This is a genomic window from Silanimonas lenta DSM 16282, assembly GCF_000429065.1.
Classification (GTDB): Bacteria; Pseudomonadota; Gammaproteobacteria; order Xanthomonadales; family Xanthomonadaceae; genus Silanimonas; species Silanimonas lenta.
On record NZ_AUBD01000011.1, the window covers coordinates 62,672 to 104,543 of the forward strand.

General features: G+C 71.7%; 39 protein-coding genes and 1 riboswitch (1 of these 40 only partly in view). Of the genes, 17 read left to right on the forward strand and 22 right to left on the reverse strand.

Annotated elements, in window-relative coordinates; translation table 11 throughout:
- Nucleotides 1–1,236: the 3' portion of a 4-alpha-glucanotransferase gene (gene malQ / locus G408_RS13625; RefSeq protein ID WP_037412669.1), read on the forward strand. It extends 285 nt beyond the left edge of the window; only the last 1,236 of its 1,521 coding nucleotides appear in the window; its start codon lies off the left edge, out of view; its stop codon occupies nucleotides 1,234–1,236.
- 16 nt (nucleotides 1,237–1,252) lie between these two features.
- On the opposite strand, the gene G408_RS14775 is transcribed toward malQ, so the two are convergent.
- The 6 genes from G408_RS14775 to G408_RS13640 all read right to left on the reverse strand — a co-directional run bounded on the left by G408_RS14775 (nucleotide 1,253) and on the right by G408_RS13640 (nucleotide 9,530).
- Nucleotides 1,253–1,879, reverse strand: coding sequence for a DUF4136 domain-containing protein (locus G408_RS14775; RefSeq protein WP_169719213.1), 627 nt, complete (start codon nucleotides 1,877–1,879; stop codon nucleotides 1,253–1,255).
- A 20-nt stretch (nucleotides 1,880–1,899) separates the two neighbouring features.
- Entirely contained in the window at nucleotides 1,900–2,496 is a 597-nt protein-coding gene (locus G408_RS0107080; RefSeq protein ID WP_051282726.1) for a DUF4136 domain-containing protein, read from the reverse strand.
- 104 nt (nucleotides 2,497–2,600) lie between these two features.
- Entirely contained in the window at nucleotides 2,601–3,068 is a 468-nt protein-coding gene (locus tag G408_RS13635; protein WP_051282728.1) for a DUF1810 domain-containing protein, read from the reverse strand.
- A 4-nt stretch (nucleotides 3,069–3,072) separates the two neighbouring features.
- Nucleotides 3,073–4,953, reverse strand: coding sequence for a phosphomethylpyrimidine synthase ThiC (gene thiC, locus G408_RS0107090; RefSeq protein WP_028770526.1), 1,881 nt, complete (start codon nucleotides 4,951–4,953; stop codon nucleotides 3,073–3,075).
- Between the two features lie 57 nt (nucleotides 4,954–5,010).
- Nucleotides 5,011–5,105: riboswitch (TPP riboswitch) on the reverse strand.
- 150 nt (nucleotides 5,106–5,255) lie between these two features.
- Entirely contained in the window at nucleotides 5,256–8,330 is a 3,075-nt protein-coding gene (locus G408_RS0107095) for an efflux RND transporter permease subunit (protein WP_028770527.1), read from the reverse strand.
- A gap of 6 nt (nucleotides 8,331–8,336) precedes the next feature.
- On the reverse strand, nucleotides 8,337–9,530 hold the full coding sequence (locus G408_RS13640; RefSeq protein WP_084628118.1) for an efflux RND transporter periplasmic adaptor subunit: 1,194 nt from the start codon (nucleotides 9,528–9,530) through the stop codon (nucleotides 8,337–8,339).
- 73 nt (nucleotides 9,531–9,603) lie between these two features.
- On the opposite strand from G408_RS13640, the gene G408_RS0107105 reads away from it, so the two are divergent.
- The 3 genes from G408_RS0107105 to G408_RS0107115 all read left to right on the forward strand — a co-directional run bounded on the left by G408_RS0107105 (nucleotide 9,604) and on the right by G408_RS0107115 (nucleotide 12,439).
- Nucleotides 9,604–10,242: a TetR/AcrR family transcriptional regulator gene (locus G408_RS0107105; protein WP_028770528.1), complete on the forward strand. Its 639-nt coding sequence runs from the start codon at nucleotides 9,604–9,606 to the stop codon at nucleotides 10,240–10,242.
- A 114-nt stretch (nucleotides 10,243–10,356) separates the two neighbouring features.
- Nucleotides 10,357–11,010: a protein-L-isoaspartate O-methyltransferase family protein gene (locus G408_RS0107110; protein ID WP_028770529.1), complete on the forward strand. Its 654-nt coding sequence runs from the start codon at nucleotides 10,357–10,359 to the stop codon at nucleotides 11,008–11,010.
- A 25-nt stretch (nucleotides 11,011–11,035) separates the two neighbouring features.
- Nucleotides 11,036–12,439 (forward strand): TolC family outer membrane protein, encoded by a 1,404-nt coding sequence (locus G408_RS0107115; protein ID WP_028770530.1) that lies wholly within the window; start codon nucleotides 11,036–11,038, stop codon nucleotides 12,437–12,439.
- A gap of 24 nt (nucleotides 12,440–12,463) precedes the next feature.
- Here the strand turns inward: G408_RS0107115 and waaA are convergent, their stop codons facing one another.
- A complete protein-coding gene (waaA, locus tag G408_RS0107120; protein WP_037412671.1) occupies nucleotides 12,464–13,762 on the reverse strand; it encodes a lipid IV(A) 3-deoxy-D-manno-octulosonic acid transferase in 1,299 nt (432 codons plus the stop codon).
- Nucleotides 13,763–13,836: 74 nt separating this feature from the next.
- On the opposite strand from waaA, the gene lpxL reads away from it, so the two are divergent.
- Nucleotides 13,837–14,778 (forward strand): LpxL/LpxP family Kdo(2)-lipid IV(A) lauroyl/palmitoleoyl acyltransferase, encoded by a 942-nt coding sequence (gene lpxL, locus G408_RS0107125; RefSeq protein ID WP_028770532.1) that lies wholly within the window; start codon nucleotides 13,837–13,839, stop codon nucleotides 14,776–14,778.
- 115 nt (nucleotides 14,779–14,893) lie between these two features.
- Here lpxL and G408_RS0107130 read toward each other — a convergent pair whose 3' ends face one another.
- The 7 genes from G408_RS0107130 to G408_RS0107160 are packed head-to-tail and all read right to left on the reverse strand — an operon-like array spanning nucleotide 14,894 to nucleotide 20,372.
- Nucleotides 14,894–15,820, reverse strand: coding sequence for a lysophospholipid acyltransferase family protein (locus tag G408_RS0107130; RefSeq protein WP_028770533.1), 927 nt, complete (start codon nucleotides 15,818–15,820; stop codon nucleotides 14,894–14,896).
- Nucleotides 15,821–15,828: 8 nt separating this feature from the next.
- Nucleotides 15,829–17,085, reverse strand: a complete 1,257-nt coding sequence (locus G408_RS0107135) for an O-antigen ligase family protein (protein ID WP_028770534.1) — start codon at nucleotides 17,083–17,085, stop codon at nucleotides 15,829–15,831.
- Nucleotides 17,066–18,169, reverse strand: coding sequence for a glycosyltransferase (locus G408_RS0107140; RefSeq protein WP_028770535.1), 1,104 nt, complete (start codon nucleotides 18,167–18,169; stop codon nucleotides 17,066–17,068). Before G408_RS0107140 ends, G408_RS0107135 begins: the two co-directional genes overlap by 20 nt.
- 10 nt (nucleotides 18,170–18,179) lie before the next feature.
- Nucleotides 18,180–18,383, reverse strand: a complete 204-nt coding sequence (locus G408_RS0107145) for a zinc-finger domain-containing protein (protein ID WP_028770536.1) — start codon at nucleotides 18,381–18,383, stop codon at nucleotides 18,180–18,182.
- 52 nt (nucleotides 18,384–18,435) lie between these two features.
- The gene (locus G408_RS0107150) at nucleotides 18,436–19,122 is read right to left on the reverse strand and encodes a pirin family protein (RefSeq protein WP_028770537.1); all 687 of its coding nucleotides are present in this window, start codon (nucleotides 19,120–19,122) and stop codon (nucleotides 18,436–18,438) included.
- Between the two features lie 39 nt (nucleotides 19,123–19,161).
- On the reverse strand, nucleotides 19,162–19,773 hold the full coding sequence (locus tag G408_RS0107155) for a YceI family protein (protein WP_051282730.1): 612 nt from the start codon (nucleotides 19,771–19,773) through the stop codon (nucleotides 19,162–19,164).
- Nucleotides 19,773–20,372 (reverse strand): malonic semialdehyde reductase, encoded by a 600-nt coding sequence (locus G408_RS0107160; protein ID WP_028770539.1) that lies wholly within the window; start codon nucleotides 20,370–20,372, stop codon nucleotides 19,773–19,775. The genes G408_RS0107155 and G408_RS0107160 overlap by 1 nt, the downstream gene beginning before the upstream one ends.
- Nucleotides 20,373–20,525: 153 nt before the next feature.
- On the opposite strand from G408_RS0107160, the gene G408_RS0107165 reads away from it, so the two are divergent.
- A complete protein-coding gene (locus tag G408_RS0107165) occupies nucleotides 20,526–21,515 on the forward strand; it encodes a mitochondrial fission ELM1 family protein (RefSeq protein WP_028770540.1) in 990 nt (329 codons plus the stop codon).
- Here the strand turns inward: G408_RS0107165 and glnE are convergent.
- Nucleotides 21,437–24,259 (reverse strand): bifunctional [glutamate--ammonia ligase]-adenylyl-L-tyrosine phosphorylase/[glutamate--ammonia-ligase] adenylyltransferase, encoded by a 2,823-nt coding sequence (gene glnE, locus G408_RS13645; protein WP_084628119.1) that lies wholly within the window; start codon nucleotides 24,257–24,259, stop codon nucleotides 21,437–21,439. The two genes, G408_RS0107165 and glnE, sit on opposite strands and share 79 nt — an antisense overlap.
- 214 nt (nucleotides 24,260–24,473) lie before the next feature.
- Nucleotides 24,474–26,546: a S9 family peptidase gene (locus tag G408_RS0107175; RefSeq protein ID WP_037412675.1), complete on the reverse strand. Its 2,073-nt coding sequence runs from the start codon at nucleotides 26,544–26,546 to the stop codon at nucleotides 24,474–24,476.
- Between the two features lie 108 nt (nucleotides 26,547–26,654).
- Here G408_RS0107175 and G408_RS13650 point away from each other — a divergent pair, with 108 nt between their 5' ends.
- Nucleotides 26,655–28,514 carry a M14 family metallopeptidase gene (locus G408_RS13650; RefSeq protein WP_084628120.1) on the forward strand — a complete coding sequence of 620 codons (1,860 nt, stop codon included), beginning with the start codon at nucleotides 26,655–26,657 and terminating at the stop codon, nucleotides 28,512–28,514.
- 10 nt (nucleotides 28,515–28,524) lie between these two features.
- Here the strand turns inward: G408_RS13650 and G408_RS14780 are convergent, their stop codons facing one another.
- The 4 genes from G408_RS14780 to groES form a co-directional block, all read right to left on the reverse strand.
- Nucleotides 28,525–29,121, reverse strand: a complete 597-nt coding sequence (locus tag G408_RS14780) for a DUF2062 domain-containing protein (protein WP_051282732.1) — start codon at nucleotides 29,119–29,121, stop codon at nucleotides 28,525–28,527.
- Nucleotides 29,122–29,225: 104 nt separating this feature from the next.
- Nucleotides 29,226–29,819: a tRNA (pseudouridine(54)-N(1))-methyltransferase TrmY gene (gene trmY, locus G408_RS0107190; RefSeq protein WP_028770542.1), complete on the reverse strand. Its 594-nt coding sequence runs from the start codon at nucleotides 29,817–29,819 to the stop codon at nucleotides 29,226–29,228.
- A gap of 72 nt (nucleotides 29,820–29,891) precedes the next feature.
- Nucleotides 29,892–31,526 (reverse strand): chaperonin GroEL, encoded by a 1,635-nt coding sequence (gene groL / locus G408_RS0107195; RefSeq protein WP_028770543.1) that lies wholly within the window; start codon nucleotides 31,524–31,526, stop codon nucleotides 29,892–29,894.
- Nucleotides 31,527–31,626: 100 nt separating this feature from the next.
- On the reverse strand, nucleotides 31,627–31,914 hold the full coding sequence (gene groES, locus G408_RS0107200; RefSeq protein WP_028770544.1) for a co-chaperone GroES: 288 nt from the start codon (nucleotides 31,912–31,914) through the stop codon (nucleotides 31,627–31,629).
- A gap of 224 nt (nucleotides 31,915–32,138) precedes the next feature.
- On the opposite strand from groES, the gene cutA reads away from it, so the two are divergent.
- From cutA to G408_RS15075, 3 genes are all read left to right on the forward strand, one after another.
- Entirely contained in the window at nucleotides 32,139–32,492 is a 354-nt protein-coding gene (gene cutA / locus G408_RS0107205; protein WP_051282734.1) for a divalent-cation tolerance protein CutA, read from the forward strand.
- Nucleotides 32,493–32,597: 105 nt separating this feature from the next.
- Nucleotides 32,598–34,826, forward strand: coding sequence for a protein-disulfide reductase DsbD family protein (locus tag G408_RS0107210; RefSeq protein WP_028770546.1), 2,229 nt, complete (start codon nucleotides 32,598–32,600; stop codon nucleotides 34,824–34,826).
- Between the two features lie 10 nt (nucleotides 34,827–34,836).
- A complete protein-coding gene (locus G408_RS15075) occupies nucleotides 34,837–35,418 on the forward strand; it encodes a TlpA family protein disulfide reductase (RefSeq protein ID WP_084628121.1) in 582 nt (193 codons plus the stop codon).
- 141 nt (nucleotides 35,419–35,559) lie between these two features.
- On the opposite strand, the gene G408_RS15295 is transcribed toward G408_RS15075, so the two are convergent.
- Together G408_RS15295 and G408_RS15300 are read right to left on the reverse strand one after the other, a co-directional pair.
- Nucleotides 35,560–35,787 (reverse strand): hypothetical protein, encoded by a 228-nt coding sequence (locus G408_RS15295; RefSeq protein WP_156890086.1) that lies wholly within the window; start codon nucleotides 35,785–35,787, stop codon nucleotides 35,560–35,562.
- Nucleotides 35,784–36,557 carry a hypothetical protein gene (locus G408_RS15300; RefSeq protein WP_156890087.1) on the reverse strand — a complete coding sequence of 258 codons (774 nt, stop codon included), beginning with the start codon at nucleotides 36,555–36,557 and terminating at the stop codon, nucleotides 35,784–35,786. The genes G408_RS15295 and G408_RS15300 overlap by 4 nt, the downstream gene beginning before the upstream one ends.
- Nucleotides 36,558–36,942: 385 nt before the next feature.
- On the opposite strand from G408_RS15300, the gene aroQ reads away from it, so the two are divergent.
- The 7 genes from aroQ to G408_RS0107250 all read left to right on the forward strand — a co-directional run bounded on the left by aroQ (nucleotide 36,943) and on the right by G408_RS0107250 (nucleotide 41,705).
- On the forward strand, nucleotides 36,943–37,407 hold the full coding sequence (gene aroQ, locus G408_RS0107220; protein ID WP_028770547.1) for a type II 3-dehydroquinate dehydratase: 465 nt from the start codon (nucleotides 36,943–36,945) through the stop codon (nucleotides 37,405–37,407).
- A 69-nt stretch (nucleotides 37,408–37,476) separates the two neighbouring features.
- The gene (gene accB / locus G408_RS0107225; protein ID WP_028770548.1) at nucleotides 37,477–37,965 is read left to right on the forward strand and encodes an acetyl-CoA carboxylase biotin carboxyl carrier protein; all 489 of its coding nucleotides are present in this window, start codon (nucleotides 37,477–37,479) and stop codon (nucleotides 37,963–37,965) included.
- Nucleotides 37,966–37,975: 10 nt separating this feature from the next.
- Nucleotides 37,976–39,343 (forward strand): acetyl-CoA carboxylase biotin carboxylase subunit, encoded by a 1,368-nt coding sequence (gene accC / locus G408_RS0107230; RefSeq protein WP_028770549.1) that lies wholly within the window; start codon nucleotides 37,976–37,978, stop codon nucleotides 39,341–39,343.
- Between the two features lie 9 nt (nucleotides 39,344–39,352).
- Nucleotides 39,353–39,844: an acyl-CoA thioesterase gene (locus tag G408_RS0107235; RefSeq protein WP_028770550.1), complete on the forward strand. Its 492-nt coding sequence runs from the start codon at nucleotides 39,353–39,355 to the stop codon at nucleotides 39,842–39,844.
- Between the two features lie 31 nt (nucleotides 39,845–39,875).
- Nucleotides 39,876–40,784, forward strand: coding sequence for a 50S ribosomal protein L11 methyltransferase (prmA, locus tag G408_RS0107240; protein WP_028770551.1), 909 nt, complete (start codon nucleotides 39,876–39,878; stop codon nucleotides 40,782–40,784).
- A 19-nt stretch (nucleotides 40,785–40,803) separates the two neighbouring features.
- Nucleotides 40,804–41,328, forward strand: a complete 525-nt coding sequence (locus tag G408_RS0107245; RefSeq protein WP_156890088.1) for a DUF3426 domain-containing protein — start codon at nucleotides 40,804–40,806, stop codon at nucleotides 41,326–41,328.
- Nucleotides 41,329–41,444: 116 nt separating this feature from the next.
- Complete coding sequence (locus G408_RS0107250; protein ID WP_028770553.1) at nucleotides 41,445–41,705, forward strand: helix-turn-helix domain-containing protein; 261 nt, start codon at nucleotides 41,445–41,447, stop codon at nucleotides 41,703–41,705.
- The last annotated feature ends 167 nt before the right edge of the window (nucleotides 41,706–41,872 follow it).

Here is a 41,872-nt window from a genome sequence, read left to right on the forward strand (position 1 = left end):
GATGCCCACCGCGTCGACTTCGGCCGGGTGGTGGCCTGGCGCAGCGCGCGGCTGCGCGAGGCCTATGCCGGCTTCCTTGCCAAGCACGACCCCGGCGAGCGTGCCGCCCTCGCCGCCTGGGCCGAGGCCGAGGCCTACTGGCTCGAGGACTATGCCCTGTTCATGGCGCTGGAAACCGCGCATGGCGGGCAGCCCTGGTGGACCTGGGCACCGTCGCTGCGCGACCGCGAGCCCGCCGCACTGGCCGCGGCCCGCCGCGAGCATGCCGCCGAGATCGGCTACTGGACCTGGGTGCAGTGGTGCTTCGATACGCAGGCCACGGCGCTCAAACGCTACGCCAACGGGCGCGGCATCGCCATCATGGGCGACCTGCCGATCTACATCGCCCACCACAGCGCCGACTGCTGGGCGCGGCCCGATCTCTACCAGCTCGATTCGCAAGGCCAGCCCACCGCGGTGGCCGGCTGCCCGCCGGATGCCATGGCCCCCACCGGCCAGCGCTGGGGCAACCCGCTGTACCGTTGGGAGCGGATGGCGTCCGAAGGCTTCGCCTGGTGGACCGACCGCGTACGCCGCGCGCTCGGCCTCGCCGATGTGTTCCGCATCGACCACTTCCGCGGCTTTGCCGGCTATTACGAGATTCCCGCGAGCTGCCCCACGGCCGAGGAAGGCCGCTGGGTGCCCGGCCCTGGCAAGGCCCTGTTCGATGCCATCGAGAAGGCACTGGGCCCGCTACCGATCGTGGCCGAGGACCTCGGCCTCATCACCCCGGACGTGGTCGAACTGCGCGATGGCTGCGGCTTTCCCGGCATGGCCATCCTGCAGTTCGCCTTCGGCGGCGATGCCTCCGACCCCTTCCTGCCGCACCACTACCGGCGCAATACCGTGGCCTACACCGGTACCCACGACAATGACACCGTGCGCGGCTGGTGGAACGCCGCCTCGGCGCACGAACGCCATTTCGCCGGCAGCTATCTTGCCGCCGGCGGGCACGACATCCACTGGGCGATGATCCGCGCCTGCGCCAACTCGGTGGCGAACTTCGCGGTGTTCCCCCTGCAGGACGTGCTCGGCCTCGATACCGCGCACCGCATGAACATCCCGGGCACCATGGGGGATCACAACTGGAGCTGGCGCTTCACCTGGCCGATGGTCGATGAGGAGGCAAAGCGCGTGCTCGGCCTCATCACCGCCACCAGCGGACGCGGCCCCTGGGCGCTGGCCGGCACCGGCTGAGCCGGGCGCGAGAGGCTCAGTAAGACGGCGCCTCGCCCTGCCGCGGCAGGGCCAGCATCACCCGCTCCAGCGCCGCCTGCAGGGCCTCGCCCTCGGCACCGCGCCCCACCCGCGGCAGGTCCACGCTGCCGGTCCAGACCACCCGGCGTGCCGCCACGTCCACCACGTCCACCGCCAGCGCACCCGGCAGGCGCCCGGCATCGCGCGGGCCGCCGCCCAGCGGAATGCCCACGCCCACACCGCCCGAGACCCGGCCGCTGCCAAAACCGGTGCCGAGGCCGAGACTGACGCTGGGGCGGCTGCGCCGCGGCGCCTCGGCGGGAGCCGGCACCACGTTCAGGCGCAGGGCCGGACGCTCCGGATCGAGGCGGTAGCCCCTGGCCTCCATCTCGCGCCGCAGCACGGCGCGGGCGCGCTCGCCGGCCAGCGTGCCGTAGCCCTCGCGCTCCAGGGCCATCGGCTCGTAGAAGGCGAAGGTGGCGTAGCGAAAGACCTCCGCCCCCGGGGCCTGCTCGGCCACCACCGGGGCGGTGCCGGCGCAGCCGGCAAGCCCTCCGAGTGCCAGCACGGCGGCAAGCAGCGGCACGAGCCGCGACGACGGCGCCCGGACGGGCGTGGCGGGAAGGAGGCGGGACGGAGACACGGCGACCATGCGCAATCGCCTCAGCGCGCCGCCGGCGCAGCGGCGCCGGCGCGGTACGGGAAGGCCTCGAAGATCGCGGCCACGGCGCGGGCCGCACGCTCGCGGCGCTCGGCCGGGGTGCGGCCAGCCGCGCTGCCCACCGCCACGCCCTCCCAGACCAGGCGCTTCTCGCGGGCATCCACCAGGTCCACGTTCACCGTGCCCTCGCGGTAGCGCACCAGCTCGGCGCGCTCGCGGTGGATCGGCACCGCCACGTAAGCACGGGCCCGATAGCTGTAGTACCAGCCAAAGTCCACCTCGGGCACGCGCACGATGTCGGCCTTCTCCTCGACGAAGGCATTGAGGTTCACCCGCAGGTCGGGCGCCTCGGGCTGGTAGACGTAGCCGCGGGCCTCCATCTGCCGGCGCGCCTCGGCGCGCAGCTGCTCGCTGAGCAGGGTGGAGTAGCCGGAGTCCTCCAGCGCCAGCGGCTCGAAGAAGGCGAAGCTGCGGTAGCGCGAGAAATCCGCTTCCGCGCTGCCATCGGTGCTCACCCGCGGCCCGGTGGCGCAGGCGGCGAGCAGCAGGGCGGTGGCAAAGGGCAGGAAGACGCGGGAGATGCGGTGCAGGATCGTCATGGCCGGCCTCGTTGGAGGATAGGGGGCGATGCTCCGATGCTACGCGCCGGCGGGCGGCCGATGCAGCGCCCCGGCTGCCGTTCCGCCCCGCGGTTTCCCGGGGTTCAGGGATGTCCAGACGGCGGCATCCCCTCGTCCTCGTCGGCCAGCCGCAGGAGGGTGAGGGCATCCGGGCGGCCGCCAAAGGCTCGGCGCAGCAGGGCCATGAAGGCGGGCTCGCCGGGCGCCGCCGCGGCGAACAGGGTGAGGCAGGAGCGCAGCTTCAGGGCATCGGTCTTGCCGAACAGGGCTTCGGGATCGCGCAGGTCTTCCGCCAGCAGGCAGGCCACGGCCGCCCGCAGGCGCGGGCCGAGCAGCGGATGGGCGAGGTAGGCCCGGGCCTCGGCCAGCCCGGAAAGACCGAAGCGCTGCGAGGCCTCGCTCTCGCCCAGGCCGCGAAGCTGCGGGAACACGAACCACATCCAGTGGCCGTGCTTGCGCCCGGCGCGCAGCTCGTCGAGCACTTCGTCCCAGACCGGGGCCTGGGCCTCGACGAAGCGCCGCAGACCGAAGGGATCGGCGGCGCCCGTCATCGCCTCAGTCCTTGCGGTAGACCTGCGCGCCCTGGGCGCGGAACTCGGCCGCCTTTTCGGCCATGCCCTGCGCCAGGGCCTCGGTTTCCGCGGCCACGCCTTTCTCCGCGGCGTAGTCGCGCACGTCCTGGGTGATCTTCATCGAGCAGAAGTGCGGGCCACACATGGAGCAGAAATGCGCCACCTTGTGCGCCTCCTTCGGCAGGGTCTCGTCGTGGTAGGCGCGGGCACGCTCGGGGTCGAGGCCGAGGTGGAACTGGTCTTCCCAGCGGAACTCGAAACGTGCCTTGGACAGCGCGTTGTCGCGCGCCTGCGCGCCCGGGTGGCCCTTGGCCAGATCCGCCGCGTGCGCGGCGATCTTGTAGGCCATGATGCCCTCGCGCACGTCCTCGCGGTTCGGCAGGCCGAGGTGCTCCTTCGGCGTCACGTAGCAGAGCATGGCCGTGCCGTACCAGCCGATCATCGCCGCGCCGATGGCGCTGGTGATGTGGTCGTAACCCGGCGCGATGTCGGTGGTGAGCGGCCCCAGGGTGTAGAACGGCGCCTCGCCACACTCGCGCAGCTGCTTGTCCATGTTTTCCTTGATCAGCTGCATCGGCACATGGCCGGGGCCCTCGATCATGGTCTGGACGTCGTGCTTCCAGGCGATCTTCGTGAGCTCGCCAAGCGTCTCCAGCTCGCCGAACTGCGCGGCGTCGTTGGCATCGGCGATCGAGCCGGGGCGCAGGCCGTCGCCGAGCGAGAAGGCCACGTCGTAGGCCTTCATGATCTCGCAGATCTCCTCGAAGTGGGTGTAGAGGAAATTCTCCTTGTGGTGCGCCAGACACCACTTGGCCATGATCGAGCCGCCACGGCTGACGATGCCGGTGACGCGCCGGGCGGTGAGCGGCACGTAGCGCAGCAGCACGCCGGCATGGATGGTGAAGTAGTCCACGCCCTGCTCGGCCTGCTCGATCAGCGTGTCGCGGAACAGCTCCCAGGTGAGTTCCTCGGCCCTGCCATCCACCTTCTCCAGCGCCTGGTAGATCGGCACCGTGCCGATGGGGACGGGACTGTTGCGGATGATCCACTCGCGGGTCTCGTGGATGTGCTTGCCGGTGCTGAGATCCATCACCGTGTCGGCCCCCCAGCGGATCGCCCACACCAGCTTCTCCACTTCCTCGGCAATGCCGGAGCTGACCGCCGAGTTGCCGATGTTCGCGTTGATCTTCACCAGGAAGTTGCGGCCGATGATCATCGGCTCCAACTCCGGGTGGTTGATGTTGGCCGGGATGATGGCGCGGCCGCGGGCCACCTCCTCACGCACGAACTCCGGCGTGATGCGCTCCGGCAGTCGGGCGCCGAAGCCCTCGCCCGGGTGCTGGCGCAGCAGGTGGGCCTCGCGGATCGCGTCCAGCCGCTGGTTCTCGCGGATGGCGACGAACTCCATCTCCGGCGTGATGATGCCGCGCCGGGCATAGTGCATCTGGGTGACATTGGCCCCGGCCCGGGCGCGGCGCGGCAGGGCACGGCCCGGGAAGCGCAGGGCATCCAGCCTCGGGTCCTGCTCGCGGGCGCGGCCGAAGGCCGAGGACAGGGCCGGCAGGGGCTCGCTGTCGCCGCGCTCGCCGATCCAGCGCGCGCGCAGCGGCGGGAGGCCGCGGGCAAGGTCGATGGATGCCGCAGGATCGGTGTAGGGCCCCGAGGTGTCGTAGACCACGAAGGGCGCGTTCTTCTCCACGCCTACGGTGCGCGGGGTATCGGCAAGGCGGATCTCGCGCATCGGCACACGGATGTCGGGACGCGAGCCCTCCACGTGGATCTTCACCGAACCGGGGATGGGGCGGGTGACTTCTTCGGAGAGCTGGCGGGTACGGTCCAGCAGGTCCTGGGCGACGGCATTCATTTCGGTGCGCTCTGCTTGGGGCCCCGATGGGGCATGGGAGGCGGGCAGGAGCGCACGGCCGGCGCGTCGAAGGCTCCCTACGGCGGTGTTACCCGCATCAGGTTCGAAGGGTCTCTCTCAGCCCGCCCAGGCGGGCACCCCTGCTTCCGCCCGGCATTAGACCGCGAAATGCCGGCCGGCGCCATGCCATGCCGGGAAGCCCCGCAAGGCCTCGGTGCGCGGGGTCCGCCGCCGGGCCGCCGTCTTCCAGGGGAGGGAGTCGGGCGGCCGGCGACCCGGCGGCGGGAACCTCGAGGCTGCGCTCAGTAGCGCGGCATGGCCGGCGGAGCCTGGATGCGGAACCAGGCGGCGTAGAGCGCCGGCAGGAACAGCAGGGTGAGCGCCGTGGCCACGATCAGCCCGCCCATGATGGCGACCGCCATCGGACCGAAGAACACCGAGCGCGAGAGCGGGATCATGGCCAGCACGGCGGCGAGCGCGGTGAGCACGATGGGGCGGAAGCGCCGCACCGTGGCCTCCACCACCGCCTCGAAAGGCGTGTGCCCGGCGGCGATGTCGTGCTCGATCTGGTCCACCAGGATCACCGAGTTGCGCATGATCATGCCCGAGAGGGCGATGGTGCCGAGCATGGCCACGAAGCCGAAGGGCACCTGCGGGACGAGCAGGAACCAGACCACGCCGATCAGGCCGAGCGGCGCGGTGAGCAGCACCATCAGCGTGCGCGAGAAGCTGCGCAGCTGCAGCATCAGCAAGGTCACCACGGCGAACAGGAACAGCGGCATGCCGGCGGCCACCGACTTCGAGCCGCGCGCCGAGTCCTCCACCGTGCCGCCGGTCTCGAGCAGATAGCCCGGCGGCAGGACCGCGCGGATGTCCTCGAGGGTGGGCAGGATCTGCGCCGTCACCGTAGGCGGAGTGACGTGCCCGGCGATGTCGGCGCGCACCGTCACCGTCGGCAGGCGGTTGCGGTGCCAGATGATGCCCGGCTCGAATCCATAGTCGATGCGCGCCACCTGCGAGAGCGGCACGCTCTTGCCGCTGGCCGTGGGCACCGCCAGCGAGCCCAGCAGCGAGAGCCGGGTGCGCTCCTCCTCGGGCCCGCGCAGCAGGATCTCGATCAGCTCGTTGCCCTCGCGGTAGGTGCTCACCGGGGTGCCGGAGAGCGAGCCGCGCAGAAAGGCCGCCACCTGGGCCGAACTCACGCCCAGCGCGCGGGCGCGGTCCTGGTCGATCTCCAGCCGCACCACCTTGCTCGGCTCGTCCCAGTCGAGGTTGACGTTGCGCGTATGCGGGTTGGCCTCCACCCTGGCGCGCACCTCGCGGGCGATCCTGAGCACCTCGTCGACATGCTCGCCGGAGACCCGGAACTGCACCGGGAAGCCCACCGGAGGGCCGTTCTCGAGCCGGGTGACGCGCCCCTGCAGCTCCGGGAACTCGTGCTCGAGAAGCTCGGCCAGCCAGGCCTTCAGCCGCTCGCGGGAATCGAGATCGGTCGTGGTGATGACGAACTGGGCGAAGTTCGCCTGCGGCAGCTTCTGGTCCAGCGGCAGGTAGAAGCGCGGCGAGCCAGAGCCGATGTAGGCCACGAAGTTCTCGATGCCCTCCTGCCCGACGAGCCGCTGCTCCAGCCGGCGGGCCGCGGCCTCGGTGGCCTTGAGCGAGGCGCCCTCGGCGAGCTCGAGATCGACCATCAGCTCGAGCCGGGTGGAGGCGGGGAAGAACTGCTGCGGCACGAAGCGGAACAGCGCCAGCGAGACGAGGAAGACCGCGAGGGTGGCCGCGATCACCGTCTTGCGGTGGCGCACGCACCAGGCCACGAGGGCGCGGAAGCGGGCATAGAAGGGCGTGTCGTAGGGGTTGCCGCCGCCATGCTTCGCCAGCAGGGCCTCGCGGCTCGGCAGCAGCTTGTCGCCGAGGTAGGGAACGAACACCACCGCGGCGATCCACGACAGCAGCAGGGCCAGCACCACCACCTGGAAGATCGAGCGGGTGTACTCGCCGGTACTGGAGGCGGCGGTGGCGATCGGCAGGAAGCCGGCAGCGGTGATCAGGGTGCCGGTGAGCATCGGGAAGGCCGTGCTCTCCCAGGCGAAGGCCGCGGCGCGGAGCCGATCGAAGCCCTGCTCCATCTTCACCTGCATCATCTCGATGGCGATGATGGCATCGTCCACCAAGAGGCCGAGGGCGAGGATCAGGGCGCCGAGCGAGATCTTGTGCAGGCCGATGCCGAGGAAGTGCATGGCGGTGAAGGTCATGGCCAGCACCAGCGGGATCGACAGCGCCACCACCAGGCCGGAGCGCAGGCCGAGGCTGAGGAAGCTCACCAGGAGCACGATGGCCACCGCCTCGGCCAGCACCTTCACGAACTCGCCCACCGAGCGCCGCACCGCCGCCGGCTGGTCGTTCACCTTGGAGAGCGTCATACCGGCCGGCAGGGTGCCCTGGATGCGCTCGAACTCGGCCGAGAGGCGCTTGCCGAGCTGGATGATGTCGCCGCCCTCGCGCATCGAGACGCCGATGCCGATGGCGTCCTTGCCCATGAAGCGCATGCGCGGCGCCGCAGGATCGATGAAGCCGCGCTTGACCTCGGCCACGTCGCGCAGGCGGAAGGTGCGGTCACCCACCCGGATCGGGAACTGGCGCACCGCCTCCACGGAATCGAAGGCACCGGAGACGCGCAGCTGCACCCGGTCGCTCGCGGTCTCGAAGAAGCTGGCGCCCACCACCGCGTTCTGCTCGTCGATGGCGCGCTGCACCGCATCCAGCGGCACGCCGAGCGTGGCGAGCTTGGTGTTGGACAGCTCGATCCAGATCTTCTCGTCCTGCAGGCCGATCAGCTCCACCTTGGCCACGTCGGGCACCCGGTGCAGCTCGAGCTCGATGCGCTCGGCATAGTCCTTGAGCGTGGCGTAGTCGAGGCCCTCGGCCTGCAGGGCGTAGATGTTGCCGAAGGTGTCGCCGAACTCGTCGTTGAAGAAGGGGCCGACGACGCCCGGCGGCAGGGTGTGGCGGATGTCGCCGATCTTCTTGCGCGCGGTGTACCAGAGCTGCGGCAGCTCCTTCGACACCATCGAGTCCTTGGCCATGAACATCACCAGCGACTCACCGGCGCGCGAGTACGAGCGGATGAACTCGTACTGCCCGGTCTCCATCAGCTTCTTCTCGATGCGGTCGGTGAGCTGGCTGGCGACCTCCTCGGCAGTGGCACCAGGCCAGAGGGTGCGCACCACCATGACCTTGAAGGTGAAGGGCGGGTCTTCCGACTGCCCGAGGCGCTGGTAGCTGAAGAGGCCGGCGATGGCCAGCACCACCATGGCATAGAGCACGAGGGCGCGGTTCTTCAGCGCCCAAGCCGAGAGATTGAAGGCGGAGGCCATGCGCGCTTACCCGGCGAGCGCGGCATTGACCCGGGCAGCCCCGGCCTCGAGCGCGGCGGCGGCCTCGTCGGCCTCCGCCCCCGGCGCCCGCCCCGGCTCGACCGGGCGGTTGTCGCGGTCGACGGGGCGCACGCGCTGACCGTCCTCGAGCAGGTGCACGCCGCTCACCACCACCCAGTCCCCAGGCTGCAGGCCAGAGAGCACCGGCACCTGGGTCTCGCCGAAGGGCCCGGTACGCACCGGCACCCGGCGCAGCACCCCGCCTTCGCGCACCACGAAGACCACCGGGCTGCCGTCCGCCTCGGTGAGCGCCGAGAGCGGCACGCCGAGCGCGGCGGCCGCGGCATTGGCGGCATAGACGCGGGCGCTCTGCCCCAGCTCCACGCGCACGTCCGCGGGCAGTTCCAGGGTGACGCGGGCGGCATAGGTACGGGCGGCCGGATCGGCCGCCGGGGCGATCTCGCGGATCCGGCCCGGCACCCGCCGGCCCGGCGCCGCCCAGAGCTCCACCGCCACCGCCTGCCCCACCTCGAAGCGGCCCACCGCGGCCTCCGGCAGGGCGATGGCCACCTCGCGCTCGCCGTCCTCGGCGAGGCCGAACACGGTCTGGCCGGCGGCCACCACCTGCCCGGCCTCGACGCTGCGGGTGGCGATCACGCCGGCCGCCGGGGCACGCAGCTGGCCGTAGGCCGCCTGGTTGCCGGCCACGTCGAGCTGGGCGCGGGCCTGGGCGACCCGTGAATTGGCCGCATCGAGCGCGCTCCGGCGGGCATCGAACAGCGAGCGGCTCACCAGCTGGCGCTCGAACAGCACCTTCACCCGCTCGAACTCCGCGGCGGCCAGCCGGGCATCGGCCTCGGCGGCGGCGAGCTGGGCCTGGGCGGCCTCGCGGTTCAGGCGCAGGTCTTCGGCATCCAGTTCGGCCAGCACCTGCCCCTCGGCCACGCGGTCGCCCACCTCGACCAGGCGCCGCGCCACCTTGCCGCCGACCCGGAAGGACAGCGGGGTTTCGTGGCGGGCGCGGATCTCGCCGGCGAAGGCCTGCACGGCATCGGTGGCCGGCTCGGGCTGCTGCACCAGCACCGGCCGCGGCGGCGGGCCGGCCTCCTCACCAGCGCCGCAGGCGACGAGGAGGAACGGGAGCGCCAGGGCAGCCAGGGCCAGGCGCAGGCCGGCGAGACGGGACGGGGGGGCGGGCATGGGAAGACCACAATTCGTGAACCGGCCGGTATGGTATAGTTAGTGAACTTGGCAGTTCAATAAACTTTGCGTGATGAGCAGCCCCCGCGCCGCCAGCCCCGGCCGCCCCAAGGACCCCGAGAAGCGCGCCGCCCTCGTCGAGGCCGCCGGCCAGCTGTTCTGCGAGCACGGTTTCGAGGCAGTGAGCCTCGAGGCCATCGCCCAGGCCGCCGGGGTCTCCAAGCTGACGATCTACAGCCACTTCGGCGACAAGGAGGGGCTGTTCACCGCCGCCGTGGAGGCGCGCTGCGAATGCCAGCTGCCGCATGGCCTGTTCGAGCGCCCGGCCGACCTGCCGATCGACGAGGCCCTGCGGCAGATCGGCACGGCCTTCGTCGACCTCGTGTTCAGCGACGAGGCGGTCAAGCTGATGCGGATGATGGCGGCGCAGGCCGGGCAGTCCACGCGGCTCGCCGAGCTCTACTACCAGGCCGGGCCGAAGCGGGCGCTGGAGGAGATGGAATGCTTCCTGCGCGAGGCCCAGCGCCGCGGCCAGCTCGCCCTCGACGACCCGAAGACCGCCGCCGCGCAGTTCTTCGTGCTGCTGAAGGGGCTGGCGCACTTCCGCTGCCTGATCGGCCTGCAGCCGCCGCCCGACGAGGCCGGCCGCCGCGCCCACGTCGAGCGCTGCGTGGCCCTGTTCCTGAAGGCCTTCGCCCCGGAGCGGCCATGACCTCCGTCCCGGTGACCTTCGTCACTGCCGCCCCACGCCCGCCTGCGGCACCCTGCCAGCGTCCTTCAGGCCGCGCCGATACACTATGCGGCCCTCTTTCCCGGTAAGCCCGCCATGCCGATCGATTTCAACCAGGCCCGCCACGCGATGGTCGAACAACAGGTCCGCCCCTGGGAGGTGCTGGACCGCCGCGTGCTCGACGTGCTCTCCGAGGTACGCCGCGAGGACTTCGTGCCGGTGCGCCACCGCAAGCTCGCCTTCGCCGACCTCTGCCTGCCGCTCGGGCACGACGAGGTGATGCTGAAGCCGGTGCTGGAGGGCCGGCTGCTGCAGGCCCTCGATCTTGCACCCACCGACGAGGTGCTGGAAATCGGCGCCGGCAGCGGCTTTCTCACCGCCTGCCTCGCCCGCCTGGCGCGTTCGGTCACCGCCATCGAGCTGCATGCCGACTTCGTCGCCGAGGCGCTGCGCCGCCTCGAGGCGCTGAACGCCGTCAATGTCCGCCTCTCGCAGGCCGATGCCCGCGACTGGGACACCGGCCTGCGCTTCGACGCCATCCTGGTGGGCGGCGCGGTGGCCGAGATTCCCGAACGCTTCCTCGCCTGGCTCAAGCCCGGCGGCCGCCTGGTGGCGGTGCGGGGCACGACCCCGGCGCAGGAGGCCGTGTGCCTGCGCAACGAAAGCGCCGGCCCGCGCATCGAGAGCCTGTTCGAAACCGATCTTCCCTACCTGCGCGGCTTCGCCCCGCAGGCCCGCTTCACCCTCTGAATCTCGCATTCCCCAAGGACTCCCCATGCGACTGCGTCCGCTCGTCTCCGCCCTGCTCGCCCTCGGCCTTGCCGCCCCGGCCTGGTCGGCCGATCTGCTGGAAGCCTACGAGCTGGCGCGGCAGGGCGACCCGCAGCTGGCCGCCGCCGAGGCCCGTGCCGCTGCCGCCCGCGCCGGCGTAGACCGCGCCCGCGCCGCCCTGCTGCCGCAGGTGGCCGCCACCGCCAGCCTCACCGACAGCGACGGCGATAGCACGTCCTTCGGTTCGCGCCCCGACGGCTCCGGCGGCGTGGTGTTCGACCGCAACAGCAGCAGCCAGGACAGCCGCAACCGCACCTACGGCATCAACCTCACGCAGTCGGTCTACGACCACGCCAACTACACCCGGCTCAACGCCGCCCGCGCCGCCGCCGCCGAGGCCGAGGCCCAGCGCCTCGCCGCCGAGCAGGCCCTCGCAGTACGCGTGGCCACCGCCTACTTCAACACCCTCACCAGCATCGAGGCCCTGGCCTCGGCGCGGGCCCAGGAGGCCGCGGCCAAGCGCCAGCTCGACCAGGCCGAAACCCGCCTCGAAGTGGGCCTGGCGCCGATCACCGACGTGCACGAGGCCCGCGCCAGCTACGACGGCGCGCGCGCCAATGCCATCGCCGCCGCCACCCGCCTCGACGACGCCCGCGAGGCCCTGGCCGAGATCACCGGCCGGCCGCTCGCCGGTCTGCGCGGCCTGGCGCCCGACTACCAGCCCACCCTGGCCGATACCGAGGGCCTGGAGGCCTGGGTGCAGCGCGCGCTCGAGGGCAACCCCGGCCTGCAGGCGGCGGCCCTGGCCCTCGAGGGAGCCGAGGCCAACGTGGCCACGGCCCGCGCCGGCCACCTGCCCACCCTGAGCCTCTCGGCGGGCCGCAACGACTCCGCCACCTGGGGCAACAACACGGTGGGCGGCATCACCTTCCCCAACGACGCCGCCTCCGACGGCAACCGCGTCGGCCTGACCCTCACCGTACCGATCTTCGCCGGCGGCGCGGTGCAGGCCGGCGTGCGCCAGGCCCTGGCGAGCCGCGACGCCACCGCCGAACAGCTGGAACAGCAGCGCCGCAGCGTCGCCCGCCAGACCCGCAACGCCTACCGCTCGCTGGCCGCCGGCGCCGCCGAGGTGGAGGCGCGCCGCCTCGCCGTGGTCTCGGCCAAGGCCGCGCTGGAAGCCGGCGAGGCCGGACTGGAAGTGGGCACCCGCACCGTGGTCGACGTACTGCTGGCGCAACAGACCCTGTTCGCCGCCCAGACCCAGTTCGCCCAGGCCCGGCACAACTTCCTCGTCAACGAGCTGAGTCTGAAGCAGGCTGCCGGCAGCCTCTCGGTGGAGGACATCCGCTCCGTGAACCGGCTCCTGGTGGCCGATGCCGAGGCCCTGCTCGACGCCACCAAGTAAGCCCGCTGCCGGGCGCTGAAGCCCTCAGCGCCCGGCCAGCACCGCATCGACCAGGGCGAGCGTGCGCTCCAACGCCCCGCGCTCGCGGTCGATGCGCAGGCGACCGGCCTGCCCGCGCCGCCGCGCCGTGGCCGGGTCTTCCCATAGCGCCGTTATCGCGCCGGCGAGGCTTTCGGCGTCCTCGACCGTGACCAGGGCCCCGGCCTCGCGCAGCATGGCCGCGATCTCGGCGAAGTTGAAGGTGTGCGGCCCGCTCAGCACCGGCACGCCGAGCGCCGCCGGTTCGAGCAGGTTGTGGCCACCCACCTCGACCAGGCTGCCGCCGACGAAGGCCACGTCGGCGGCGGCGAGGAAGCCGGACAACTCGCCCAGGCTGTCGATCAGGAACACCGCACAGGCGGCATCGGGCGCCCGCTCCAGACTGCGCCGCCGCAGTGACAGGCCGGCCTCGCGCACGAGTTCGGCCACCGGGCCGAAGCGTTCGGGATGACGCGGCGCCCAGAGTAGCAGGGCCTGGGGCCAGCGCTCGCGCAGGCGCCGATGCGCCTCCAGTACCGCGGCCTCTTCGCCCGCATGCGTGCTGGCCGCCACCCACACCGGCCGCGGGCCGCAGGCATGGCGCCAGGCCAAGGCCTCCTCGCGGGCCGCCGCCGGCAGGGGCTGGTCGAACTTCAGGTTGCCAGTCACCTCGATGCGCACTGCATCGCCCGCCAGTACCCGGAAGCGGGCCGCATCGGCCTCGCTCTGCGCCGCCACCAGGCGCACCGCCGAAAGCGCGAGGCGGATCAGGGGCGCAAGCCAGCGGTAGCCGCGCAGCGAGCGCGCGGAGAGCCGGGCATTGGCGATGACGATGGGGACCCCGGCGCGGGCGCAGGCCACGAACAGGTTCGGCCACAATTCGGTCTCGATCACCACCGCCAGCGCCGGGCGCACGCGCTCGAGGAAGCGCCGCACCATGCCGTGCAGGTCGTAGGGCAGGTAGACGTGGTGCACGCCCTCGCCCCACAGCGCCCGCACCCGCGCCGAGCCGGTGGGCGTGATGGTGGTGACGATAAGGGGCCGGTCGGGGTGGCGCTGGCGCAGCGCGTTCACCAGCGGGATGGCGGCATTCACCTCGCCCACCGAGACCGCATGCACCCAGATCGCGCCCGGCGGCAACGCCGGCAACGCTCCAGGCAAGGCATAGCGCTCGCTCCAGCGCAGCAGGTATCCGCGCTGCCGCAAGCCCCGCCAGACGAGGTGGTAGAGCGTGACCGGCAGCAGGAGCCACAGCAGGGCGGAATAGATCGCCAGCAGCAGGCGCCGGCCAAGGCTCAGGGACATGGGAGAAGCGTAGCAGCGGGCCGGGCGCCGGATCACCGCCCGTACAATCGGCCCTTTCCTCCGTCCTGCCCGGCATGCCCGATCCCGCTCCGCCCCCTGCCCCCCTGCCGCCGCTGCCACCCGGCGCCTGGCATCCGCGGCACTGGCCCGGCTGGCTGGGCGTGGCCTTCGGCTGGTGCGCGGCGCGCCTGCCCACGGCCTTGCAGCATCGCCTGGGCGCCGCCCTCGGAGGGCTGCTGGGCGCACTGGCCCCGCGCCGCCGCCGCGCCATCGCCACCAACCTCGCGCTGTGCTTCCCGGCGCTGGATGCGGCTGGGCGCGCCGCCCTGCTGCGCGAGAACCTGCGGCAGAGCGGTATCGGGCTGTTCGAATTCCTGCGCGCCTGGTGGGGCCGCGTGGGCGAGGCCTCACCGCGCTACACCGTCGAGGGCCTGCAGCACCTCGAAGCCCTGCGCTCGCAGGGCCGCGGCGTGCTCTTGGTCTCGGCACACTTCGTGCACCTCGAACTCTGCGCCCGCCTGCTCACCCGCCACGTGCCGGTGGCCGGCATGTACCGCCCGCATGGCTCGATGGCGATGGAATGGGCGGTGAAGGCCGGCCGCCTGCGCTATGCCTGTGCCATGTTCACCCGCGAGGAACTGCGCCCGGCGCTCAAACACCTCAAGGCTGGCGGCATCCTCTGGTTCGCCCCGGACCAGGAGAGCCGCCGCGGCGAGAGCGTGTTCGTGCCCTTCTTCGGCCGCCCGGCCTGGAGCCTCACCTCCACCCACCAACTCGCCCGCCTCTCCGGCGCCGCGGTCTGCCCCTTCTTCCACGAGCGCCTGCCAGACGGCAGCTACCGCCTCGAGGTGCAGGCCCCGCTGGCCGACTTCCCCACCGCCGACGCCCGCGCCGACACCGCGCGGGTGATGGCGGCGCTGGAAGCCATGATCCGCCGCGCCCCGGCGCAGTATCTGTGGCTGCATCAGCGCTTCAAGACCCAGCCTGCGCTCGAGCGGGGCGCGCTGTATCGCTGAAGATCCGGGCTCCCCCCGCCCAGAGCCCCCCGATGTCGGTCGATTACGCGCTGCAGTGCCCTGTGCCGATGCCGGCGGTGCTGCGGGCACCGCTCAAGGTCGCGGCCTGAGGGCTTCAGCGGCCGTAGGGCGAGGCCTCGCCCGCCGGCCGGGTCTTGAAGCGGCGGTGCACCCAGAGGTACTGGTCGGGGGCTGCGCGCACGGCCTCCTCCAGTACCTGCATGTAACGGGCGGCGAAGGCCTCGGGGGCATCGAGCAGGGCATCGAGCCCGGGGTCCCAGACGCGCAGCCGGTAGCGGCCATCGGCACTACGGGCCATGGCGAAGAAGCGCACGCAGGCGCGGCCGGCCTTCACCAGCTGCGGCGCGCTCGCCAGCGTGGCGGCCGGCACGCCGAAGAAGGGCACGAACACCTGGTTCATGCGGAAGTCCTGGTCGGCGGAATAGGCAAGGCGCCCACCCGCGCGCAGGGCCCGCACCATGCCACGGGTATCGAACTTGCCCACGGTGGGCCCGAGCCGGCGGCGGCGGGCGGCATCGAGCAGGGCCTCGAGGCAGGGATGACGCTCGTAGCGCCGCACCACGCCGCCCACCGGGGCGCCCAGGGCGAGGGCGAGGAAGCGGGTGGCGAGCTCGGTGTGCATCAGATGCCCGGTGAGCAGCAGCACGCCCTGCCCGCGGGCCGCAGCCTCGCGCAGGTGGTGCAGGCCCTCGATCTCGACCAGCCCGGCCAGGGCCCGGTCGGGGGCGAACCAGGCCCGCAGCAGTTCCAGGAGGGCGATGGCGAGCGAGCGCTGGTGGGCACGCAGGCGCTGGTGGCGCCGGGCCTCGCTCTCGCCGGGGAAGCAGAGCGCGAGGTTCACCCGCGCGATCTGCCAGCGCCGGCGCAGCAAGGGCCGCAGCAGCCGGGCGAGCCCCCCGCCGAGGGCGAGCAGGAGCGGCTGGGGCAGGCGCGCCACGGCGGCGAACAGGCCTGCCAGCACACGCCAGCCGGGGCAGCGCCGGCCCGGTGGGGGGGTGCCCGCGGTCTCCGCCCCGTCCATCCAGGTCCTCAGCCTCCCTCCGGGGCGACGCCGGTCGCCGGGGCGCGGGCGGCGAGCGCGCCGGCATAGAGCGCGGCAAGCAGCAGGGTGAGCCCGCCCCAGAAGGTGGAATAGAAGGCGAGATGGGTGTTGAGCGGGAACACGGTGACGGCGAGCGCCAGGGCCGGCGCTGCCGCCCGGGCCTTCGCCTCGGCACCGGCATAGCGCCAGGCACGCAGCGCCACCGCCACTGCCGCCAGCCAGCACAGCAGGCCGAGCAGCCCGGTCTCGGCCAGGATCTCGAGCAGGATCTGGTGGGCATGGAAGGCCCCCGGCCGGCCCCATTCGACGAACTGGTCATCGGGGCTGGCATAGGCGCGGTAGGCCTGCTGGAAATTGTCCACCCCCACGCCAGTGAGCGGATGGTCGCGGATGATGGCGAGGGTGGTGCGCCAGAGCACCAGCCGCCCGGAGAGGGCGAAATCGAGGCCGTCCTCCTGCCCCTGCAGGACGGCCAGGCTGCGCTCGATGCGCGGGGCGAGGAAATCGCCGGCGCTCCAGGCAAGCAATAGGGCCAGCGCGCCGCCGCCGAGCAGGCCGGCGGCCGTGCGCTTCCAGCCCCAGTGCCCGATGCCGGTGACGAGCAGCACGAGGCCGTAGGTGATCCAGGCCGCACGGGCGCCGGCGAGCAGGATCACCACGCCGAGGGCGCCGGCGGCCAGCAGCCAGGGCAGCACGCCGCGCCGCGCCGCCGGCAGCAGCAGGAAGGGCGAGAGCGAGGCCAGCACCAGGCCGAGCTTGAGGTTGCCGGCGCCGAAGATGCCGGAGAGCCGGTCGGCCAGCGCCGGCCCGCCGAGGCTGTGGCCGGTGGCGGCCTGCGCCAGGGCATCGGCGGTCCAGAAGGCGACGAGCGCGCCCAGGCCCAGACCGACGATGCTCCGCCCGCGCGGCGTGGCCATGGCCATGGCCACGAGCCAGAGGAAGGGCAGGTAGCGCAGGTCTTTCAGCACCTCGAGGGCGGAGAGCCCGGGATCGAGGGCGAAGGGCACCGAGACCAGCTGCGCCAGCCAGTAACCGAGGAACAGGATGCTGGTGAGCGCCCAGGCCTCGTGGCTCAGCACGCGCATGCCGCCGCGGAAGCGGGCGGCCAGCATCAGGCCGAAGCCGAGCAGGGCCCCGAGGGAGAGCACGGCCTCGGCAAGGCCACGCCAGGGCCAGCAGGCCACCTGCAGCAGCACCCACCACGGGGCCAGCCGGGGCAGGCGTTCAAGCAGCGATTCGCGCATAGAGGTCGAGGGTGGCCTGCTGCATGGCCGCCAGAGTGTAGGGAATGTGGGCCGGCGGCGCGGGCGGCGCGGCCAGCAGGGCGCGGGCACGTTCCAGCAGGGCAGCCGCATCGCCCACCGGCACCGCGCCCTCGGGCTGCAGGGCGGCGAGCTGCTCGCCCACCCCGCCGTGGTCCCAGCCCAGCACCGGAGTGCCCACGGCCAGCGCCTCCACCACGGTGCGGCCGAAGGCCTCGGGCTTGTCGGAGAGCTGCAGCACGAGATCGGCCCCGGCATAGGCGGGCACCACCGCGCTGCGCGGCGGGCTGATGCGAAGCCAGGCCGCTACGCCGCGCGCCGCGGCCTCGGCCTCGAGGGCGGCGAGATAGGCCTCGCGGCCCGGCTCGCGGCTGCCCAGCAGCCACAGCGCGGCAGGCTCGCCGGCGGCGCGCAGGCCGGCCAGCAGGCCGACGGCATGGGCATGGCCCTTGAGCCGGGTGCCGCGCCCCGGCATCAGCAGCAGGCGGGTGTCGGCGGGCAGGCCGAGTTCGCCCAGCACCGCCGCCCGGGCCGCCGGATCGGGCCGCGGATGGCGCGGAAAGCGCGCCACGTCCACACCGCGCGGAATCACCACCAGCCGCGCTGCCGCATCGGGCCAGTGCCGCAGCACGTGGCGGCGCACGGTCTCGGAGACCCCGATCACCGCATCGCCGCGGGTCATCACCCCGCTGTAGCGGCCGGGCGAGTTGAGGCCATGCACGGTGGTGATGAAGGCCGGGCGCGGCGAAAGGCCGCGCAGCGCGGCGAGCGCGAGCCAGGCCGGCAGGCGCGAGCGGGCATGCACGATGTCGGGGCGCAGGCCTGCCAGCAGGCGGCGCAGCGCCGGCACGCGGAACGGCGTGGCCAGCGACTTCTCGCCGATGGCGAGGTGGTGGTGGGTGCTGCCTGCGGCCTCCAGCGCCGGCACCAGGCGCCCCCCGGCCGAGACCACGTGCGAGGCATGGCCCGCAGCGACCAGGGCCTCGGCGATTTCCAGGGTGGAACGCTCGACCCCGCCCGAATCGAGCGCAGGCAGCAGCTGGACGACCGTGAGCCGACGCGCCACTGGCGGCGGTTCAGTCCACCAGCTCGTACTTGGCGCCGCAGTAGGGGCAGGTCGATGTGCCGCCCTCGGCCTCGATCGGCAGGTAGACGCGCGGATGCGAGTTCCACAGGCGCATCTCGGGCGTCGGGCAGGACAGCGGCAGGTCGGCGCGCTTCACCTGGTACACGCGCTCGGTGTTGGCGGGCTTCTGGGCCGTGGCGTCGGTGGGGAGCATGGCTCGGGCTCGTTCGGCAAGGCCGCCATTCTAGCCTGCCGCCACCCGGGGCTCAGCCGAGGCCCTCGAGCAGCAGCACATCGGCGCCGAAGGACGATACGAGGGCGAGGCCGGGCTCGTCGCGCAGGCCAAGCCCGTCGCCGCCGCGCAGGAAGCGGCCGCCCAGGGCCAGCTCGCCGCCGATCACCTCGAGCCAGGCGGCATCCCCGGCGGTGGCCGGCAGAGAAAGCGCGCCGCCCGGCAGCACGCTCAGGCGTCGCAGCCGGACCTTCGCCCCCCAGGGCAGGAGGGCCGGATCGGGCGCCGGCGCGGCGATGCGCTCCTGCCCCACCGCCGGGGCCACCACCGCCTGACCGGGCCGCGCATTGCTGCGCGCCGGCTGCACCCAGAGCTGCAGCAGATGCAGGGGCTGCGCCGCATCGGCATTGGCCTCCACCACGTCCACCCCGGCCCCGGCGCCCAGCCGGTGCCAGTGGCCGGCGGGCACCTCCAGTACCGGCTCGCCGGGAATGCCCACGCGGTAGCGGCCGGAGAGCACCAGGCTCAGCACCTCCATGTTGGCGCGCCGCGCCACCGGCAGCGTGGCGCCGGGCGCCAGTTCCAGGCGGTTCATCACGCGCAGGGCCCCCCAGCCCAGCCAGGCCGGATCGAAGGCGCTGCCATGGCTGAAGGCGGCACGACCCCGGAGGCCGGGGTCGTCGAGGAGGCCGCGCTCGGCGGCCGGACGGAAGACGGGCATGGCGCTATTGTGCCCTGCCCGCCGTGGGCGCCGCAGGCCTTACTGGGCCGGGATCGGGCGGTTGAACTCGGTCTCGATGCGGATGCTCACGTCCTTGCCCACCGCCGGAGCGTACTTGTCCATGCCCCACTGGGTGCGGTCGAGGGTGGTGCGCGCCGAGAAGCCGGCCACCTCGATGGTGGGGCGGAAGGGATGCGGGGCCACCTTGTTCATGCTCACGTCGAGCACCACCGGATGGGTCTTGCCCAGCATCGTGAAGTCACCGGTGACCTTGAGCCGGCCATTGCCGAGGTCCTCCACCTTCGTGCTCTTGAAACGCATCGTCGGGTGGTTGGCGACATCGAAGAAATCGGCCGAGCGCAGGTGCTCGTCGAAGTCCTCCTGGTCGGTATCGATGCTGGCGGTATCGATGCTGACCTCGATCGAGGACCTGGCGAGGTTCTCGCGGTCGAGCACCAGGGTGCCCTCGTACTTCAGGAACTCGCCGAGGGTCCTGGAAAAGCCGAGGTGGTCGATCTCGAAGCCGATGTAGGTATGGCCGGCGTCGAAGCGGAACTCGTCGGCGGCCAGGGCCGGGAGGGCGGCGGCCGCGAGGGCCAGGGCAGGCAGGGTGCGCTTCATGGTGGGCTCCGGGGTGCGGGAGGGGGACATCAGGCGATGCGCGCGGCCTCGTCGAAGGCGAGGCGCGGCGAGCGCGGGAACAGGCCGGCAGGATCGCCGTAGCCAAGGTTGACGAGGAAGTTCGACCTGAGGGTGGTGCCGGCGAAGAAGGCCTCGTCCAGCTTCCCGGCATCGAAGCCCGACATCGGGCCGGCATCGAGGCCGAGGGCGCGGGCGGCGAGGATCAGGTAGGCGCCCTGCAGGCTGCTGTTGCGGAAGGCCGTGCTCTCGATCAGGGCGTCGTTCCCGGCGAACCAGCTGCGCGCATCGGCATGCGGGAAGAGCTGCGGCAGCCTGTCGTAGAAGGCCATGTCCTGGGCCACGATCACCGTCACCGGCGCGCTCATGGTCTTCTCCACGTTGCCGGGCGAGAGCGCTTCCTTCAGCTTCGCCTTGGCCTCCGGCGACTTGACGAAGACGAAGCGCGCCGGCGAGGCATTGGCGCTGGTGGGGCCCCACTTCAGGAGCTCGTAGAGCTCGCGCAGCAGGCTGTCGGGCACGTCCTTCTGCTGCCAGGCATTGTGGGTGCGGGCCTCGCGGAAGAGCTGGTCGAGGGCGGCGGCATCGAGGGCGCGGGCATCGCGCGGCATGGCATCGGCGGGGCTCATGGAAGGCCTCATGGGAGAGTGGAATGGCGCTGAAGTATGGGCAAGCCCGGGCGCCGTACCATGCCCACCCCTGCAACAGCCCGTTGTGAACGCTGGAACGCAGGCAGGCCGGCACGCCGCCGCTACACTCCACCGATGCCCCTCGATGCCCCGTCCCTGCTGGTGCTCCACGATGGCGCCGCCGGCAACCGGCGGCAGGCGCTGGCGCTGGCCGAGGCGCTCTCGCCCCGGGTGCAGGAACTGGTGCTGGCGCCGCGGGCGCCCTGGCGTTTCGCCGCCCCACGCCGCCTTCCCTTCTCGGTCCACGCCTTCGGCCCGGCCTTCGCCCGGGCACTGGCCGCGCCGCCACCGCTGGCCGTCGGCTGCGGCCGGCAGGCGGCCCTGGCCACCCGCCTGCTGCGCGCCCGCGGCAGCCGGGTGGTGCAGGTGCTCGATCCGCGCCTGGCGCCGCGGCACTGGGACGCCGTGGTGGCCCCGGCCCACGACGGGCTTGCCGGGCCGAACGTGCTCTGCCTGCGCGGCAGCCTGCATCCGGTAGACGCCGCCTGGCTGGCAAAGGCGCGCGAAACCACGCCCGAACTCGGCGCCGCTCCCGGGCCGCGCCGGCTGCTGCTGCTCGGCGGCCCCACCCGCCGCTGCCCCTGGAGCAAGGCCTCGGTGCTGCAGGCCTTCGAGGCCCTGCGGGCAGCACAGGCCCGCGACGGCGGCGCGCTGTGGATCAGCGGTTCGCGGCGCACGCCCCCGGCGCTCACCGCCGCGCTGCGCTCCCGCCTCGATACGGCACAGGCCCCGCCCGACGTACTGCGGCTCTGGGCCTCGGCCGCCGACGGTCCCAACCCCTATGCCGGCTTCCTCGGCTGGGCCGGGGCCCTCGTGGTGACGGCCGATTCCGCCAACCTGCTGAGCGAGGCCGCGGCCACCGAAGCACCGCTGTGGATCCTGGGCGCCGACGCGGTCTCGGGCCGCCTCGCCGCACTGGTGCGGGAACTGCTGGACAGCGGCCGGGCCCGGCGCTTCGAGGAGGGCCTCGCCACCGGTTTCGCGCCCTACCCGCTCGCGCCCTGGGTCGAGCTGCCGCCGCTGCTGGCCGGGTTGCGCAGGCTGCTCGGGCTGCCTCCGACCTGAGCCGCGAGCAGGGCAGCGAGCCGCGCCGGGGTGTCGCCGAGCCGCGCCCGCGCCACCCGCCGCGGGCGATGGTCGAGAGTGCAGGCCAGCGAGGCCGCCACCAGCGCGGCATGGGCCTCGACGAGGCCCCGGGCGGTTCCGGCATCGAGCAGGCCCTCGGCCTCGAGCGCCCGCAGCAGGTCCACGCTGTGCCGCGGAGCACGCAGGGCCGGGTGCCGCGCCGCATGCCGCAGCACCGCCTGCTGGAGGAAGAACTCGAGGTCCACCAGCCCGCCCTCGCCCTGCTTGAGGTCGAGGTGCAAAGCATCGCTGCGGTCCAGCTCGCGGCGCATGCGCTCGCGCATCGCCGCCACGTCGGCGGCCAGGGCCACCGGGTCGCGCTCGCGGGCGAGGATCTCGCCGCGCAGGGCCTCGAGCCGGGCGAGCAGGCCGGCATCCCCGGCCAGCGGCCGCATCCGCACCAGGGCCTGGTGCTCCCAGGTCCAGGCACGCTCGCGCTGGTAGCCCGCATAGCTGGCCTCGTGCACCACCAGCAGACCCTGCGCCCCGTCCGGGCGCAGGCGCACGTCCACCTCGTAGAGCCGGCCGGCGGCGGTGGGCGTGTCGAGCAGGGCCACCAGCTTCTGGGCAAGCCGCAGGTACCAGCGCGGGGCATCCAGGGGCCGCGGCCCGTCGGAGACCGAGGCCAGCGCCCCGCCATGCACGAAGACGAGGTCGAGGTCGGACGCAAAGCCAAGCTCCTCGGCCCCGATGCTCCCGTAGCCGAGCACGGCAAACTCGCCGTCGGGCAGGCGGCCATGGGCGCGCTCCACCTCGTGGCGGGCCAGCCGCAGGGCGGCCACCAGCACGGCTTCGGCCACCCGGGCGAGCAGGCGGGTGGCGGCCACGGCATCCAGGCGCCCGGCGCGCCAGGCAAGACCGATGCGGAAGGCCAGGCTGTGGCGGCGCTCGTTCAGGGCCAGCAAGGCGGCCTCGGCATCCTCGGGCAGAGCCGCCAGCGCGGCGAACTCCGCGGCGATGCCCTCGGGCTCGGGCAGGGGGCCGGCGGCGCGCACGTCGAGCAGCTCGTCGAGCAGCTGCGGCTGCTCGGTGAGGCGCTCGGCGAGCAGGGCACTGTCGGCACAGACCGCGACCAGCCGCTCCAGCGCCGCCGGCTGCTCGGCCAGCAGGGCAAAGTAACTGCTGCGCCGCCCGATCGCGCCGAGCAGGGCGATGGCGCGGGCGAGGCTGGCATCCGGCGCCTCGCTGGCCGCCGCCTGGGCGATCAGCACGGGCAGGATGCCGTCGAACCATGCGGCCGCCCGTGGCGAGAGGCTGCGCCGCAGGGCCGAGCCGGCCAGCCGGCGCAGGGCCTCGTCGGCGGCCGTGGCATCGGCGAAACCGGCCTCTGCCAGCACCCGGGCCTCGCCACCCTCGGGCAGGGCCTGCCAGTAGGCCGCAAGCGGCCCCGGCGGCGGCGCGGCGCGGCGGCCGCTTCCGAGCACGGCGGCGAATTCCTCGGCCACCACGGCGCGGTGCCCCCCGAGCGCGGCATCGAGCGCGGCGGCATCGGCATAACCGAGCCCGCGGGCGATGCGCAGGCGGTCCAGGGGGTCGGCCGGCAGGGCGTGGGTCTGGGCATCGCGCAGCATCTGCACCCGGTTCTCCACCCGGCGCAGGAAGCGGTAGGCCTCGGCCAGCCGCACCGCGGTGGCGGGGGCGAGATGCCCGGCCCCGGCCAGCGCCGCCAGCGCCGGCAGCAGGCCGCGCTGGCGCAGGGCCGGTTCGCGGCCGCCGCGGATCAGTTGCAGGGCCTGCACCAGGAACTCCACCTCGCGGATGCCGCCGGGCCCGCGCTTGAGGTCGTCGGCCATGTCCCGGCGCGCCACCTCGGCCTCGATCATCGCCTTCATGCCGCGCAGGGCGTCGAGGGCGGTGAAATCGAGATAGCGGCGGTAGACGAAGGGCCTAAGCCCGCGCAGCCAGGCCTCGCCGGCCTCGATGTCGCCGGCCACCGCCCGTGCCTTGATCCAGGCATAGCGCTCCCAGTCGCGGCCCTCGCGCTGGAAATAGGCATCCATGGCCTCGAAGCCCATCACCAGCCGGCCGCTGTCGCCGAAGGGCCGCAGGCGCAGGTCCACGCGGTGGCAGAAGCCCTCGGCCGTGGTCTCGCCGAGCAGCTGGCCCAGGCGCTGGCCGAGGCGGACGAAATAGGCCTCGGCCTCCAGCACCCGCGGCCCGTCGCTGCTGCCGGGCCCGGCATGGGCGTAGACGAGGTCGATATCGGAGCTGAAGTTGAGCTCGCCGCCGCCCAGCTTGCCGAGCGCGAACACCACGAGGCGCTGCGCCCGCCCTGCGGCATCGCGCACGGTGCCGAAGCGCGGCGCCAGCTCGCCCTCGGCCTGCGCCAGCGCCAGGGCGAGGGCCTGCTCGGCGATGCGGGTGCTGCCGGCCAGGGTAGCCTCCACCGGATCGAGGCCGTCCACGTCGCGGGCCACCAGCACGGTCGAGGCCGCAGCCCGCCAGCGGCGCAGGGCGGCCATCGCCGCCTCGGGCGCCGCCGGATCGAGCACGGGCGGCGCCGGCAGCGTATGCCGCGCGGCCAGCAGGGCGGGCTGGCGGCGCAGGGTGTCGAGGGCGAAATCGGAGGCGATGGCGAGCGGCCGCAAAGCCTCGGGATCGACCCCTGCCGCCCCGGCCGATGGCAGGGCCTCCAGGCGACGCCAGACCAGGGCCTCGAGTTCGTGTTCCAGGCTGCCGCCCATCTCCTTCTCCGCGGGCCGACACCGGCCCCAAAAAAGAACCCGCAAGGCCGAGGCGCTTGCGGGTCCGTGCTCCCTCCCCCACGTCGGAAGCGGTCCGATCCTGCGCTGGCACGATGGCGGCGCGCACGCCGCAGCGCAGCATGGAGGAGCTTGATGGTGGAAACGCAAGGCCCCGCACATGGCGGGGCCCTGCAGTGTGCCGCAGCGGCAGCGTTCAGCGCGAGGCCGGCTCGAGCCCGCCGTGCTCCTCGAACCACTTCCGCACCTGCTGGTACCAGAACACCGAGTTCTGGGGTTTTAGGATCCAGTGATTCTCGTTCGGGTAGTAGAGGAAGCGCGTGGGAACGCCCTTCATCAGCAGGGTCTGGTAGAGCTCGAGGCCATGGTTCACCGGCACGCGCAGGTCGTTCTGGCCATGCACCACCAGCGTGGGCGTCTTGAAGTTCGCCGCGCCGTAATGCGGCGAGTTGCGGCGCAGCACCGCGTCGTTGCCCTCTTCCCAGAAGCCGCCGAAGCGCGGCAGCTCGGTGGAGAAATCGGCGGCGTACTGGGTGTAGAGGTTGTAGACCTTGGCATGCGCCACCAGCGCACGGAACGGATGCTCGCGGCCGAGGATCACGCTGGTGAGGTAACCGCCATAGCTGCCGCCGCCGGCCACCATGCGGCGGGTGTCGATCCAGGGCTGGGCGGCGAACCACTCCGCGGCCTTGATCACGTCCTGGTAGGGCTTCTCGGCCCACTCCGGATTGATCGAATCGGTGAAGGCCTGGCCGAAGCCCGAGCTGCCGTGGAAGTTCGGCCAAGCCGTCACGTAGCCCCAGCTGCCGAACACCTGCGCATTCCAGCGGAAGTGCATGCCATTGGTGATGGCATTGTGCGGGCCGCCGTGGATGAGCATGAAAAGCGGGTATTTCTTCGATTTGTCGAAGCCCGGCGGGTAGTTCACCCACATCTGGATCTCGGCCCCGTTCGCGCCGCGGTAGGTGATCGACTCGTAGGTGCCGAAATCAGTGGCGGCGAGCAGGGCGTCATTGATCGTCGAGAGCTTCTCGGCGCGGCCCGAGCGCGGATCGAGGCGCACCAGTGTGGGCGGCTCGACGAAACTCTGGCGCAGGGCCACGAGGGTGCCGTCCTTCGCCAGGGCCAGCGAGTCGTAGGAAGCCTCCGTGCCGGTGACGGGGCGCGGCCGGCCGTCGATCGGCAGTTCGTAGACGCGGGTGGTACCGGCATCGTCGATGGCACCGTACAGGCGCCGGCCATCCGCCGCCCAAACGAGCCCGCTCGCGCTACGGTCCCAGTCGGCGAACAGCTCGCGGGTCTCGCCGCTGCGGCGCTCGCGCAGCATCAGCCGGCCCTTGTCGGCGTAGAAGCCCTTGATGCGCTGCTGCACGAAGCTGAGCAGACGGCCATCGGGGCTGTAGAGCGGGTTGCCGTCATTGGCTGGGTTGTCGGCGGTGAGGTTCACCGGCGTGGCGCTGACCGCGCCCGCGGCCGGGATGGCGACGGTGAACACGTCGTTGTTGGTGACGTTCGGCGCCGGGTCGGAATCGGCGACGAAGGCGAGTTCATTGCCTTCGGGCGAAATGGCGAACAGGCTGTCGGTGCCCTGCACCGCGCTGCGCGGCAGCTGCAGGCCCGTGCCGAGGGTGAGCGCCTGCGGCTCGCCGCCGCCCACGTCCACGGCGAAGACATGGAACTGGCGCTCGTCGATATAGCGGTCCCAGGCCGTCACCGGCGCGCCGTCCCAGACCTGCCCGGTCATCTTGGGATTGGCCCGCTCCTCGAGGCGCTTGCCTTGCTCGGAAAGCGGCAGGTCGGCGAACACCCGCGAGACGAAGGCGAGGCGACGGCCATCGGGGAACCACTTCGGGCTCTGCACGCCGGTGGCGAGCCGGGTGAGACGACGCGCCTCGCCGCCGTCCAGTGGCATCACGTAGAGCTGCGGCGCCTTGTCGTCCTCGCGCTGGGCGACGAAGGCGAGGAAGCGGCCATCCGGGCTGAAGGCCGGCGAGCCCTCGTTGCTGGCATGGGTGGTGAAGGCGCGCTCGCCGCTGCCGTCGCGGTTCCAGATCCACAGATCGGTGTAACCCTTGTCCTCGCTCATCACGAAGCGCGTGACCGGAGCGACGATGCGCCGCCCGTCGGGCGAGATCACCGGGGCGCCGAGGCGCTGGATCTCCCAGCTGCGCTCGACGGTGAAGGGGAGCTTGGCCGCCGGCGTGGCGGGCGCCTGCGCAAGCGCAGCCCCGGACGCGAACAGGGCCAGCGCGACGATGCGATGCAGCATGGAACCTCCGTCGAAGCAGGGTGAAGCAGCGACGCTAGCCGCGCCGGCGTCAAGAACACAAGAAGCCTGTGGCAGGCTTGCGCCCTCCCCACCTGCCTGCCTTCGCTGATGCCCTGCCCCGCTCGCCCGGCCTTCCGCGCCCGTACCTTAGGCCTCCTTCCGCTGCTGCTGGCGCTCGCCCCGCACGCCGCCCTCTCGGCCACACCGGCGAATCCTTCCCGCACCGTAGCCCCGCCCACTGCCGCCCCCGACTGGCGCACCCCGGCCGAGCAGAGCGACTACACCCGCACGCCGCGCTATGCCGAGACCTTCGCCTACTTCGAGCGCCTCGCCGCCGCGAGCCCGCAGGTGCAGCTGTTCGAGTTCGGCACCAGCCCGCAGGGCCGGGCGCTGAAGGCGGTGGTGCTGTCGAGCGACGGCCTGCGCACGCCGCAGGAGGCCCATGCCACCGGCAAGCCGGTGGTGCTGGTGCAGGCCGCCATCCACCCCGGCGAGAACGAGGGCAAGGACGTGCTGATGGCGCTGGCGCGCGACCTCACGGTGAGCGGCAGGCACGCCGGGCTACTCGAACATGCCGTGCTGCTGCTGGTGCCGATCTTCAACGTCGATGGCCACGAGCGCTTCGGCCCCTACCACCGCATCAACCAGAACGGCCCCGAGGCCATGGGCTGGCGGGCCACGGCGCAGAACCTCAACCTCAACCGCGACTACACCAAGCTCGATGCCCCGGAGATGCAGGCCTGGATGCGGCTGTGGACCGATTGGCGCCCCGACCTGCTGGTGGACATGCACAACACCAACGGCGCCGACTACCAGTACGCCATGACCTGGGCCTACGAGACGGCGGCCAACATCGAGCCGGTGCTGGCCGAATGGCAGCGCCGCGCCTTCGACGGGCGGATGAAGCCGGCGCTGGCCGCGCAGGGCTGGCCCCTCACCTTCTACGTGAGCCTGAAGGATTCCACCGACATCCGCGCCGGCCTCGTGGAGGGCGCCTCCGGCCCGCGCTTCTCGGTGGGCTATGCCGCCGCGGCCAACCGCCCGGGCCTGCTGCTCGAGACTCACATGCTCAAGGACTTCCGCACCCGGGTGGCGGTGAACGAAGCGGTGATGCTGGAACTGCTGCGCATGCTCGGCGAGGAGGGCAAGGCCCTGCGCGCCGCGAATGCTGCCGCCGATGCCCGGCGCTTCGCCGAGGACGAGCCGGTGCCGCTGGCCTTCGGCCTTTCCGATCGCGTCGAGCAGCGCGAGTTCCTCGGCGTGGCCGACCGCCGCGTGGAGAGCGAGATCTCGGGTGGCACCTGGGTGCAGTACGACCCCGAGACCCCCATCACGCTCAGCCTGCCGGTGCAGGCCGAGGTCACCGTGACCGCCAGCGCCCCGGCTCCCGCCGCCTGGGTGCTGCCGCCGCAGTGGCAGACGGTGGCCGAGCGCCTGCGGCTGCACGGCCTCGTGATGTGGCCGCTGCCGCAGGCGACCGAGGTGATGGCCACCCGCTACCGCATCGAGGCGGTGGAATGGGCGCCACGCCCCTTCGAGGGCCGGCATGCCATCACCACCCTGCGCCATCGCCTGGAAACCGGGACGGAGCCGGTGCCGGCGGGCAGCTGGGTAATCCCGGCCGACCAGCCGCTGGCGCGCCTCGCCGCCCTGCTGCTGGAACCCGACTCGCCCGACAGCTTTCTACGCTGGGGCTTCTTCGATGCCATCTTCGAGGAGAAGGAATACGCCGAGCCGCGAGTGATGGAGCGCATGGCGCGCGAGATGCTGGCCGCCGACCCGGCCCTGCGCACCGAATTCGAGGCCCGGCTGCGCGAGGACGCGGCCTTCGCCGCCAGTCCGCGCGAGCGACTGCGCTTCTTCTACCAGCGCACGCCCTACTTCGACCGCGAGTTCAGCCGCTACCCGGTGCTTCGCCTCGATGCCGCCGGCCTGCGCCAGCTGCGCGCCGCCGCCATGCCGCGATGAGGCGGCGGCGTCAGGCCCCGGGCGGGGCGGGCGGCTCCGGCGGATGCCGCTCGGCATGGCGCTGCCGCAGCTCCTGCAGCTTGCGCTTGAAGACTGCCGCCTCCCAGGCCAGCAGCCGCCAGGCGAGATCGGCCACCAGGGCCGTGGCAAGCCCCACCACCACGCCGCCGACGAACAGGCCCTGGGCGAAGCGCAGGGCCGGCTCCACGTGGTCGCCCACCCCCACGAGGTGCATCAGCTTCACGCCCAACCAGCCGGTGAAGGCATAGATCGGCGCGATGGTGAAGGGGTTGGTGATGAACTGCAGGCCCACCATCACCGTCAGGTTGGCGCGGAACAGCAGGGCGGCGCCGAAGGCCAGCAGGGCCTGCACGCCGTAGAGCGGCAGGAAGGCGAGCACGCTGCCGACGTAGAGCGCCGGCAGGATGTTCGAGCGCTTGAACGACCACAGGAAGGAGGCCTTCGCCGCGTACTTCGAAAACCACTTCAGCACCGGGTAGCGGGAAAGATTGGCGCGCCGCGGCAGGGGCCGGAGCAGGCGGCGCAGGCGGCGGCGGCGCTGCAGCCAGAGCAGGTGGTGGCGGTCGAGTTCTTCACGCGTCGGCATGGCCGCGCATTATCCGCCAGCCGGATGAATGCCGTCCGTGCCGGAAGGCGGGGGGGCGCGGGCAGTGAAGCCCCCGGCCGCGGGCAGACCGCCGCCGGCCCGGCCTAGCGCTGGTCGAGGAGGTGGTGGATCAGCACCACGCACTGCGAGGCGAACAGCATCCGCGGCCCCAGCGACAGCCGGGTGGCGCCGAGGCGCTCCAGACTGCCGAGGGTTTTCTTCGGCATCGGGATGTGGTCGGTGAGCAGGAAACAGGGGGCTTCACCGAAGGCCTGTTCGCCGGCCGGCACGCCCTTGCGGTCGAGCAAGAACAGCTGGTGATCGGCCGAGAGCTGCTGCACCAGGCGCTCGAAACTCACCGTGCGCACCGTGACGCCGGGCTCCACCGGCCGTTCCTCCTCCTTGCCCATGCCGCGCGAGGCATCCAGGGCCTTGGCCACCCTGGCGAGCAGGGTGCGCTCGTCGAAACCGCCGAGCCCGCGCATTTCCCGCGGTTCGAAGCGGACCGTGCGCGAGTAGTCCGGAGTGCTCTCGAGCACCAAGTAGACGGTCACGTCCTCGCGGTGCGACTGGGCGACGAAGATCGCATTCATCAGCACATGGGCGAGGATCTCGGGATGCGCCTCGCCGCCGATGCCGGCGAGCAGCTTCTGGCCATCGGTGGGCGCGGCGCGGGCGCGGAGAACGAAGGTTCGCATCGGGATCCGGAAAAAGAGAGGGCCCGCTTTCGCGGGCCCCCGATTGTCGCACTGGATGCGATGCGGCGCGGATCAGAAGTCCATGTCGCCCATGCCGCCCATGCCCGGGGCAGCCGGCTTCTCGTCCTTCTTCGGCGCCTCGGCCACCATGGCCTCGGTGGTGATCATGAGACCGGCGATCGAGGCGGCGTTCTGCAGCGCAGTGCGGGTGACCTTGGTCGGGTCGAGGATGCCGAACTGCACCATGTCGCCGAACTCGCCCGAGGCGGCGTTGTAGCCGAAGTTGCCCGAACCCTCGAGCACCTTGTTGAGGATCACCGAGGGCTCGTCGCCGGCGTTGGTCACGATCTCGCGCAGCGGGGCCTCCATCGCGCGCAGGGCGATGGCGATGCCGTGGTTCTGGTCCTCGTTGGCACCCTTGAGGTCCTTGATGGCAGCCTTGGCGCGCAGCAGGGCCACGCCACCGCCCGGCACGATGCCTTCCTCGACGGCCGCACGGGTCGCGTGCAGGGCGTCTTCGACGCGGGCCTTCTTCTCCTTCATCTCGACTTCCGTCGCAGCGCCAACCTTGATGACGGCCACGCCGCCGGCCAGCTTGGCCACACGCTCCTGCAGCTTCTCGCGGTCGTAGTCCGAGGTAGTTTCCTCGATCTGCGCCTTGATCTGCTTGATGCGCGACTGGATGGCCTCGGCATTGCCAGCGCCGTCGATGATGGTGGTGTTCTCCTTCGAGACCTGCACCTTCTTGGCGCGGCCGAGGTCCTTGATGGTGGCCTTGTCGAGCTGCAGGCCGACCTCCTCCGAGATCACCGTGCCGCCGGTCAGGATGGCCATGTCCTCCAGCATCGCCTTGCGGCGGTCACCGAAGCCCGGGGCCTTGACGGCGCACACCTTCACGATGCCGCGGATGGTGTTGACGACGAGGGTGGCGAGCGCCTCGCCCTCGACCTCCTCGGCCACGATCAGCAGCGGCTTGCCGGCCTTGGCCACGCCTTCCAGTACCGGCAGCAGGTCGCGCACGTTCGAGATCTTCTTGTCGTGCAGCAGGATGAAGGGGTCATCCAGCTCGCACTGCATGCTCTGCTGGTTGTTGATGAAGTACGGCGAGAGGTAGCCGCGGTCGAACTGCATGCCCTCGACCACGTCCAGCTCGTTCTCCAGGCCCGAGCCCTCCTCGACGGTGATCACGCCTTCCTTGCCGACCTTGTCCATCGCCTTGGCGATCAGCTCGCCGATGTTGTGATCGGAGTTGGCCGAGATCGAACCGACCTGGGCGATCTCCTTCGAGGTCGAGCACGGCTTGCTGATCTTCTTCAGCTCGTCGACCGCGGCATTCACCGCCTTGTCGATGCCGCGCTTCAGGTCCATCGGGTTCATGCCGGCGGCAACCGCCTTCATGCCCTCGCGGATCAGGGCCTGGGCCAGCACGGTGGCGGTGGTGGTGCCGTCACCGGCCACGTCCGAGGTCTTGGACGCGACTTCCTTGACCATCTGGGCGCCCATGTTCTCGAACTTGTCGGAAAGCTCGATCTCCTTGGCGACGGACACGCCGTCCTTGGTGATGGTCGGGGCGCCGAAGCTCTTCTCCAGCACCACGTTGCGGCCCTTCGGGCCGAGGGTCGCCTTGACGGCATTGGCGAGGATGTTCACGCCGCGGACCATGCGGACGCGGGCGTCTTCACCGAAACGGATGTCTTTTGCAGCCATGTTCTGTACTCCGGAAAACGGGGGAGGAATCAAAGCGGGCGGGGGCGGGCGGTGGTTTCAGCAGCCGGGCGGTGATCCCGCCGGCGCGCCGCCACGCGGCTCAGCCCAGGATGGCGAAGATGTCGTCCTCGCGGACCACCAGGTACTCGGTGCCGTCGAGCTTCACCTCGGTGCCGGCGTACTTGCCGAACAGCACCTTGTCGCCGACCTTCACGGCAGGCGCACGAACCGTGCCGTTGTCCAGCGCCTTGCCGGGACCCACGGCCACGACCTCGCCCTTGATCGGCTTCTCGGTGGCCGAGTCGGGGATGACGATGCCACCCGCGGAGACCTTCTCTTCTTCCATGCGCTTGATGACCACGCGGTCGAACAGCGGCTTGATGCTCATGAGGGGAACCTCTTTGCCTTGTTGATCAATGGGTTGCAGTGGTCCGGGCCAGATTTGCTAGCACTCGGCCCGAGTGAGTGCCAATTCTAGCGCGCGCCGAGGACACCGGGGGCCTCAGGATCGCGGGGCAGCAGATGGGGCCGGCCCGGCAGGTTTCAAGGGGTGGCTTGCGGCCCTACCCCGCCCGGCCCACCCTTGGCGCCCCCCCCTCCCGGAGCCCTGCCATGGCCGCCCGCCCCGAGACCGAGGCCCTGATCGTGTTCTGCGCCGTGCCGCCCGCCGAGGCCGACCGCCTCGCCCGCTGGCTGGTGGAGGAACGCCTGGCGGCCTGCGTGCAGGCCCTGCCCGGCATCCGCAGCACCTACCGCTGGGAGGGCGAGGTGCAGCAGGCCACGGAAACCCTGCTGCTGATCAAGACCACGGCCGGGCGCTATGCCGCGCTGGAGCGCGGGCTCAGTGCACGCCACCCCTACGAGGTGCCGGAACTCCTCGCCGTGGACGCCAGCGCCGGCCTGCCGGCCTACCTGCGCTGGCTGGCCGGGGAGACGGCCGCCGGCGAGCCGGGCGACGCGGACTGAACGCCCCGAGTCCGGGGCCCCGGGTCCTTCGCACCTCGCGCCGACACCGGCTTGGCGATAATCGGGCCTTCGGCGCCTTGCGGCGCCCTCCGGATACGCCACCCCATGCCCCGCCTCCTGCGGCCCGTCCGCCGCCTGCTGCTCCTGCTCGCCACCCTCCTCGCTCCGGCCCTGTCCGCCCCGCTGGCCGCGGCCGGACAGGATGCGCTGCTGCCGGTGGACGAGGCCTTCGCGCTTTCCGCCAAGGCCAGTGGCCGCGATGCCATCGAGGTGCGCTTCGCGATTGCCGAGGGCTACTACCTGTACCGCCACCGCACCGCGGTCGAGGTGCTGGACGGCGGCTTTTCGGCGGCGAACCTCGCCCTGCCCGCCGGTGAACGCCACACCGACGAATTCTTCGGCGAGGTCGAGACCTACCGCGGGTCGCTGCTCGCCACGCTGACCGGCGCCGCGGCCGACGACGCCACCCGGGTGCGCCTGCGGGTGAAGTACCAGGGCTGCGCCGATATCGGCATCTGCTACCCGCCGCAAGTGCGCGAACTGGACCTGGCCCTGCCCGCGCCGGCCGGGCCGTCCCCGGTGGTCGCCTTGCTCGGGGCCTCCCCGCGCAGCGCCCTGCTCGGCGGAGACACGACGGCCACCGGTCCCGGCCTGCCGCTGCCGGAGACCGAGGCCTACCGCGTCGAGGTGGCCACCGACGGCCCCAACCGCCTCGTGCTGCGCTTCACCATCGCCCCGGGCTACTACCTCTACCGCGACAAGACCACCTTCGCCGCGCGGAGCGACAAGGGCGCCGTGGTCCGCCCCGGCGAGTGGCCGCCCGCGCGCACGATCCGCGACGAGTACTTCGGCGAGCAGGCGGTCTATTTCGACGAGTTGCTGCTGCCACTGGAGGTGGTCCGCGCGCAGGCGGGCCCCGACACCCTCCGCCTCGAGCTGGGCTTCATGGGCTGCCAGGAGAACGGCGTCTGCTACCCGCCGCTCAGCCGCCGTTTTGAGATCGCGCTGGCCGATGCGCCGGCGAGCGCAAGCACGGCGACGCCGGAGGCGGGCGCGGCGAACGGCGGGGCGGGCGGCGGCATCGGCCTGTTCGCGGCGCTGGGCTTCGCCCTGCTCGGCGGCCTGATCCTCAACCTCATGCCCTGCGTGCTGCCGATCCTCTCGCTCAAGGCGCTGGGCCTCGCAGGCAGCGGCGAGAGCCCGGCCAGGGCCCGCGCCCATGCGCTCTGGTACAGCGCCGGCGTGGTGCTGAGCTTCGCCGCGCTCGGCGCACTGGCGCTCGGTCTGCGCGCCGCCGGGCTGGCCCTGGGCTGGGGCTTCCAGCTGCAGCAGCCGCTGGTGGTGGGCGCGCTATCGCTGCTGATGTTCGCCATCGGCCTGTCGCTCTCCGGCGTGTTCACCCTCGGCGGCGGGCTGGCCGGGCTCGGCCAATCGCTGGCCGCGCGCTCCGGCCCGGCCGGCGATTTCTTCACCGGCATGCTGGCGGTGGTGGTGGCCGCCCCCTGCACGGCGCCCTTCATGGGCGCGGCCCTGGCCTATGCCTTCGCCGCACCGGCCGGCGTGGCGCTGGGGGTCTTCGTGGCGCTGGGCCTGGGCCTTGCCCTGCCCTTCCTCGCCATCGGCTTCCTGCCCGGCCTGGCCGCCCGCCTGCCGAAACCCGGGGCGTGGATGGACCGGCTCAAGCAGTTCCTCGCCTTCCCCATGTACCTCACCGCCGTGTGGCTGGCCTGGGTGCTGGCCAAGCAGCGCGGAGCCGATGCCGTGGGCTGGCTGCTGGTCGGCGCGGTGCTGCTGGCCCTCGGCCTCTGGGCCTGGGAGGCCGCGCGCTACCGCAGCGCCACCCTGCGCGCCCTGGCGCTGGCCGTCGCCGCGGCCGGCGTGGCGGTGCTCTGGCCGGTGCAGCAGTTGCCGGCTGCGCGCGCCTCCGCGGCCGCGGGAGGTGGTGCGATCGCCGCATCGCAGCCCGCGGCGGACGGCAGCCTTCCGTACTCTGCGGAAGCGCTGGCTTCGCTGCGCGCGGAAGGCCGGGTGGTGTTCGTCAACATGACGGCCGACTGGTGCGTCACCTGCAAGGCCAATGAGCGCGCCGTGCTCGCCACCAACGCTTTCCGCCACGCCCTGGAGCGCGCCGGCGCGGTCTACCTCAAGGGCGACTGGACCGACGTCGATCCCGCCATCACCGCCTACCTTGCCGAGCATGGCGCGGTGGGTGTGCCCTTCTACGCCGTCTACCCGGCCGACGGCGGGGCACCCGAGGTACTGCCGACCCTGCTGACCTCCGGCCTCGTCGAAGCAGCCCTCACCCGCGCCACCGCCCGCGGCGGCACGCCTTGAGGAGCGCCGCATGAAGCCCTGGCTGCAGTGGACCCTGATCGCCGGCTTCGCCCTTGGCAGCGCCGCGCTCGGCCTGTGGCTGCGCGGCGAGTTCGACGCCGCGCGGCGTGCCGCCGTGCCCGAGGGCCTCAGCGTGGTGGCGCTGGGGGAGCCGGCCGGACCGCTCGTCGGCACCACGCTCGAGGGCGTGAACCAGCCCCTGCCCGGCGAGGGCCGCTGGCGGCTGATCAACTTCTGGGCCAGCTGGTGCCCGCCCTGCATCAAGGAACTGCCGGCCCTCGACGCCTTCCACCGGGCACAGGGCGAGGGCGGGGTGCAGGTGATCGGCGTGGCCCTCGAGCCCCCCGAGGACGCCCGCGCCTTCCTCGAACGCCAACCGGTGGGCTTCCCGGTCTTCGTGGAACCCAACTCCCCGCGCGACAGCTCGGTGCGCCTCGGCAACACCCGAGGCCTTCTGCCCTACACCGTGCTCATCGACCCCGAAGGCCGGCTGGTGGCCACGCATTCCCGGCCCTTCGACGAGGCCAAGGACGTGGCGGACTGGGTGGAAGAGCGAGTTGCGAAGGGAAGGACGGCGCTATCGAACAAATAACGCCATCGCGCCCCTTGCCGACGGAAGGGCCTGTCTCAGCCGCGAGCTCACATGCGGGGCGCTGGCGGATTTTTCATGCCTTCCTTGGCGGATGAGGATGTCCACAAGCAAATAAGCCCCATGGAGACGAGCCGACTCGACTCATCCTGCCGAGAAAATGAGCACGAAACTCAAAGCCACAAGAAAAAAGCCCACACCGATGACAAGGGACAGCCTTTTCTTCCGTAATGCGGGATCGCTCTCTACCCAGGCGATCAAAGGCGGCCTCAGAAATACCCAATAAAGCACCAGAAACGAGAAACTCGCGATCGCAGTAACCAGTGGCCCCCAAGGACCGAAGGTATCGACGAACCAAAAGCCTGTTTTCACGGCCATCCTCCAGGGCCCGGATAAGAGCCGGCGCAAGCAGCCGTGACGCTAGCCTGCTGACTCATGGCAAGAATGAGCGCGACCGCCGATGCCGCACAGCCTATGGCACCCGCAGGCGTCCATAAAAAAACACAGGTAGTCGCAAAAGCCGCGGTTGCCGTCGCGGAAGCGGCAACGTGGGAATGGACCGAAGCACATTGCCGCTGACGCCACTGCTCCCACTGTGATCGGTCCTGCTCAAGATGCCACTGGTCGAAGAGAGATCTCATGTCGCTGGGCGAGAGAACCGGTCGCGGATCGCTGGTGCGCGCCCACCACTCATCAAACCTGTCAGACGAACTCACGCCATCGATGCTGAAACCCGTCACCTGAATGCGCTCCAGTAGGACAGGGGGCCGGCATGATGCCGGGTTTTCAGCACAGGGAGATTCCTCCTCGTCCTCACCGCTCTTCGGGAAATACCGGCCGCCAAAAGCGAACATTGACTCCTTGAGCGGATAGCCCCATCGCGGGACAACGACGGGTGAAGCCGAGGCGTAAGGCGGGGCACTCGTTCCGGCCTCGAAGGAAAACCCGGGATTGTCGGCAGCACGCGACGCGAGATGGATGAACTGCTCTCGCGCAGCGGCAGGCAATTGATCACGATGAACTCGGATATCGGCCCCGCTGGCGGGGCGGAGCACCACCTCACCCGTGGCGAAATCCAGGGAAATGAGGGTCCCATCCTCCAGCACCAACACCCCGACGCCTGTAGCACCACGCAATTCCATGTGGGCGACCTTGGCCCCCTTGGGAAGCGATGGGCCCGGCGATGCGCAGGGGTCGCCAACGATCGGGTCTGGGATTGGCGGGCACGCGTGCAAAACGCCAGAAACGGCGCACAGGGCGGCTAGAACCGCGCCAGAGGGGTGGCATAACGTGCGCGCGGGGGGGGGGCATGACGATCACCTTGCGCAGGGGATTGCGCCACCCTCGCACGCGGGCACACGAGCGTCAAGCCGCCCTTCACGCCTCCCGCTAGTCAAGCCCGTGTCCAGCACTTCGCGAAACTCCAGATCGACAAACAGCCGTCATCTCCGGGGAAATCGCATCGAAACTCTAGACAGGCGGCTCTAACCGGGGCAGGCTGTGCGCCTTCGACGGCCCCTGCCCGCCATGGCCTCCATCCTCGTCCTGCACGGCCCCAACCTCAACCTGCTCGGCAGCCGCGAGCCGGAGGTCTACGGCCGCGACACGCTGGAGGCCATCAACACCCGGCTGGCGCTGCGGGCCAGCGCCGCGGGGCATGAGCTCAGCGCCTTCCAGAGCAATGCCGAGCACGCTCTCGTGGAACGGGTGCAGGCCACCCGGCTGGACGGCACCGCCATCGTGCTGGTGAACCCGGCAGCCTTCACCCACACCTCGGTGGCCCTGCGCGATGCCTTCGCCGCGGTGAAGACCCCTTTCATCGAAGTGCACCTCTCCAACCCCCACGCCCGCGAGCCCTTCCGCCACCACAGCTATCTTTCGGACCTGGCTCTCGGCGTGGTCTGCGGCTTCGGCGCCCAGAGCTACCTGCTGGCCCTCGAGGCCGCAATCCTCCGGCTGGACGCCCCACGCCACGACGTCTCGGCGCGCTGAAGCGCCCACGCGTTCCCCGCTGCCCGCCTTTCCCCTTTCCCTTCACCTTCACCGCACGCGAGACCGCCCATGGACCTCCGCAAAATCAAGGCGCTGATCGACCTGCTCGAGAAGTCCAACCTCACCGAGATCGAGATCAAGGAGGGCGAGGAGTCCGTCCGCCTGTCGCGGGCCAGCCGCGCCGCGCCGGCCGCGCCGCCGGCCCCCGCCGCCGCGCTGGAGCACATCGCCATGGCCCCCGCCGCCCCCGCCCCTGCGGCGAAGGCGCCGGCCGCCGAGCACCACAGCGAATCGCATGGCAAGGCCGGCAAGGACATTCCCGACGGCCACACCATCCGCTCGCCGATGGTTGGCACCTTCTACGCCAGCCCCAACCCCGATGCACCGCCCTTCGTGAAGGTGGGCCAGACAGTGAAGGCCGGCGACACCCTAGGCATCATCGAGGCGATGAAGATGTTCAACCCGATCGAGGCCGATGTCTCCGGCACCGTGCGCGCCATCCTGGTGCAGAGCGGCCAGCCGATCGAGTTCGACGAACCCATGTTCGTGATCGGCTGAGCGGGCGGCCATGCTGAAGAAAGTCGTCATCGCCAACCGCGGCGAGATCGCGCTGCGCATCCTGCGGGCCTGCCATGCGCTGGGCATCCAGACCGTGGCCGTGCACAGCACCGTCGACCGCAACCTCAAGCACGTGGCCATGGCCGACGAGTCGGTGTGCATCGGCCCGGCGCCCTCGGCCGAGAGCTACCTCAACATCCCGGCCATCATCGCCGCGGCGGAAGTGACCGACGCCGACGCCATCCACCCGGGCTACGGCTTCCTCTCCGAGAACGCCACCTTCGCCGAGCGGGTCGAGGCCTCGGGCTTCGTCTTCATCGGCCCCACGGCGGATGTCATCCGCATGATGGGCGACAAGGTGGAGGCGATCCGGGCGATGAAGGAGGCCGGCGTACCCTGCGTGCCCGGCTCCGACGGTCCACTGCCCGACGACGAGGCCGAATGCCTGCGCCTCGGCCGCGAGATCGGCTACCCCGTCATCATCAAGGCCGCGGGCGGCGGCGGCGGCCGCGGCATGCGGGTCGTCCGTGAGGAGAGCGCGCTCATCGCCTCCATCGCCACCACCCGTGCCGAGGCCAAGGCGGCCTTCGGCAACGACATGGTCTACATGGAGAAGTTCCTCGAGAATCCGCGCCATGTGGAGATCCAGGTGCTGGCCGACGGCCAGGGCAACGCGATCCATCTCGGCGAGCGCGACTGCTCGATGCAGCGCCGCCACCAGAAGGTGGTCGAGGAAGCGCCGGCGCCGGGCATCACCGAGGCGCAGCGTGCCGAGATCGGCCGCGTCTGCGTGGAGGCCTGTCTGCGCATCGGCTACCGAGGCGCTGGCACCTTCGAGTTCCTGTACGAGAACGGCCGCTTCTACTTCATCGAGATGAACACCCGCATCCAGGTGGAGCATCCGGTCACCGAACTGGTCACCGGCATCGACCTGGTGCGCGAGCAGCTCCTGATCGCCGGCGGCGAGAAGCTCTCGATCCGGCAGGAAGACGTGGTGCTGCGCGGCCACGCCATCGAGTGCCGCATCAATGCAGAGGACCCCGAGACCTTCGCGCCCTGCCCCGGCCTGATCAAGCATTTCCACGCCGCCGGCGGCCCCGGCGTGCGCGTGGACTCGCACATCTACGAGGGCTACAAGGTGCCGCCGAACTACGACTCGATGATCGGCAAGCTGATCGTGCATGGCGCGACGCGCGCGCAGGCGATCGCGCGCATGCGCGTGGCGCTGGCCGAGATGATCGTCGACGGCATCAAGACCAATATCCCGCTGCAGCAGCGCATCATGGCCGACATCGGCTTCCAGCAGGGCGGCACCAACATCCACTACCTCGAGAAGCGGCTGGCCGAACGCAAGGAGAAGAGCTTCGGCCTCGGCTGAAGCCCCGCCATGGGCAGTCCCGGCCCCGCCACCGCCGAGTTCACCATGACCGTGCTGATGACGCCGGACAAGGTGAACTTCAGCGGCAAGGTACACGGCGGGGCGCTGCTCAAGCTGCTCGACGAGGTGGCCTACGCCTGCGCCTCGCGCTATGCGGGTCGCTACTGCGTGACGCTCTCGGTGGACCAGGTGACCTTCCGTGAACCGATCCTGGTCGGCGAGCTGGTGCACTTCATGGCCCGGGTGAACTACACCGGCACGAGCTCGATGGAGATCGGCATCAAGGTGGTGGCCGAGAACATCCGCGAACGCTCGGTGCGCCACGTCAACAGCTGCTTTTTCACCATGGTGGCCATGGGCGACGACGGCCGCCCCACGCCGGTACCGCCCCTGGTGCCCGAGACCGAGGACGAACGGCGCCGCTACCGCAAGGGCGAGCAGCGCCGGGCTCTGCGGGCGGAGATGGCCCAGCGCCTGGACGAGATCCGCTCGGGTGGCTGAGCGGCCAGGCGTGCCGCCCTACAATCCCCCCATGCCCCAGCTCGAACTTTCCCTGCGCTGCCGCGCCACCGACGAGCCCTGGCTCGAGCGCGCCCTGCACGACCTCGGCGCCATGAGCGTCACCCTGCTCGACCCGTGCGCCGATACCCCGGAGGAGCAGTCCATCCTCGAACCCGGGGTCGGTGAAATGCCGCTCTGGCCCGACTGCCTGGTGGTGGCCCTGTTCGAAACCGGGGTTCCGCGCGAGGCCCTGCTGGCGGCGCTGGAGTCGATCGATCCGCGGGTCGATCTCGCCTCGGCCTCCTTCCGCGTGGTGGACGACGCCGACTGGGTGCGTGCCTGGATGGACCAGTTCCAGCCCATGCGCTTCGGCCGCCGCACCTGGATCGTGCCCTCGGACCATGCCCTGCCCGCCGAGGCCGACAGCTCCGAGGCCGCCGTGGTGCGCCTCGACCCCGGCCTCGCCTTCGGCTCCGGCACCCATGCCACCACCGCGCTCTGCCTAGAATGGCTCGACGGCCTCGATCTTGCCGGCGCCACCGTGCTCGATTTCGGCTGCGGCAGCGGCATCCTCGCCCTCGCGGCGCTGAAGCTGGGCGCGGCGCGCGCCGTGGGGGTCGACAACGACCCGCAGGCCATCCTCGCCAGCCGCGAGAACGCGCTGCGCAACGGCCTGGGCGGGCGGCTCTCGGTGTACCTGCCGCCGGAAGAGCCGCAGGCGGTCTATCCGGTGGTGGTGGCCAACATCCTCGCTGTGGCCCTCGATGCGCTGGCCGAGACCCTCGCCGCGCGCGTTGCTCCGGGCGGACGGATCGCGCTGTCCGGGATCCTCGCAGGCCAGGAGGACGCACTGCTGCAGCGCTATGCCGCCTGGTTCGATGCGCTCCACGTCGAGCAGCGCGGCGACTGGGTGCGCATCGACGGCCACCGCCGCGGCTGAAGGGCTACACTGCCGCGCCATGTCGCGCTCCCTGCCCCGATTCGTCCGCCCGCCGCCGCGGATCGCCCCGCTCTCGGCCAGGGGCCGCTGGGGCGTGGCCCTGGGCCTGGTGGCCGGCAGCCTGCTGCTCGTGCTGCAGGTACTGCTGGCCGACCGCGCGCGGCTCGCCGCCGATGCCCGCACCCGGCCATTCATGGAACGGGCCTGCGCCCTGCTCGGCTGCACGCTGCCGCCCTGGCGCGAACCCCGCGCCTTCACCGTGCTGAGCCGCGAGATCCAGCCGCACCCCAGCCACCCGCAGGCCCTGCTTGTCACCGCCAGCTTCCGCAACGATGCCCGCTGGCCGCAGCCCTGGCCACTGCTGGAACTCGCCCTCACCGACCTCGACGGCAGCCGCATCGGCCTGCGCCGCTTCCGCCCCGAGGAATACCTCGGCGGCGCGCCCGCGCGCGAAGGACTCGCGCCCGGCCAGTCGGCCACCATCGCGCTGGAGATCCTCGATCCTGGCAACCGCGCCGTGGCCTTCGAGTTCGATTTCCACTGAGACCCGGCACCGCGCTCACGCTTCCCGAAGGTCGAGGTCGCGCCGCGGGGGGATTTGCGGCAGACTCCCCTCCCCCGCCACCAATGGAGGGCGGCGGGCCAGCTCCTGGGGATGCCGTGAACGCTCTTCCTTCCCGTGCCGAATCTGCCACACCCGCGCTGCGCGAAGCCGCGGCCCGCGCCACGCGCCGCTATCTCAGCGACCGCGGCGACTGCGAGGCCGATTCGCTCTATGCGCTGATGCTGGCGGAGATGGAGATGGGCCTGCTGGCCGAGGTGCTGAAGCACTGCGAGGGCAACCAGAGCCGCGCCGCGGCGGTGCTGGGCATCAACCGCGCGACCCTGCGCAAGAAGCTGGAAGCGCACGGGCTGCTCTGAAGGCCTGCGCCCGAGGCGTCGGAACGCGCCTGCCGCAGGCGATTCAATCTCGGGGGCGCCTGCCTCTTGCTGCCCTTCTCTGGGGCGCCTGCCTCGTGCGGAGGGCGGTTATCGCAGGCGAGCCTGCCTGCCGCGTGCGGCATTTCGCTCTTCCCTCGGTCGGGGCA

What these genes read in the sequence shown, in the direction of transcription:
- glnE (WP_084628119.1), bottom strand. Translation starts at nt 24,259, where the DNA reads ATGGGCGGCAGCCTGGAACACGAACTCGAGGCCCTGGTCTGGCGTCGC.
- G408_RS0107155 (WP_051282730.1), bottom strand. Translation starts at nt 19,773, where the DNA reads ATGTCCCCCTCCCGCACCCCGGAGCCCACCATGAAGCGCACCCTGCCT.
- G408_RS13635 (WP_051282728.1), bottom strand. Translation starts at nt 3,068, where the DNA reads ATGACGGGCGCCGCCGATCCCTTCGGTCTGCGGCGCTTCGTCGAGGCC.
- prmA (WP_028770551.1), top strand. Translation starts at nt 39,876, where the DNA reads ATGCCCCAGCTCGAACTTTCCCTGCGCTGCCGCGCCACCGACGAGCCC.
- G408_RS0107150 (WP_028770537.1), bottom strand. Translation starts at nt 19,122, where the DNA reads ATGCCCGTCTTCCGTCCGGCCGCCGAGCGCGGCCTCCTCGACGACCCC.
- trmY (WP_028770542.1), bottom strand. Translation starts at nt 29,819, where the DNA reads ATGCGAACCTTCGTTCTCCGCGCCCGCGCCGCGCCCACCGATGGCCAG.
- waaA (WP_037412671.1), bottom strand. Translation starts at nt 13,762, where the DNA reads ATGTCCCTGAGCCTTGGCCGGCGCCTGCTGCTGGCGATCTATTCCGCC.
- G408_RS0107115 (WP_028770530.1), top strand. Translation starts at nt 11,036, where the DNA reads ATGCGACTGCGTCCGCTCGTCTCCGCCCTGCTCGCCCTCGGCCTTGCC.
- aroQ (WP_028770547.1), top strand. Translation starts at nt 36,943, where the DNA reads ATGGCCTCCATCCTCGTCCTGCACGGCCCCAACCTCAACCTGCTCGGC.
- G408_RS0107210 (WP_028770546.1), top strand. Translation starts at nt 32,598, where the DNA reads ATGCCCCGCCTCCTGCGGCCCGTCCGCCGCCTGCTGCTCCTGCTCGCC.
- G408_RS0107235 (WP_028770550.1), top strand. Translation starts at nt 39,353, where the DNA reads ATGGGCAGTCCCGGCCCCGCCACCGCCGAGTTCACCATGACCGTGCTG.
- G408_RS0107105 (WP_028770528.1), top strand. Translation starts at nt 9,604, where the DNA reads ATGAGCAGCCCCCGCGCCGCCAGCCCCGGCCGCCCCAAGGACCCCGAG.
- G408_RS0107130 (WP_028770533.1), bottom strand. Translation starts at nt 15,820, where the DNA reads ATGGACGGGGCGGAGACCGCGGGCACCCCCCCACCGGGCCGGCGCTGC.
- accC (WP_028770549.1), top strand. Translation starts at nt 37,976, where the DNA reads ATGCTGAAGAAAGTCGTCATCGCCAACCGCGGCGAGATCGCGCTGCGC.
- accB (WP_028770548.1), top strand. Translation starts at nt 37,477, where the DNA reads ATGGACCTCCGCAAAATCAAGGCGCTGATCGACCTGCTCGAGAAGTCC.
- G408_RS14780 (WP_051282732.1), bottom strand. Translation starts at nt 29,121, where the DNA reads ATGCCGACGCGTGAAGAACTCGACCGCCACCACCTGCTCTGGCTGCAG.
- groES (WP_028770544.1), bottom strand. Translation starts at nt 31,914, where the DNA reads ATGAGCATCAAGCCGCTGTTCGACCGCGTGGTCATCAAGCGCATGGAA.
- G408_RS15300 (WP_156890087.1), bottom strand. Translation starts at nt 36,557, where the DNA reads ATGGAATTGCGTGGTGCTACAGGCGTCGGGGTGTTGGTGCTGGAGGAT.
- G408_RS0107110 (WP_028770529.1), top strand. Translation starts at nt 10,357, where the DNA reads ATGCCGATCGATTTCAACCAGGCCCGCCACGCGATGGTCGAACAACAG.
- G408_RS15075 (WP_084628121.1), top strand. Translation starts at nt 34,837, where the DNA reads ATGAAGCCCTGGCTGCAGTGGACCCTGATCGCCGGCTTCGCCCTTGGC.
- G408_RS0107160 (WP_028770539.1), bottom strand. Translation starts at nt 20,372, where the DNA reads ATGCCGCGCGATGCCCGCGCCCTCGATGCCGCCGCCCTCGACCAGCTC.
- G408_RS0107245 (WP_156890088.1), top strand. Translation starts at nt 40,804, where the DNA reads ATGTCGCGCTCCCTGCCCCGATTCGTCCGCCCGCCGCCGCGGATCGCC.
- cutA (WP_051282734.1), top strand. Translation starts at nt 32,139, where the DNA reads ATGGCCGCCCGCCCCGAGACCGAGGCCCTGATCGTGTTCTGCGCCGTG.
- G408_RS0107095 (WP_028770527.1), bottom strand. Translation starts at nt 8,330, where the DNA reads ATGGCCTCCGCCTTCAATCTCTCGGCTTGGGCGCTGAAGAACCGCGCC.
- G408_RS0107135 (WP_028770534.1), bottom strand. Translation starts at nt 17,085, where the DNA reads ATGCGCGAATCGCTGCTTGAACGCCTGCCCCGGCTGGCCCCGTGGTGG.
- G408_RS13650 (WP_084628120.1), top strand. Translation starts at nt 26,655, where the DNA reads ATGCCCTGCCCCGCTCGCCCGGCCTTCCGCGCCCGTACCTTAGGCCTC.
- G408_RS0107145 (WP_028770536.1), bottom strand. Translation starts at nt 18,383, where the DNA reads ATGCTCCCCACCGACGCCACGGCCCAGAAGCCCGCCAACACCGAGCGC.
- G408_RS13640 (WP_084628118.1), bottom strand. Translation starts at nt 9,530, where the DNA reads ATGCCCGCCCCCCCGTCCCGTCTCGCCGGCCTGCGCCTGGCCCTGGCT.
- groL (WP_028770543.1), bottom strand. Translation starts at nt 31,526, where the DNA reads ATGGCTGCAAAAGACATCCGTTTCGGTGAAGACGCCCGCGTCCGCATG.
- G408_RS0107080 (WP_051282726.1), bottom strand. Translation starts at nt 2,496, where the DNA reads ATGACGATCCTGCACCGCATCTCCCGCGTCTTCCTGCCCTTTGCCACC.
- lpxL (WP_028770532.1), top strand. Translation starts at nt 13,837, where the DNA reads ATGCCCGATCCCGCTCCGCCCCCTGCCCCCCTGCCGCCGCTGCCACCC.
- thiC (WP_028770526.1), bottom strand. Translation starts at nt 4,953, where the DNA reads ATGAATGCCGTCGCCCAGGACCTGCTGGACCGTACCCGCCAGCTCTCC.
- G408_RS0107175 (WP_037412675.1), bottom strand. Translation starts at nt 26,546, where the DNA reads ATGCTGCATCGCATCGTCGCGCTGGCCCTGTTCGCGTCCGGGGCTGCG.
- G408_RS0107165 (WP_028770540.1), top strand. Translation starts at nt 20,526, where the DNA reads ATGCCCCTCGATGCCCCGTCCCTGCTGGTGCTCCACGATGGCGCCGCC.